Source organism: Streptomyces sp. NPDC051322, from assembly GCF_040689485.1.
Taxonomy (GTDB): Bacteria; Actinomycetota; Actinomycetes; order Streptomycetales; family Streptomycetaceae; genus Streptomyces.
Genome location: NZ_JBFBAK010000006.1, coordinates 168,335 through 222,995 on the forward strand (window position 1 = coordinate 168,335; position 54,661 = coordinate 222,995).

The 54,661-nt window shown below is 70.1% G+C and carries 59 protein-coding genes and 1 pseudogene (2 of these 60 cut by a window edge); 36 read left to right on the top strand and 24 right to left on the bottom strand.

Annotated elements, in window-relative coordinates:
- A protein-coding gene (locus AB0436_RS16110) for an ABC transporter permease (protein WP_366468486.1) crosses the window boundary here: on the bottom strand, positions 1–714 show its 5' portion. 321 nt of this gene lie to the left of the window's left edge; the window shows 714 of its 1,035 coding nt (coding positions 1–714); it begins with the start codon at positions 712–714; its stop codon lies beyond the left edge, outside the window.
- Positions 715–1,083: 369 nt separating this feature from the next.
- Between AB0436_RS16110 and AB0436_RS16115 the strand changes: the two genes are divergently transcribed.
- From AB0436_RS16115 to AB0436_RS16140, 6 genes are all read left to right on the top strand, one after another.
- Positions 1,084–2,721, top strand: coding sequence for an ABC transporter substrate-binding protein (locus AB0436_RS16115; RefSeq protein ID WP_366468487.1), 1,638 nt, complete (start codon positions 1,084–1,086; stop codon positions 2,719–2,721).
- Positions 2,722–2,798: 77 nt separating this feature from the next.
- Positions 2,799–3,722, top strand: coding sequence for an ABC transporter permease (locus tag AB0436_RS16120; protein ID WP_366468488.1), 924 nt, complete (start codon positions 2,799–2,801; stop codon positions 3,720–3,722).
- Positions 3,715–4,683 (top strand): ABC transporter permease, encoded by a 969-nt coding sequence (locus tag AB0436_RS16125; RefSeq protein ID WP_366468489.1) that lies wholly within the window; start codon positions 3,715–3,717, stop codon positions 4,681–4,683. The genes AB0436_RS16120 and AB0436_RS16125 overlap by 8 nt, the downstream gene beginning before the upstream one ends.
- Before the next feature lie 12 nt (positions 4,684–4,695).
- On the top strand, positions 4,696–5,673 hold the full coding sequence (locus AB0436_RS16130; RefSeq protein WP_366468490.1) for an ABC transporter ATP-binding protein: 978 nt from the start codon (positions 4,696–4,698) through the stop codon (positions 5,671–5,673).
- The gene (locus AB0436_RS16135; RefSeq protein ID WP_366468491.1) at positions 5,663–6,802 is read left to right on the top strand and encodes a dipeptide ABC transporter ATP-binding protein; all 1,140 of its coding nucleotides are present in this window, start codon (positions 5,663–5,665) and stop codon (positions 6,800–6,802) included. Before AB0436_RS16130 ends, AB0436_RS16135 begins: the two co-directional genes overlap by 11 nt.
- Positions 6,803–6,889: 87 nt before the next feature.
- Positions 6,890–7,915 (top strand): hypothetical protein, encoded by a 1,026-nt coding sequence (locus AB0436_RS16140; protein ID WP_366468492.1) that lies wholly within the window; start codon positions 6,890–6,892, stop codon positions 7,913–7,915.
- A gap of 36 nt (positions 7,916–7,951) precedes the next feature.
- Here the strand turns inward: AB0436_RS16140 and AB0436_RS16145 are convergent, their stop codons facing one another.
- On the bottom strand, positions 7,952–10,087 hold the full coding sequence (locus tag AB0436_RS16145; protein WP_366468493.1) for a prolyl oligopeptidase family serine peptidase: 2,136 nt from the start codon (positions 10,085–10,087) through the stop codon (positions 7,952–7,954).
- 271 nt (positions 10,088–10,358) lie between these two features.
- Here AB0436_RS16145 and AB0436_RS16150 point away from each other — a divergent pair, with 271 nt between their 5' ends.
- The 6 genes from AB0436_RS16150 to AB0436_RS16175 all read left to right on the top strand — a co-directional run bounded on the left by AB0436_RS16150 (position 10,359) and on the right by AB0436_RS16175 (position 15,951).
- On the top strand, positions 10,359–10,553 hold the full coding sequence (locus AB0436_RS16150; RefSeq protein WP_365849717.1) for a hypothetical protein: 195 nt from the start codon (positions 10,359–10,361) through the stop codon (positions 10,551–10,553).
- Positions 10,554–10,627: 74 nt separating this feature from the next.
- Entirely contained in the window at positions 10,628–11,533 is a 906-nt protein-coding gene (mshB, locus tag AB0436_RS16155) for an N-acetyl-1-D-myo-inositol-2-amino-2-deoxy-alpha-D-glucopyranoside deacetylase (protein ID WP_366468494.1), read from the top strand.
- A 55-nt stretch (positions 11,534–11,588) separates the two neighbouring features.
- Entirely contained in the window at positions 11,589–11,996 is a 408-nt protein-coding gene (locus AB0436_RS16160) for a DUF6113 family protein (RefSeq protein ID WP_366468495.1), read from the top strand.
- Positions 11,997–12,160: 164 nt separating this feature from the next.
- Complete coding sequence (locus tag AB0436_RS16165) at positions 12,161–14,104, top strand: hypothetical protein (protein ID WP_366468496.1); 1,944 nt, start codon at positions 12,161–12,163, stop codon at positions 14,102–14,104.
- Between the two features lie 165 nt (positions 14,105–14,269).
- The gene (locus AB0436_RS16170; protein ID WP_366468497.1) at positions 14,270–15,214 is read left to right on the top strand and encodes an ABC transporter ATP-binding protein; all 945 of its coding nucleotides are present in this window, start codon (positions 14,270–14,272) and stop codon (positions 15,212–15,214) included.
- Entirely contained in the window at positions 15,211–15,951 is a 741-nt protein-coding gene (locus AB0436_RS16175; protein WP_366468498.1) for an ABC transporter permease, read from the top strand. The genes AB0436_RS16170 and AB0436_RS16175 overlap by 4 nt, the downstream gene beginning before the upstream one ends.
- 34 nt (positions 15,952–15,985) lie before the next feature.
- On the opposite strand, the gene AB0436_RS16180 is transcribed toward AB0436_RS16175, so the two are convergent.
- Complete coding sequence (locus AB0436_RS16180; protein WP_366468499.1) at positions 15,986–17,212, bottom strand: transposase; 1,227 nt, start codon at positions 17,210–17,212, stop codon at positions 15,986–15,988.
- Positions 17,213–17,226: 14 nt separating this feature from the next.
- Here AB0436_RS16180 and AB0436_RS16185 point away from each other — a divergent pair, with 14 nt between their 5' ends.
- The 3 genes from AB0436_RS16185 (at position 17,227) to AB0436_RS16195 (ending at position 19,244) form a co-directional block, all read left to right on the top strand.
- The gene (locus tag AB0436_RS16185) at positions 17,227–17,385 is read left to right on the top strand and encodes an Arc family DNA-binding protein (RefSeq protein WP_366468500.1); all 159 of its coding nucleotides are present in this window, start codon (positions 17,227–17,229) and stop codon (positions 17,383–17,385) included.
- An 87-nt stretch (positions 17,386–17,472) separates the two neighbouring features.
- Entirely contained in the window at positions 17,473–18,618 is a 1,146-nt protein-coding gene (locus tag AB0436_RS16190; RefSeq protein WP_366468501.1) for a histidine kinase, read from the top strand.
- Between the two features lie 20 nt (positions 18,619–18,638).
- Positions 18,639–19,244: a response regulator transcription factor gene (locus AB0436_RS16195; RefSeq protein ID WP_366468503.1), complete on the top strand. Its 606-nt coding sequence runs from the start codon at positions 18,639–18,641 to the stop codon at positions 19,242–19,244.
- Positions 19,245–19,278: 34 nt separating this feature from the next.
- On the opposite strand, the gene AB0436_RS16200 is transcribed toward AB0436_RS16195, so the two are convergent.
- On the bottom strand, positions 19,279–19,767 hold the full coding sequence (locus tag AB0436_RS16200; RefSeq protein WP_366468504.1) for a DUF2000 domain-containing protein: 489 nt from the start codon (positions 19,765–19,767) through the stop codon (positions 19,279–19,281).
- A 49-nt stretch (positions 19,768–19,816) separates the two neighbouring features.
- Between AB0436_RS16200 and AB0436_RS16205 the strand changes: the two genes are divergently transcribed.
- On the top strand, positions 19,817–20,641 hold the full coding sequence (locus tag AB0436_RS16205) for an AraC family transcriptional regulator (protein WP_366468505.1): 825 nt from the start codon (positions 19,817–19,819) through the stop codon (positions 20,639–20,641).
- Here the strand turns inward: AB0436_RS16205 and AB0436_RS16210 are convergent.
- Entirely contained in the window at positions 20,634–21,479 is an 846-nt protein-coding gene (locus AB0436_RS16210; RefSeq protein WP_366468506.1) for a transglutaminase-like domain-containing protein, read from the bottom strand. The genes AB0436_RS16205 and AB0436_RS16210 overlap by 8 nt on opposite strands.
- Positions 21,480–21,513: 34 nt before the next feature.
- Positions 21,514–22,509, bottom strand: a complete 996-nt coding sequence (locus AB0436_RS16215) for a GNAT family N-acetyltransferase (RefSeq protein ID WP_366468727.1) — start codon at positions 22,507–22,509, stop codon at positions 21,514–21,516.
- Positions 22,510–22,622: 113 nt separating this feature from the next.
- Between AB0436_RS16215 and fdxA the strand changes: the two genes are divergently transcribed.
- Positions 22,623–22,943: a ferredoxin gene (fdxA, locus tag AB0436_RS16220; RefSeq protein ID WP_003985062.1), complete on the top strand. Its 321-nt coding sequence runs from the start codon at positions 22,623–22,625 to the stop codon at positions 22,941–22,943.
- Between the two features lie 108 nt (positions 22,944–23,051).
- A complete protein-coding gene (gene dapC, locus AB0436_RS16225; RefSeq protein ID WP_366468507.1) occupies positions 23,052–24,149 on the top strand; it encodes a succinyldiaminopimelate transaminase in 1,098 nt (365 codons plus the stop codon).
- Between the two features lie 87 nt (positions 24,150–24,236).
- Here the strand turns inward: dapC and AB0436_RS16230 are convergent, their stop codons facing one another.
- Both AB0436_RS16230 and AB0436_RS16235 read right to left on the bottom strand, forming a co-directional pair.
- Entirely contained in the window at positions 24,237–24,533 is a 297-nt protein-coding gene (locus tag AB0436_RS16230; RefSeq protein ID WP_366468508.1) for an ATP-binding protein, read from the bottom strand.
- Positions 24,534–24,887: 354 nt separating this feature from the next.
- Complete coding sequence (locus AB0436_RS16235; RefSeq protein ID WP_366468509.1) at positions 24,888–25,835, bottom strand: hypothetical protein; 948 nt, start codon at positions 25,833–25,835, stop codon at positions 24,888–24,890.
- Between the two features lie 38 nt (positions 25,836–25,873).
- Here AB0436_RS16235 and dapE point away from each other — a divergent pair, with 38 nt between their 5' ends.
- Together dapE and AB0436_RS16245 are read left to right on the top strand one after the other, a co-directional pair.
- Positions 25,874–26,953: a succinyl-diaminopimelate desuccinylase gene (dapE, locus tag AB0436_RS16240; RefSeq protein ID WP_366468510.1), complete on the top strand. Its 1,080-nt coding sequence runs from the start codon at positions 25,874–25,876 to the stop codon at positions 26,951–26,953.
- A 65-nt stretch (positions 26,954–27,018) separates the two neighbouring features.
- Entirely contained in the window at positions 27,019–27,774 is a 756-nt protein-coding gene (locus AB0436_RS16245) for a TIGR00730 family Rossman fold protein (protein ID WP_366468511.1), read from the top strand.
- Positions 27,775–27,971: 197 nt separating this feature from the next.
- Here the strand turns inward: AB0436_RS16245 and folP are convergent, their stop codons facing one another.
- On the bottom strand, positions 27,972–28,832 hold the full coding sequence (gene folP, locus AB0436_RS16250; RefSeq protein ID WP_366468512.1) for a dihydropteroate synthase: 861 nt from the start codon (positions 28,830–28,832) through the stop codon (positions 27,972–27,974).
- 139 nt (positions 28,833–28,971) lie between these two features.
- Between folP and AB0436_RS16255 the strand changes: the two genes are divergently transcribed.
- Together AB0436_RS16255 and AB0436_RS16260 are read left to right on the top strand one after the other, a co-directional pair.
- Positions 28,972–29,277, top strand: a complete 306-nt coding sequence (locus AB0436_RS16255; protein ID WP_366468728.1) for a DivIVA domain-containing protein — start codon at positions 28,972–28,974, stop codon at positions 29,275–29,277.
- Positions 29,274–29,864 carry a DNA-3-methyladenine glycosylase I gene (locus AB0436_RS16260; protein WP_366468513.1) on the top strand — a complete coding sequence of 197 codons (591 nt, stop codon included), beginning with the start codon at positions 29,274–29,276 and terminating at the stop codon, positions 29,862–29,864. The genes AB0436_RS16255 and AB0436_RS16260 overlap by 4 nt, the downstream gene beginning before the upstream one ends.
- Positions 29,865–29,924: 60 nt before the next feature.
- Here the strand turns inward: AB0436_RS16260 and AB0436_RS16265 are convergent, their stop codons facing one another.
- Positions 29,925–30,725, bottom strand: coding sequence for an enoyl-CoA hydratase-related protein (locus AB0436_RS16265; RefSeq protein WP_366468514.1), 801 nt, complete (start codon positions 30,723–30,725; stop codon positions 29,925–29,927).
- Between the two features lie 315 nt (positions 30,726–31,040).
- Between AB0436_RS16265 and AB0436_RS16270 the strand changes: the two genes are divergently transcribed.
- A complete protein-coding gene (locus tag AB0436_RS16270) occupies positions 31,041–31,208 on the top strand; it encodes a DUF3117 domain-containing protein (RefSeq protein WP_003966491.1) in 168 nt (55 codons plus the stop codon).
- A 75-nt stretch (positions 31,209–31,283) separates the two neighbouring features.
- Here the strand turns inward: AB0436_RS16270 and AB0436_RS16275 are convergent, their stop codons facing one another.
- Entirely contained in the window at positions 31,284–31,949 is a 666-nt protein-coding gene (locus AB0436_RS16275) for an O-methyltransferase (RefSeq protein ID WP_366468515.1), read from the bottom strand.
- Positions 31,950–32,076: 127 nt separating this feature from the next.
- Between AB0436_RS16275 and sigE the strand changes: the two genes are divergently transcribed.
- From sigE to AB0436_RS16300, 5 genes are all read left to right on the top strand, one after another.
- On the top strand, positions 32,077–32,850 hold the full coding sequence (sigE, locus tag AB0436_RS16280) for an RNA polymerase sigma factor SigE (RefSeq protein WP_366468729.1): 774 nt from the start codon (positions 32,077–32,079) through the stop codon (positions 32,848–32,850).
- Positions 32,847–33,752: a zf-HC2 domain-containing protein gene (locus AB0436_RS16285; protein ID WP_366468516.1), complete on the top strand. Its 906-nt coding sequence runs from the start codon at positions 32,847–32,849 to the stop codon at positions 33,750–33,752. The genes sigE and AB0436_RS16285 overlap by 4 nt, the downstream gene beginning before the upstream one ends.
- A gap of 85 nt (positions 33,753–33,837) precedes the next feature.
- Positions 33,838–35,442, top strand: coding sequence for a trypsin-like peptidase domain-containing protein (locus tag AB0436_RS16290; protein ID WP_366468517.1), 1,605 nt, complete (start codon positions 33,838–33,840; stop codon positions 35,440–35,442).
- A gap of 108 nt (positions 35,443–35,550) precedes the next feature.
- The gene (locus AB0436_RS16295; protein ID WP_366468518.1) at positions 35,551–36,006 is read left to right on the top strand and encodes a sec-independent translocase; all 456 of its coding nucleotides are present in this window, start codon (positions 35,551–35,553) and stop codon (positions 36,004–36,006) included.
- A gap of 83 nt (positions 36,007–36,089) precedes the next feature.
- Positions 36,090–36,701, top strand: coding sequence for a hypothetical protein (locus AB0436_RS16300; protein WP_366468519.1), 612 nt, complete (start codon positions 36,090–36,092; stop codon positions 36,699–36,701).
- 79 nt (positions 36,702–36,780) lie between these two features.
- Here AB0436_RS16300 and AB0436_RS16305 read toward each other — a convergent pair whose 3' ends face one another.
- From AB0436_RS16305 to AB0436_RS16315, 3 genes are read right to left on the bottom strand one after another with little or no spacing between them, the layout of a single operon-like run.
- A complete protein-coding gene (locus AB0436_RS16305; protein WP_366468520.1) occupies positions 36,781–37,914 on the bottom strand; it encodes an Mrp/NBP35 family ATP-binding protein in 1,134 nt (377 codons plus the stop codon).
- Positions 37,915–37,957: 43 nt separating this feature from the next.
- On the bottom strand, positions 37,958–38,479 hold the full coding sequence (locus tag AB0436_RS16310) for a DUF1003 domain-containing protein (protein WP_366468521.1): 522 nt from the start codon (positions 38,477–38,479) through the stop codon (positions 37,958–37,960).
- Positions 38,469–39,797 carry a CBS domain-containing protein gene (locus AB0436_RS16315; RefSeq protein WP_366468522.1) on the bottom strand — a complete coding sequence of 443 codons (1,329 nt, stop codon included), beginning with the start codon at positions 39,795–39,797 and terminating at the stop codon, positions 38,469–38,471. Before AB0436_RS16315 ends, AB0436_RS16310 begins: the two co-directional genes overlap by 11 nt.
- A gap of 173 nt (positions 39,798–39,970) precedes the next feature.
- Between AB0436_RS16315 and AB0436_RS16320 the strand changes: the two genes are divergently transcribed.
- Positions 39,971–40,702 (top strand): hypothetical protein, encoded by a 732-nt coding sequence (locus tag AB0436_RS16320; protein ID WP_366468523.1) that lies wholly within the window; start codon positions 39,971–39,973, stop codon positions 40,700–40,702.
- A 17-nt stretch (positions 40,703–40,719) separates the two neighbouring features.
- On the opposite strand, the gene AB0436_RS16325 is transcribed toward AB0436_RS16320, so the two are convergent.
- Together AB0436_RS16325 and AB0436_RS16330 are read right to left on the bottom strand one after the other, a co-directional pair.
- A complete protein-coding gene (locus AB0436_RS16325; protein ID WP_366468524.1) occupies positions 40,720–41,238 on the bottom strand; it encodes a hypothetical protein in 519 nt (172 codons plus the stop codon).
- Positions 41,239–41,284: 46 nt separating this feature from the next.
- Positions 41,285–42,400 carry a magnesium and cobalt transport protein CorA gene (locus AB0436_RS16330; protein ID WP_366468525.1) on the bottom strand — a complete coding sequence of 372 codons (1,116 nt, stop codon included), beginning with the start codon at positions 42,398–42,400 and terminating at the stop codon, positions 41,285–41,287.
- 454 nt (positions 42,401–42,854) lie between these two features.
- On the opposite strand from AB0436_RS16330, the gene AB0436_RS16335 reads away from it, so the two are divergent.
- Positions 42,855–43,439 carry a suppressor of fused domain protein gene (locus AB0436_RS16335; protein WP_366468526.1) on the top strand — a complete coding sequence of 195 codons (585 nt, stop codon included), beginning with the start codon at positions 42,855–42,857 and terminating at the stop codon, positions 43,437–43,439.
- A gap of 17 nt (positions 43,440–43,456) precedes the next feature.
- Here the strand turns inward: AB0436_RS16335 and AB0436_RS16340 are convergent, their stop codons facing one another.
- On the bottom strand, positions 43,457–44,710 hold the full coding sequence (locus AB0436_RS16340; RefSeq protein WP_366468730.1) for an MFS transporter: 1,254 nt from the start codon (positions 44,708–44,710) through the stop codon (positions 43,457–43,459).
- Between the two features lie 203 nt (positions 44,711–44,913).
- Between AB0436_RS16340 and AB0436_RS16345 the strand changes: the two genes are divergently transcribed.
- From AB0436_RS16345 to AB0436_RS16355, 3 genes are all read left to right on the top strand, one after another.
- A complete protein-coding gene (locus AB0436_RS16345; protein ID WP_366468527.1) occupies positions 44,914–45,549 on the top strand; it encodes a DUF6758 family protein in 636 nt (211 codons plus the stop codon).
- A 127-nt stretch (positions 45,550–45,676) separates the two neighbouring features.
- Entirely contained in the window at positions 45,677–46,540 is an 864-nt protein-coding gene (locus AB0436_RS16350) for a PHP domain-containing protein (RefSeq protein WP_366468528.1), read from the top strand.
- Positions 46,541–46,614: 74 nt separating this feature from the next.
- Positions 46,615–47,220 (top strand): MarC family protein, encoded by a 606-nt coding sequence (locus AB0436_RS16355; RefSeq protein ID WP_366468529.1) that lies wholly within the window; start codon positions 46,615–46,617, stop codon positions 47,218–47,220.
- 85 nt (positions 47,221–47,305) lie between these two features.
- Here the strand turns inward: AB0436_RS16355 and AB0436_RS16360 are convergent, their stop codons facing one another.
- Positions 47,306–47,458 (bottom strand): hypothetical protein, encoded by a 153-nt coding sequence (locus AB0436_RS16360; protein ID WP_366468530.1) that lies wholly within the window; start codon positions 47,456–47,458, stop codon positions 47,306–47,308.
- Between the two features lie 250 nt (positions 47,459–47,708).
- On the opposite strand from AB0436_RS16360, the gene AB0436_RS16365 reads away from it, so the two are divergent.
- Positions 47,709–48,599, top strand: a complete 891-nt coding sequence (locus AB0436_RS16365) for an NYN domain-containing protein (protein ID WP_366468531.1) — start codon at positions 47,709–47,711, stop codon at positions 48,597–48,599.
- A gap of 33 nt (positions 48,600–48,632) precedes the next feature.
- Here AB0436_RS16365 and AB0436_RS16370 read toward each other — a convergent pair whose 3' ends face one another.
- Together AB0436_RS16370 and AB0436_RS16375 are read right to left on the bottom strand one after the other, a co-directional pair.
- The gene (locus AB0436_RS16370; protein ID WP_366468532.1) at positions 48,633–49,508 is read right to left on the bottom strand and encodes an alpha/beta hydrolase; all 876 of its coding nucleotides are present in this window, start codon (positions 49,506–49,508) and stop codon (positions 48,633–48,635) included.
- Between the two features lie 128 nt (positions 49,509–49,636).
- A pseudogene (locus tag AB0436_RS16375) lies at positions 49,637–51,400 on the bottom strand (DEAD/DEAH box helicase); the annotation flags it as partial.
- Positions 51,401–51,702: 302 nt separating this feature from the next.
- Between AB0436_RS16375 and AB0436_RS16380 the strand changes: the two are divergent.
- On the top strand, positions 51,703–52,428 hold the full coding sequence (locus tag AB0436_RS16380) for a ferritin-like fold-containing protein (RefSeq protein ID WP_366468533.1): 726 nt from the start codon (positions 51,703–51,705) through the stop codon (positions 52,426–52,428).
- Between the two features lie 26 nt (positions 52,429–52,454).
- Here the strand turns inward: AB0436_RS16380 and AB0436_RS16385 are convergent, their stop codons facing one another.
- The 4 genes from AB0436_RS16385 to AB0436_RS16400 all read right to left on the bottom strand — a co-directional run bounded on the left by AB0436_RS16385 (position 52,455) and on the right by AB0436_RS16400 (position 54,362).
- The gene (locus tag AB0436_RS16385; protein WP_366468534.1) at positions 52,455–52,721 is read right to left on the bottom strand and encodes a hypothetical protein; all 267 of its coding nucleotides are present in this window, start codon (positions 52,719–52,721) and stop codon (positions 52,455–52,457) included.
- Between the two features lie 220 nt (positions 52,722–52,941).
- A complete protein-coding gene (locus AB0436_RS16390) occupies positions 52,942–53,169 on the bottom strand; it encodes a DUF3107 domain-containing protein (protein ID WP_365849653.1) in 228 nt (75 codons plus the stop codon).
- Between the two features lie 188 nt (positions 53,170–53,357).
- Positions 53,358–53,999 carry a TetR/AcrR family transcriptional regulator gene (locus AB0436_RS16395; protein ID WP_366468535.1) on the bottom strand — a complete coding sequence of 214 codons (642 nt, stop codon included), beginning with the start codon at positions 53,997–53,999 and terminating at the stop codon, positions 53,358–53,360.
- A 141-nt stretch (positions 54,000–54,140) separates the two neighbouring features.
- Positions 54,141–54,362 (bottom strand): hypothetical protein, encoded by a 222-nt coding sequence (locus AB0436_RS16400; protein WP_366468536.1) that lies wholly within the window; start codon positions 54,360–54,362, stop codon positions 54,141–54,143.
- Positions 54,363–54,477: 115 nt separating this feature from the next.
- On the opposite strand from AB0436_RS16400, the gene AB0436_RS16405 reads away from it, so the two are divergent.
- On the top strand, positions 54,478–54,661 hold the beginning of the coding sequence (locus AB0436_RS16405; protein ID WP_366468538.1) for an alpha/beta hydrolase. 782 nt of this gene lie beyond the right edge of the window; only the first 184 of its 966 coding nucleotides appear in the window; it begins with the start codon at positions 54,478–54,480; its stop codon lies off the right edge, out of view.

Genomic DNA, 54,661 nt, shown 5'->3' on the forward strand with positions numbered 1-54,661 from the left:
CTCCACGAACTCTCTCTCCCGCAGTGCCAGTACCTGACCCCGCAGCAGACGTGCCAACGACGCCCAGCCGAAACCTGCCAGCACGAGGATCAGCGAGATGGCCCGCAGCGAGGTCGGGATGTCGTCGTCCGGAGCGACGAAGAGCCCGTAGACCACCGGCATGAAGGCGATGAAGAACAGCGTCGACGGGAACGACAGCAGGATGTCGATGAGCCGGCCGATGAAGTAGTCGGTCTTGCCGCCCAGATAACCGGCCGTGATGCCGACGACCACCCCGACGACTGTCAGGAGGATGGTGATCGCCGCGGCGATCAGCAGCGAGGTGCGGATGCTGTACAGCAGGAACGTGAAGACGTCCCGGCCCAGCTGGGGCTCGATGCCGAACCAGAAGTCGCTGCTGATGCCGCCGTTGGGCTTCACCGGATAGCCGAAGCCGTTGAGGAGCCCGGGAGTGTTCTGACCGTACGTGTCGTACGGGTTCTTCCCGTAGAGCTTCGCGATCAGGGGCGCGGCGAGGGCGATCACAAAGAAGAACACGACGATATAGGCGGATACGACGCCCGTCTTGTCGCGCCTGAATCGCCGCCAGGCCAGTTGGCTCGGGCTCCGGGCGTCGGTGCCCTTGTTAGGGCTCTCGGGTTGCCGGGACTCCTCAACGATGCCGATGGAAGTGGTGTCCACCGGAATGCTGGAAGCCGGGGATGGCGTGGTCATCAAACTCCTGTCCCCGTACGGAAAGCAATGTCCTCCGGGCAGGAGGAGCTAAGGGGGTTCGAACGGACCCAATCAATCGAGTTGACAACGGTCAATGCGCGTAGCAAGTCCACACCTGGTCTTTAGGTTCTTGGTTCAAAAATGGTGTGATGTTGTTGTCAGGTTAGTTGACACGCTAAATTTATTTCCGTCTAAGAGTAGTAAAACGGACGCACGTGTCCGGTCAAAGGTGTGTCCCTTTCGTTATGCGGGGCATCCGGGCGGTTCTGGTGACGGATGGACACAGATGGCCGCAATGAGAGTGCATTGGCATCGGTATGAGGTGATATTGGGCTCAAAGTACGACCTGGTACCTAGAGGAGGCACTCCATGCGCGGAGCCACACACGCCAAGTGGGCCGCTTGCGCGGTCGTTGTCGCTCTCGCGGCGACGGCCTGCGGAGGCGGCGGGGACAGTGGCAGCGGCGGTGGTGGCAAGGGCGGTGGAGTCCTCAGTTCCTCGTGGGGAGACCCGCAGAACCCGCTGGAGCCCGCGAACACCAACGAGGTGCAGGGGGGCAAGGTCCTGGACATGGTGTTCCGGGAGCTCAAGAAGTACGACCCGAAGACCGGCAAGGCCACGAACATGCTGGCCCAGAAGATCGAGACCAAGGACTCGGTCAACTTCAAGGTCACCATCAAGAGCGGCTGGACGTTCAGCAACGGCGAGAAGGTCACCGCCAAGTCCTTCGTGGACGCCTGGAACTACGGCGCCGACCTGAAGAACAACCAGAAGGACGCCTACTTCTTCGGGTACATCGACGGATACGACAAGGTCCACCCGGACAAGGGCAGCGCCACGGCCCAGAAGCTGTCCGGGCTGAAGGTCATCAACGACCGGACCTTCACCATCAAGCTCAACCAGAAGTTCTCGACCTTCCCGGACACCCTCGGGTACGCCGCCTTCGCGCCGCTGCCCACCGCGTTCTTCACCCACCACGATGCCTGGCTGAAGAAGCCGATCGGCAACGGCCCGTACACCATCCAGTCGTACACCAGGGGCTCGAAGATGAGCCTGCGTAAGTGGGACAAGTACCCGGGACCCGACAAGGCGCAGAACGGCGGGGTCGACCTCAAGGTCTACACCGACAACAACACCGCCTACACCGACCTGACGGCGGGCAACCTCGACCTGGTCGACGACGTCCCGGCCGCTCAGCTCAAGAACGTCAAGTCCGACCTGAACGGCCGGTACCTGAACACCCCGGCCGGCATCATCCAGACGCTGTCCTTCCCCTTCTACCGCCCGGAGTGGAGCAGCGCGAAGGCGAAGAAGGTCCGGATCGGCCTGTCCATGGCGATCAACCGGGCGCAGATCACCAAAACCATCTTCCAGAACACCCGCACCCCGGCCACCGACTGGACCTCCCCGGTCCTCGGTGCGGCCGGCGGTTACAAGGCCGGCCTGTGCGGCGCCTCCTGCAAGTACAACCCCACCGAGGCCAAGAAGCTGATCAAGGAGGGCGGCGGCCTGCCCCACGGCCAGATCTCGATCGCGTACAACGCGGACACCGGCTCGCACAAGGAGTGGGTCGACGCCGTCTGCAACAGCATCAACAACGCCCTCGGCAACGACAAGGCGTGCGTCGGCAAGCCGGTCGGCACCTTCGCCGACTTCCGCAACCAGATCACCCAGAAGAAGATGACGAGCCTCTTCCGGGCTGGCTGGCAGATGGACTACCCGCTCATCCAGAACTTCCTGCAGCCGCTGTACTACACGAACGCCTCGTCCAACGACGGGCACTGGAGCAACAAGAAGTTCGACAGCCTGGTCGACAAGGCCAACGCCGAGAGCGACACCGCCACCGCCGTCAAGACCTTCCAGGACGCCGAGAAGGTGCTCAGGGACGAGATGGGCGCCATCCCGCTCTGGTACCAGAACGGCAGCGCGGGCTACTCGGACCGGATCACCAACGTCGCGCTCAACCCGTTCAGCGTCCCGGTCTACAACGAGATCAAGGTCAAGTGACGCCGGAAGGGGCATAGGGCCCGGCGCTCCGAGCGCCCGGCCCCGGCACCTTCCATCGACGACCCCGGGAGCCCTTCATGGGACGTTATGTGATCAGGCGTCTGCTGCAGATGATCCCGGTCTTCATCGGTGCCACGCTGTTGATCTTCCTGATGGTGAACGTGATGGGCGACCCCGTCGCGGGACTCTGCGGGGAACGTGCGTGCGACCCGGCCACCGCCGCGCAGCTGCGCAAGGAGTTCGGGCTCGACAAGCCGGTGTGGCAGCAATACGCCACCTACATGGGCAACCTCTTCACCGGCGACTTCGGTACCGCGTTCAACGGTCAGAAGGTCACCGAGCTGATGGGCAGCGCCTTCCCGGTCACCATCCGGCTCACCATCGTGGCGATCATCTTCGAGATCATCATCGGCATCGCGCTCGGTGTGATCACCGGACTCAACCGCGGACGCTCCATCGACACCACCGTCCTGCTGCTCACCCTGATCGTCATCTCGGTCCCCACCTTCGTCACCGGCCTGCTGGCCCAGCTGCTGTTCGGGGTGAAGTGGGCGGTCATCAAACCCGCGGTCTCACCGGAGGCCCCGATCGACGAGCTGATCCTGCCCGGACTGGTGCTGGCCTCCGTGTCGCTGGCCTACGTGACCCGGCTGACCCGGACGTCGATCGCGGAGAACAAACGCGCCGACTACGTGCGCACGGCGGTGGCCAAGGGACTGCCGAAACACCGCATCATCGTCCGGCATCTGCTGCGCAACTCGCTCATCCCCGTGGTGACCTTCATCGGTACCGACATCGGCGCACTCATGGGCGGCGCCATCGTCACCGAGCGGATCTTCAACATCCACGGCGTGGGCTACCAGCTCTACCAGGGCATCGTCCGCCAGAACAGCCAGACCGTCGTCGGCTTCGTCACCATCCTGGTCATCGTCTTCCTGGTGGCGAACCTCGTCGTCGACCTTCTCTACGCCGTTCTCGACCCGAGGATCCGGTATGCCTGAGTCGCAGAATCCCAACGAAGCGATCGCCGCCGCCGGTGCCGGGGGCGGCACCGACCTCGCGATGAGCGAGGGCGCCGCATTGGAGCGCGGACCCGGTGGCGGCGGGCCCGACGACCGGGCGCGCAGTCTCTGGTCCGACGCGTGGCGCGACCTGCGCCGCAACCCGATCTTCATCATCTCGGCGCTGATCATCCTGTTCCTGGTGGTGATCTCGATCTGGCCCTCGCTGATCGCCAGCCAGAACCCGCTCGCCTGCGATCTCGGCAAAGCGCAGGAGGGTTCCCAGCCCGGACACCCCTTCGGTTTCACCGGCCAGGGCTGTGACGTCTACACCCGTACGGTCTACGGCGCCCGGCAGTCGGTGACGGTCGGCGTCTGCGCCACCGTCGGAGTGGCCGTCATCGGCAGCATCCTGGGCGGGCTCGCCGGGTTCTTCGGCGGCGCGGGGGACGCGATCCTCTCCCGGATCACCGACATCTTCTTCGGCATCCCGGTGGTCCTCGGCGGTCTGGTGCTGCTGTCCGTCGTCACCAGCAGCACGGTCTGGCCGGTGGTCGGTTTCATGGTGCTGCTGGGATGGCCGCAGATCGCCCGTATCGCGCGCGGTTCGGTCATCACCGCCAAACAGAACGACTACGTCCAGGCGGCGCGGGCCCTGGGCGCCTCCAACTCCCGGATGCTGCTGCGCCACATCACACCGAACGCGGTGGCGCCGGTGATCGTGGTGGCGACCATCGCGCTCGGTACCTACATCTCGCTGGAGGCGACCCTCTCGTTCCTCGGGGTGGGGCTGAAACCGCCCACGGTCTCCTGGGGCATCGACCTCTCCGCCGCCTCCCCGTACATCCGCAACGCCCCGCACATGCTCCTCTGGCCGGCCGGTGCGCTGGCCATCACGGTGCTCGCCTTCATCATGCTCGGCGACGCGGTACGCGACGCCCTCGATCCCAAGCTGCGCTGAGGAGTACCGCCCATGTTGCTCGAAGTGCGCGACCTGCACGTGGAGTTCCACACCCGCGACGGGATCGCCAACGCCGTGAACGGTGTCGACTACACGGTGGACTCCGGTGAGACGCTCGCGGTGCTCGGTGAGTCCGGATCCGGCAAGTCGGTGACCGCCCAGGCGATCATGGGCATTCTCGATGTACCACCGGGCCACATCGCGGGCGGCGAGATCATTTTCCAGGGACAGGACCTGCTGAAGCTCAAGGAGGCGGACCGCCGGAAGGTCCGCGGCGCCAAGATGGCGATGATCTTCCAGGACGCGCTCTCCTCGCTCAATCCGGTGCTCAGCGTGGGTGAGCAGCTCGGCGAGATGTTCGTCGTCCACATGGGCATGTCCCGCAAGGACGCCAAGGCCAGGGCCGTCGAACTGATGGACACGGTGCGCATCCCGGCGGCCAAGGAACGCGTCAACCAGTTCCCGCACCAGTTCTCCGGCGGCATGCGCCAGCGCATCATGATCGCCATGGCGCTGGCCCTGGAGCCCGACCTGATCATCGCGGACGAGCCGACCACGGCCCTGGACGTGACGGTCCAGGCCCAGGTGATGGACCTGCTGGCGGAGCTGCAGCGGGAGTACAACATGGGGCTGATCCTGATCACCCACGACCTCGGCGTGGTCGCCGACGTGGCGGACAAGATCGCCGTGATGTACGCGGGGCGCATCGTCGAGACGTCCCCGGTCCATGAGATCTACAAGCGCCCCGCGCACCCCTACACCGAGGGCCTGCTCGCATCGATCCCGCGCCTGCACCAGAAGGGCCAGGAGCTCTACGCGATCAAGGGACTGCCTCCCAACCTGCTGCGCATCCCGCCCGGCTGCGCCTTCCACCCCCGCTGCCCGCGCGCCCGGGAGGTGTGCCACACCGATGTGCCACCGCTGTACGTGGTGAACGAGGAACGCCGCAGCGCCTGCCATTTCTGGAAGGAGACAATCGATGCGCAGTGAACACTCGGGGCACAAGCAGGCGCAGGAAGAGGGCGACGCGGCACGGGATCTGATGGCGAAGTCGCGGGCGGAGACCGCGTTCGCCGGCGGCGAGCACATCCTGGAGGTCCGCGACCTGGTCAAGCACTACCCGCTCACCCAGGGGATCCTGTTCAAGCGGAAGATCGGCGCGGTCAAGGCCGTCGACGGGGTCTCGTTCAAACTCAGCCAGGGCGAAACGCTCGGCATCGTGGGGGAGTCCGGCTGCGGGAAGTCGACGGTCGCCCGGCTCCTGGTCAACCTGGAGGCGCCGACGGCCGGCACCATCCGGTACAAGGGCGAGGACATCACCAAGCTCTCCGGGCGCGCGCTGAAGGCCGTACGCCGGAACATCCAGATGGTGTTCCAGGACCCCTACACCTCGCTCAACCCCCGGATGACGGTCGGCGACATCATCGGGGAGCCGTACGAGATCCACCCCGAGGTAGCCCCCAAGGGTGACCGGCGGCGCAAGGTCCAGGACCTGCTCGACGTCGTCGGGCTCAACCCGGAGTACATCAACCGCTACCCGCACCAGTTCTCCGGCGGCCAGCGCCAGCGCATCGGCATCGCCCGCGGTCTCGCACTCAACCCCGAGATCATCGTGGCCGACGAACCGGTCTCCGCGCTCGACGTGTCGGTGCAGGCGCAGGTCATCAACCTGCTCGACCGGCTGCAGAAGGAGTTCGACCTGGCGTACGTGTTCATCGCGCACGACCTGTCGATCGTGCGGCACATCTCCGACCGGGTCGGTGTGATGTATCTGGGACGGATCGTCGAGGTCGGCTCGGACGCCGAGATCTACGACCACCCGACGCACCCGTACACCCAGGCCCTGCTCTCCGCGGTTCCGGTGCCGGACCCGGAGGCCCGGGACCGGCGGGAGCGGATCATCCTGTCCGGCGATGTCCCCTCGCCCGCCGACCCGCCGTCCGGCTGCCGGTTCCGCACCCGCTGCTGGAAGGCGCAGGAGCGCTGCGCTCTGGAGGTCCCCGCACTGGCCGTCCCTGCCGTGTTCCGCGAGGTGCAGGGGCCGGTGCACCACGACTCGGCGTGCCACTTCGCCGAGGAGAAGCAGGTGGTGGCGCCGGGGACGAGCGAAGGTCACTGAAACGGAACACTGACCTCCGGCGGGCCCTTCGCACGGGTCTCGTTGTTCCGCTTGTTCAACCGCCGTGCCGCAGTGGATTATCACCGCGTGATACTCACTCGAGGCGCGCGGACCACCGGCGCGGTCATCTGTGCCCTGCTGGCGCTGATCGCGCTGTCCTGGGTCGTCAGGGACCTCTCCACCGCCGACGGACCGGTCCAGCTGTGGCGGTTCTGGGAGGCCGGGCCCTCGGGCACGGCGCAGGCATCCCTGACCACCACGCTCTACGACCTGATGCTGGTGGTGGTGTACGCGGTCGTCGCCGTGGCCGCGCTGCGTTCGCCGGTCGCGGGCTCCGCCCTGGTGGCGACGGCGGTGGTGACCCTGGTGCTCAGAGTGCCGGGGCTCTGGGTGCAGAACGCCGACAGGATGAGTCACTGGTCCTCCGACGAACTCCGGTTCCGCGCACTCGTGTCCACACTGATCGCGCTCGCCGGGGCGTTCGCCCTGATCATCACGGTGGCGGCCGGACGCAGGCCGGCCGACGGCGCACAGCAGGCGCTGCCGACCCGGCCGGGGCGCGGGCCCGCGGTCACCGCCGGCCTCCTGCTGCTGCTCGCCGCGCTGGTCGGGGCCGGCTGGGAGATCTACTGGATGCGCACCCTGCTGCTGGGCGTCGGCCCGAAGGTGTACAGCTACCGGTTCACCGGCCAGCGGGGCATCTTCATGCCCCTGCTGGGCGTCCCGGCCGGGTGGCTGGCGGTGCTGATGACGCTGCTCCGTGTGGTGGCGGCGATCGGGGCCTTCGCCCGTGGTCCGTTCGCCCGGCCGCTGGGTATGGTCGCGGCCGCGGGGCTGACCGCGTCGGGGGCGCTCAGCTCCTCGTTCGCGCTGCGCTTCCATCTCTTCTCGCACTTCGCGGATCGGGGACTGCGGGACCAGCTGTCCCTCCTCACCGCGGTGTTCGCCCTGGTGGCGGGCGTGGTGGTGCTGGTGCTGCTGGCCATGAAGGGCGAAACCGCCACTGTCGGCCGGCCGCAGCCGTTGTGGCAGCAGCCGGCGGGACAGCGCGGCGGTGGTTTCGGCCCCCCGCTGTCTCCGCCGCCACCGTCCTCCCCGCCGCCGGGGTGGTGACCGGGGCGGGCCCACCGAGCCTCTCCGGCCAGGGCGTTACTCGGGCCGCGCTGCTGCCAAGGAGCGCTTGAGGAAGTCCACTTGGAGCAGCAGCAGATTCTCCGCCACCTGCTCCTGGGGCGTCATATGGGTGACCCCGGAGAGCGGCAGCACCTCGTGCGGGTGGCCGGCGGCGAGCAGGGCCGACGAAAGACGCAGGGTGTGGGCCGCGACCACGTTGTCGTCCGCCAGACCGTGGATGATCATCAGCGGCCTTGCGGGGCTCTGCGGTGCGGAAAGACCGTCGTCGGTGACCAGTGAGCTCGCCGCGTACGCCTCGGGCCGCTCGGCCGGGTCGCCGAGATAGCGCTCGGTGTAATGCGTGTCGTACAGCCGCCAGTCGGTGACCGGGGCGCCCGCGACGGCCGCGTGGAAGACGTCGGGACGGCGCAGCACCGCCAGCGCGGCGAGATAGCCGCCGTACGACCACCCCCGGATCGCGACCCGGTCCAGGTCGAGCGGGAAGCCCTGCTCGGCCAGGCCGTGCAGGGCGTCGATCTGGTCGTCGAGGGTGAGCGGGAAGTTGCCGCTGATCGCCTTCTCCCACGCGGGGGACCGGCCCGGGGTGCCCCGGCCGTCGGCGACGACCACCGCGAAGCCCTGGTCGGCGAACCACTGCGAGGTGAGATACGGGTTGTGCGCGGCGAGCACCCGCTGGCCGTGCGGTCCGCCGTACGGATCGAGCAGCACCGGAAGCCTGCCGTCGGTGTCCCGGTGCCCGGTGGGGAGCAGGACGGCGCACGGAATTCTGCGTGCGCCCCCTTCGGTGAGTTTCACGCGGGGGGTGAGGCCCGGATCCTCCGCGAACGAGGCGATGGTGGCCACCTCCTTCCCGTTCCGCAGCACCCGGACCGTCGAGCCGGGCAGTTCGGGACGGGCGGACACCAGGACCGTCAGCTCGCCGGAGCGGACCGCCGAGTGCACCCCGGCGCCCTCCGAGACGCGGGCGACGCCCAGTTCATTGACCCGGTAGACATGGATCTCGCCGGTCTCCGGCTCGGCCGCCGCCTCGCCCGCCGACGCCGAAATCAGGATGTCGTCAACCGAGATGTCCAGCACCGCCCGAACGTGCAAATCCGGTCCGGTCAGCAGCCGGTCGCCGACGGCGAGCACCCGTGCGCCCCCTTCGTCGGCGATCCGCACCAGGCCACCGGCCGGCGCCCAGGCCGGCACCCCGGGGCAGAGGTCGAGCCACACCTCGTCCTCGTCGACGTGGACGGTCCGGGTCGTGCCCGATTCGGTGTCGACCCCGAGGTACAGCTGGCTGCGCTGGTCACGTGCCTGCACCAGAAGAAGCGGAGCGCCACTCTCCGACCAGTGCACACCGGCCAGATACGGATACCGGGCACGGTCCCAGACCACCTCGGTCCGAGAGCCGTCCAGCGCGTAGAGATACAGCCGCACCTCGGCGTTGGGCGTGCCCGCCGCCGGGTAACCCACCTCGGCCGGCGCCCGGTCCGGATGCGCCGGATCGGCGATCCACCAGCGCTTGACGGCGCTGTCGTCGGCCCGGGCGACCAGCAGCCACCGCGAGTCCGGCGCCCACCAGTAACCCCGGTTGCGGTCCATCTCCTCGGCGGCGATGAATTCCGCGAGACCGTAGGAGGTGTGCTCGTCCTCCGGCTCGGCGAGCGCCCCGTCCCCTTCGCCATCGGCCCCGACGACCCGCAGGGCGCCACGGCTCACGTAGGCGATGCGGCGGCCGTCGGGGGAGGGGCGGGGGTCGAGCACCGGCCCCGGCACCGGGATCTCCCGGGTGGTCCCGGCCCGCAGCTCGGCGGTGAACAACCGGCCGGACAGGGCGAAGGCGGCCAGCTCGACCGCCGCGTCGACCGCATACCCGACGATGCCGGCCGAGCCTTCCCTGCTCCGTTCGCGGCGGGCCCGCTCCTGGGCCGACAGCCGTTCGGCCGTCCCGCCGAGCAGGGCGTCCGGGTCGGCGGCGACCCGCTCCCGGTCGCCCTGCCCGAGGTCGAGCACCCAGAGGCGGTTGGCGCGGTCGGTGCCGGAGGGGGAGCGCAGGAAGATCACCCGCTCCCCGTCGGGTGACACCGTGAAGGCGCGCGGCACACCGAGGGAGAAGCGCTGGGTCCTGGCGAACCGGCGCGGGAAGGACAGCTGTTTCGACGTCATGCGACCGAACTTAGACCGGACGGAGCCCTGCGGGCGGGCAGTTTCCGGGCCGGTGGTGCCTGCCGCGTGCCGGGACCGGTGTGGCGGGCGGGTCAGACCGGGGGCACTTGCCGACTGATGTTGTCGGCTGCGCGTGCATGCGCCCCTCGTGCGCCGGTGCATCGATCATGCAGAGCTCCGGATAGTTATGATCCGTAGCGCTGGGTGGGTATGACGCTACCGGCAGTGGTGGCCATGTCCCTGGACCGTACGCAAATGGAGGTGAACCGTCATGGCACTCTCGATCTCGGCGGTGGTGCTGCTGGCGATCATCGTCGTGCTGCTGGTGAGGAAGTCCGGGCTCAAGGCCGGGCACGCCATGGTGTGTGCGCTCCTCGGCTTCTACCTGGCCAGTTCGTCCGTGGCACCCACCATCCATGACCTGACCACCAACGTGGCGGGGATGATCGGCGGTATCAAGTTCTAGAGCCTCCGGTGCCGCGCTGCCCGGTGTCACGCCGCGCGGCCGGTCCGTGCCGGAACGGCTCGTAGGCTGTCCCCATGGTTTCCCCGACGGATCTCCCTGCGCGGCGTCTGCTGCTGGTGCATGCGCACCCCGACGACGAGTCGATCAACAACGGCGCCACGATGGCCGCCTACGCGGCCGCGGGAGCCCACGTCGCCCTGGTGACCTGCACGCTGGGCGAGGAGGGGGAGGTCATCCCGCCCGGGCTCGCCCATCTGGCGTCCGATCGGGACGATGCCCTGGGGGAGCACCGCATCGGTGAACTGGCCGCCGCCATGCGGGAGCTGGGCGTAGCGGACCACCGCTTCCTCGGCGGCCCGGGCCGGTTCCGCGACTCCGGGATGATGGGCGTCGAGCAGAACCGCCGCGAGGGCGCCTTCTGGAACACCGCGGTGGACGACGCGGCTCCGTATCTGGTCGGGGTCATCAGGTCGCTGCGGCCGCAGGTGCTGGTGACCTATGACCCCAACGGGGGTTACGGCCACCCCGACCACATCCAGGCGCACCGCGTCGCGACGCGCGCCGCCGAACTCGCGGCCGAACCGGCTTACCGGCAGGATCTCGGAGAGCCGCACACGATCGACAAGGTCTACTGGAACCGGGTGCCGCGTTCGGTGGCCGAGGAGGGCTTCGCGCGACTGCGGGCCGCCGGTACGGAATTCCCCGGGATCGCCGAAATCGGCGATGTGCCGGGGGTGGTGGACGACGCACTGATCACCGCGGAGATCGACGGCACCGCGTACACGGCGGCCAAGTCCGCCGCGATGCGCGCCCATGCCAGCCAGATCGCGGTGGACGGACCGTTCTTCGCCCTCTCCAACGACCTGGGGCAACCACTCTTCGTGCGGGAGTACTACGAACTCGTACGGGGCGCCTCCGGGGCGCCGGACGGCGAGCGCGAGACTGATCTCTTCGCGGGAGTCCCCGGAGCGGACGCCTGAGAGACCCGTGCGGGGGCGCAACTGACCGACGAGAGCAGCAAATGAAAGCGAACATATGAGTACGAACCACACCGGAACCGGCATGGCGGCACCGTTGAACGGCGGACGGGTTGCCGGTTACGCCGGCCTGCTCGTCCTGGGGGCGCTGACCGGCGTCGCGGGCGCCCTCGTGCAGGGCGACTGGTTCCCCGGTGGCCTGGTGCTCGCGCTGCTCGGCGCCGCGGCCCTGTTCTACGGCGGCCGAATCACCACCGGAACCGGCGTGGGGGTAGCAGCGCCCGCCCTGGGCTGGTTGATCGCGGTGATCCTGCTGACCGCCACCCGTCCGGAGGGCGACTTCGTGTTCGGCGCCGGCGTGGGTTCCTACGTGTTCCTGCTCGGCGGAATGGTGGCTGCTGTGATCTGCGCCACGCTGCGTCCCCCGGCGTGGCCGGCTTCCGGTTCCGCCCGACCTGGTAAGTGATGTGCCGCTTCGCCCGGTGAACCGGACGCCCTCGGCGCACTTTCGGAACCTTGCATTCCACTGGGCGGGGGGTGCGGGACCGTCATGGCCAGTATGGTGGTGCGCGCCGCCGAACCTCCCGCACAAGTAATAACGGGCGGCGGAGCCAACCGGGAGAACCTGCCTTGAGTCGTGAAACTGACAGTTCGTCCACCGGCCCCCAGGGGCGTGGCGGAGCCGCGTACCCCTCGGGTACGCCGCCGTACGGAACCCGCCAGTCTCCGGAGGACGCCGTGTCCCCGGCAGCGGCCGCCGCGCCGCAGCCGGAAGAGCCCAGGACCGAAACCACGCTGACCACGCGTATCCGGATCAACATCCCCGGCTCGCGGCCGATTCCGCCGGTCGTCATGCGGACCCCCATGGGCCAGAGCGACCTTTCCGACGCTCCGGATCCGGAGCGTACGGGGTCCACCCCGCGCCCCCGCGAGCCCGAACCGGAGCCGGTGGCCGAGGAGCCGGTGGCCGAACGGCCGACGAGCGACTGGTTCGCGCCGCGGAAGCCCGCCGCCGCTGCGGCGCCCGCCACCGCGGCCGAACCGGCCGATCCGGGCACCACCGGTGACGGTCGACGTCCCGGCCTCCCCTACTTCTCGGAGCCTCCGCAGCGCGGATCCGGCGCCGTCGGCGCGGGCCCCACCGGGCCGACCACCGGTCCGGTCCTGGGCACCGGTTCGCTGAAGCCGCCGCTCGAAACCCGGCCGACCGGTTCGTCGGGCGCCGTGCCGCCGCCGATGTCCGATGACACCGCGGTGCTGACTCCGCAGCCGCCGGCCCCCGGCTTTCCGTCGGCCGCCGAAGGCTTCCCGTCGGCCACCGACGGTTTTTCACCCACCGCCGACGGTATGCCCGCGGCCGGGTATCCGGGGCCGCAGACCCCCGCGGGCGAACTGGACGAGGACGGCCCGTTCGGTCCGACGGGCGGCCATGTCTCGGGGCACACGCTGAACAGCGGTATCCCGGTGGTCCCGCCGGAGCGCCGCGCGCCGTTCCCGCCGGGCCCCGCGGCCGGTCCCGGCCCCCGGGGCTCCGATGGCCCCTCGCCCTACCCTCCGTCGCCCTCGCCGACCCCCGCTGCCGCTCCGTCGCCCGGGCCCGCCGCGGTCCGTCCGGCCACGCCCGGAAGGAAGGGCCGCTCCAAGCTGGGGATGGCCGGCGTCGGTCTGGTGGTACTGGCCGGAATCGCCTATGGCGCGGGCCTGTTGATGAACCACTCCGATGTGCCCAAGGGCACCACCGTGCTCGGCGTCGACATCGGCGGCGGCACCAGGGACGAGGCGGTCAACAAGCTGGACAGTGCGCTCGGCAAGCGCGTCAACGCGCCGATCCCGCTCAGCGTCGACGGCCGGAAGACCGAACTCAAGCCGGCTGCCGCCGGTCTCTCCCTGGAGACCCAGGCAACCGTGCGCCAAGCAGCGGGCAGCGACTACAACCCGGTCTCGGTGATCGGTTCGCTCTTCGGCGGCGAGCGCGTCATCGACCCGATCCTGCCGACCGACCAGGAGAAGCTGAGCGCCGCGCTGAGCGACCTGGCCGGCGGATCGGGCTCCGCTTCCGAGGGCACCATCAAGTTCGAGCCGGGCAAGGCCGTTGCCGTACCGGGCAAGGCCGGCAAGGGGCTGGACGTCAGCAGGTCGATGGTCGCCGTCCGGGACGCCTACCGCACCCAGGTGCAGACCGGGACCGCACACACCGTCGTGCTGCCGGTCGTGACACGGCAGCCGACCATAAGCCAGACCGAGATCGACCGGGCGATGAAGGAGTTCGCGAAGCCCGCGATGTCGGGTCTCATCACCATCAAGGCGGGCCCCAAGCAGATCCAGTTCGGCCCCGAGAGGTCACTGCCGAAGATCCTCTCCATGACGGCGGTCGACGGACGGCTGGTCGAGGTCTACAACAAGCCGGCCATCACCCAGCTGCTGGACGGCGTTTTCGACGGCATCATGATCACCAAGGGCGACGGCAAGAAGCACCAGGTGTCGGCCGACGACGTGGCGCATGCCATGCAGAGCGCGCTGCTCGGCACGACCCCGGCGGAGCGTACGGCCACCATCGACCTCAACCCGAGCTGACAACCGCCCTGCGGAAGCCGCCGACTGCCCCTGCCCCGAACTCCGGGCAGGGGCAGCCGCGTACGGCCGGTCAGCCGTGCCCGCACCCGGATATGACATCTGTCATCGCCGAATCACGACAACCCGCTCTGCCGCCCGGCACCCGCCCTGCGGGAAGCTGGCTCCATGACGAAGACAGCTGCTTCCACCACGGTGGTGAGCTTCGAGAAGGTGAACAAGAGCTACGGCCAGGTCCGCGCCGTGGCCGGTCTCTCGCTCCAACTGCACCCCGGCGAGACCGTCGCGCTGCTCGGCCCGAACGGCGCGGGCAAGTCGTCGACGCTCGACCTCCTGCTCGGCCTCCGCAACGCCGACTCCGGCACCGTCCGGCTCTTCGGCACGACACCCGAAGAGGCCATCAGGGACGGCCGGGTCGGCGCCATGCTGCAGAGCGGCGGCCTGATGGAAGACGTCACGGTGCGCGAACTCGTCAAGCTCGCGTGCGATCTGCACCGCCACCCGCGTCCGGTGCACGAGGTGCTCGAGCGCGCCGGTATAACCGAGATCGGCGACCGCATGGTCAACAAGCTCTCCGGCGGTCAGGAGCAGCGGGTCCGCTTCGCCCTGGCGACGGCCGGCGACAACGATCTGATCGTTCTGGACGAGCCGACCACCGGAATGGACGTCTCCGCCCGGCACGCCTTCTGGGCCACCATGCGGGAACAGGCCGACCAGGGCCGCACGGTGCTCTTCGCCACTCACTACCTGGAGGAGGCCGACGCCATCGCGGACCGGGTCCTCGTCCTGCACAAGGGCCGGCTGCTGGCCGACGGGACCGCCGCCGAGATCAAGGCGAAGGCCGGCGCCCGCCGGATCGCCTTCGACCTTGACGGCGACATCGACGAGGCGGCGCTGCGCGAGCTGCCCTTCCTGACCACGTTCTCGCTGTCCAACGCCGGCTCCGGCGCGGGGTCGCGCCGTACGGTCCGCATCCAGTCCACCGACGCCGACGCGACGGTGCACGCGCTGTACGGCCTCGGGCTGTATCCGCACAACCTCGAAGTCGCGGGACTCGGCCTGGAGCAGGCCTTCGTCGCCATCACCGAGGCCGAGGAGGCCAAAGCAGCATGAGGACCCTGATCAAGCTCGAGATCACCCGCACGCTGCGGAACAAGAAGTTCATGTTCTTCTCGATCCTCTACCCCTCGATGCTCTACCTGATCATCGCGAGCGGAGCATCCTCCAGCGACAAGGTGGACGGCACCAACCTCACCCTGCAGAACTTCTACGTGGTGGCGATGGCATCCTTCGGCGCGCTCACCGCGGTGCTGATGGGCAACAGCGAGCGCATCGCCAAGGAACGCGAGAAGGGCTGGGTCCGTCAGCTCCGGCTCACCTCGCTGCCGGGCCGCGGCTACGTCCTCGCGAAGATCGCCAGCGCGGGCGTGGTGACGCTGCCGTGCATCGTGGTGGTCTTCGTGGTGTCGGCCTTCGCCAAGCACGTCCGCTTCGACACCTGGCAGTGGCTCGCCCTGACCGGGGTCATCTGGGTCGGCAGTCTGGTCTTCGCCGCGCTCGGCGTCGCCATCGGTTACATCGCCACTGGTGACGCGGTCCGCCCCATCACGATGATCGTGTACTTCGGCCTGTCCATCCTCGGCGGCCTCTGGATGCCGACGACGGTCTTCCCGCAGTGGCTGCAGAACATCACGGAGTGGCTGCCGACGCACGCTTACGCCGCCCTCGGGCAGTCCATCGAACTGGGCGGCTCACCGCACGCCAAGGACGTCGGCATCCTCTTCGTCTACTTCCTGCTCTTCGCGGGCGGCGCCGCCTGGCTGTACCGGAAGGACACACTGAAGGCTTGAATCCTCCCCCTCATGAACGAGGCGGATTCCTGGCTCAGGCTGCCTCCGGGAGCGGCGCCCCCGAAGGTCTTACGCCCTCGACGCCAGCCGGGTTGAGACCAGCCCGGACGAGCATCACGCGGGCGGAGTTCTTGTCCCTGGGGGATACGGCTCCGCACGTGGTGCAGGTGTAGGTGCGTTCGGAAAGAGGAAGCGCGTGCTTGGTTCTCGCTCCGCACGATGCGCAATCCATGGTGGTGTGCGCGGGGTGCACGAGTCGGATGTCCCGCCCGTGTTTGCGGCCCGTCTCGATCAGTGCCTTCTTGGTGGCGCCGATTGCCGCGTCTGCGGCTTTGCGAGCCATGGTGGTCTTGGCGAGGAACTTCGGCCGGAAGTCCTCGACAGCGATGGCGTCGTGGTCGGTCACGACGCGCTTGGTCCATTTGCGGGCGGTGTCCTGCCGCTGCCGGGCGATCTTCGCGTAGATCTTCGCCCGCCACTTCTTCGCCTCGCGGTAGCCCTTCGAAGACGCCTGTTTCTTCTTCGGCCTGCGGCGGGCCGTCATCCGGTCGTACCGGGTCAGCTTCTCCTTCGCCTTCTTGCCGTGTTCGGCGTGGGGGAGGTCGTGGGCGTCGCTGGTAGTGGTGGCGGTCTCCTTGACGCCCCAGTCGACTCCGAGGACGGCCCCGGTCGTGGGGAGCGGCTGGATCTCGGTTGTGACGACGAACGACGCGTACCAGTGCCCCACCGCGTCGCGGTACACGCGCACCGAGGAGGGTGCGGCCGGGAGTTCGCGGGACCACACCACCGTCAGCGCGATACCGCCCGCGAGATGCAGGCTGCCGTCCTTCAGCCGGAAGCCCCGGGTGGTGTAGTTCAGGCTCGGGTCAGCTTCGCGCTTCCTCTTGTGTCGGGGCATGCCCGCGCGCTGCCGCATCGGCAGGCCCTTTTCCATGTCCTTCAGGGCCTTGGAGCGGGACTTGGCGAAGTCCCGGATGATCTGCTGCTGCGGCACAGAGGCGCCGTCGCGGAGCCACGGCAGTTTGGCGCGGGCCTCGGTCAGTATCTTGTCGAGCTGGGCCGGGCCGCATGTCAGTTTGTCGTCCGGGTGCGCCCGGTTGTGGGCGTGCACGGTGCGGGACTTGGCGACGCATTCGTTCCAGATCCACCGGCAGCGGTCCCACTCGGCGAGCAGTGCGGTCCGGGCGGTCGACGACACGCGAAGCCGGTAGGTGTACCGGGCGTGCCCGGCACCATCCCGCTGCTTCCATGGTGTCGTCATGGCATTATTTTAGCATGGAAGACGAGAAGCGGATTTCTCTCCGCCTGCCAACAGACCTGCATGCACGCCTCGTTGAAGCGGCCGGCGCCGACCGGCGGTCCCTCAACTCCGAGATCGTCCACCTGCTTGAGGTCGCCCTCGGATCGGCGCGCGGAGACGACCAATCGCCCTGACGGCGATTGCTCTGCCCCATGCCCCGCTACGCGGGAGCTTCGATTCCTTCCCGCCCTGAAAGACGGGGCATCCTCGAAGGAGACAAGGTGAACGAGGAACACGAGATCCGGATCGGCAGGGTGCCGGCGAACATCCGGCAGGCCGGCGCGAAGATGCTCTGGATCGGCATCTGGCTGATCTTCATGAGCGCTCCGCTGGGCAAGCTGCTGGACGGTGGCTACACCACCCTGCACGAGGCGCTCGGCTGGAGTGGCCTGGTCCTCTTCGTGGCTGCCTATCTGGTCCTCGTCTTCCGGCAGACCGCCCGTACCTTCTCGGTCCGGGTGGTCTACGGCACCCTGGTCCTTCTCGCCCTGCTCGCCGTGGGGCTCACCCTCTCGCTCGGCTCCGCCTGGCTGGTCCTCTTCGTGTACGTGGCGGTGAGCTGCGGGGCCGTCCTGCCGTTGCGGACGGCCACCTGGGGGATCCTCGGTGTCACCGCGCTGATGTGTCTGCTCGCGCTCGCCGGCGACGATGCCGCCGGGCGGATCAGCTCGCTCATCGTCCCGGCCCTGCTCGGCGGCTTCGCGATGACCGGAGTGCGACAACTGGTCCGTACCACGGTCGAGCTGAGGGCGGCCCGTGCCACGGTCGCCCAGCTCGCGGCCAACGAGGAACGCCTGCGGATGGCCCGCGACCTGCACGACCTGCTCGGCCACTCCCTTTCGCTGATCACCCTCAAGTCCGAACTGGCCGGCCGGATGCTGCCGGACCGCGCCGACCAGGCGGCGGCGCAGGTCGCCGACATCGAACGGGTCAGCAGGCAGGCCCTGACGGACGTACGGGAAGCGGTCACCGGCTACCGCCGCCCGACCCTGCCCGGTGAACTGGCCGGCGCCCGCACCGCTCTCGCCGCAGCCGGCGTCACCGCCGACCTGCCCGCCGACTGCTCCGTCGACGACCTCTCCACCGACCAGGAGGCGGCGCTGGCCTGGGCGCTGCGTGAGGGGATCACCAACGTCGTACGGCACAGCGGAGCCAAGCGGTGCACCGTCTCCCTCACCGCCCGACAGACCCTCGACGGCCGCCGCTGCGAACTCAGAATCGCCGACGACGGCCGGAACGCCGTCCTCGCCGCGCGCGGCAACGGGCTCACCGGCCTGACGGAACGCCTCCACCAGGTCGGCGGCTCGCTCGATACGGAAGCCGACCGGGGTTTCATCCTCACCGTGCGGGTCCCTCTAGCGCCGTGACCGGCAATAGGATCCCGGACATGATCAGGCTCTTGCTCGCTGAGGACCAGTCGATGGTCCGGGAGGCTCTCGCCGCGCTGCTCGGTCTCGAGCCGGACTTCGAGGTGGTCGCCCAGGTGGCCCGGGGCGACGAGGTGCTGGCCGCGGCGCGAGCCCGGGCGGTCGACGTCGCGCTGCTCGACATCGAAATGCCGGGGATGACCGGCATCGAGGCGGCGGCCCAGCTCCAGCGCGAGTTCCCGGCCCTCAAGGTCGTCGTTCTCACCACCTTCGGCCGCCCCGGCTATCTGCGCCGGGCCATGGAGTCGGGCGCCCACGCCTTCCTGGTGAAGGACGCCCCGGCGGCCCAACTGGCCGACGCGGTGCGCAAGGTGCTGGCAGGCGAACGGGTCATCGACCCGACCCTGGCCGCCGCCGCCCTCTCGGACGGAGCGAACCCGCTGACCGCGCGCGAGCGCGATGTGCTGCGCGCCGCGGCGGACGGCTCCACCAACGCGGAGCTGGCCGCCGCGCTGCACCTCTCTCAGGGCACCGTCCGCAACTACCTCTCGACCGCCATCCAGAAGCTGACGGCACGCAACCGGGCGGAGGCGGTGCGGATAGCCCGCGAGAAGGGCTGGTTGTAGACCGCCGCTCAGGCGTGCATGTCAGGCGTGCATGTCAGGCGTGCATGCGGGCACCCTTCAGTACCTTGTCCACCGCGTTGCGCGGCCCGTAGACGGCCAGCCCCACCAGGTCGAGCTGATCCCGGGGCACCGCTCGTACCGCCGCGCGGTTGTCCCTGTCGTTGCCGGTGGCGAACAGGTCCCGGGTGAAGACCGCCCTCGGCAGGGCGCGGGACAGCACCCGCCCGTGCGCGGTCGTCAGCGTCTCCTTCGAGCCCTCGAAGATCAGGACCGGCTGACGGAACATCGGCAGGTAGGCGGTGCCGTCGGCGTCCGCGTACGGCTCGCCGACCACTTCGGGCACGGTCGAGCCGAGCCCGCTGACCAGGAAAGCCGTCACATTCAGCCGTTGCCACGGCTCCAGGTCGTCGCGCAGCAGGACGGCGATCTTGGTGTCGAATCGGACTGCGGCTTCACGGGCCGGGGTTTCGCCGGGTGCGGCTTCGCGGGGCGCGGCTTCACGGGCCGGGGTGTCGGTTCTCATGGTTCGAGACTGCCGAGTGCCCGGTCACGCCGTCTTGTACGTTTCTTGCATGGTGTCCCGGCAGGAGGTCTCCGCATGGCGCCCGCCCGTCGCGGGGGTCGTGGAGGTCTTCCACGCCCACTTCACCGAGCATGCCTACCCGATGCACGTCCACGACGCGTGGACCCTGCTGATCGTCGACGACGGTGCGGTGCGCTACGACCTCGACCGGCACGAACACGGCACCCCGCACGACACGGTGTCGCTGCTTCCGCCGCACGTGCCGCACAACGGGTCGCCGGCCACGCCGGAGGGCTTCCGCAAACGGGTGCTGTATCTGGACATGACGCAGCTGGACGCCGGTTTCATCGGCCCCGCGGTGGACGGCCCCGACCTGGTCGACCCGGTGCTGCGTCGGCGTATCGGACAGTTGCACACCGCTCTGGCGCACCGGGGCGACGAGCTGGAGGCGGAGAGCCGGCTGGCGCTGATCAGTGAGCGGCTGCGCGGGCATCTGCGGCCGGGCCCGACGACCCGCGGCCCGGATCCGGGCCGGGGGGTCGCCCGCACGCTGCGTGAACTGCTCGACGCGCGGCTGGTCCCCGGCGTGACCCTGGACGAGGCCGCTGCCCTGGTGCACGCCCATCCCGCACATCTGGTCCGGGCCTTCAGCGGGGCCTACGGCATCACCCCGCACCAGTACCTGATGTCCCGCCGGATCGACCGGGCCCGCCGGCTGCTGCTCGACGGGCAGCGGCCGGGGGAGGTCGCGGTGGCCACCGGGTTCTACGACCAGTCCCACCTGACGCGGCATTTCAAGCGGGTGGTGGGCACCGCGCCGGGACGCTACGCCCGCACCCGCACCGGCATCCGCGTTCGTACGGGCGTCAGTTGAGCCTCGCCCGCGCGGATCTGGCCCGCTCCCGGACCGTCTCGGCGGCGGCCGGTTCCACCGCGGCCACGACCTCCGCGTACTCCTCCAGTTCGGCGGCGCCGCGCAGGAAGTCGCCGCGTTCCACCAGCAGACGGGCGTGTTCGTAGCGCAACCGGGCGGGGTGTGCGGGGAGCAGCAGGGACAGTTCGACGGCCCACAGCTGTACGTCGGTGCGCTCCGGGCGGGCGGCCGCCCAGGCGCGGATGTTGTTGAGGATGCGCAGGACGATCGCCGGCGGGTCGGCCGGAGCGAGCATGGACGGGTCGAGCGGCGCACCGGTGGCGCCGGTCACCAGCAGGCCGGCGTCCTGCCGGGTGAGCCGGCGGCCGCCGTCGGCCGGGTCGGCCAGGACCTGCTCCTCCGGCGGGTCGGACGGATGGCCGAAGCCGACCACGAAGTGCCCCGGGAGGCCGACCCCGTACACCGGGGCACCGGCCCGCCGGGCCACCTCCATCCAGACCACGGAGAGCAGGATCGGCAGGCCGCGGCGGCGCCGCAGCACCTCGTGCAGGAGTGAGGACTCCAGATGCCGGTAGTCGGCGGCGGTTCCCCGGTAGCCGGCTCGCGCACCGAGGATCTCGGCCAGGGCCGCTGCCCAGTCACCGGCCGCGGTGATCCCGAAGGGCAGCAGCCCGGCGAGCCGGTCCAGTTCGATCTGGGCGGCGTCGATGCCGTCCTGGCCCAGCGAAGGATCGGCCTCGGTGCCCGCCAGGAGACACAGCAGCGCCAGGTCGGGACGCGCGGCGCGCACCTCTTCGGCGAACTGCTGACGCCAGTCGGTGCGATCCCCGTCGTTCATGTCGGTCTCCTCTGCCGTCCGCCGGACCGCTGGTTCAGGCGGAGCGGAAGTGGTGGTAGCTGTGGTGCGTCTCGAAGCCCATGCCGTCGTAGAGGGCGCGAGCGGCCGCGTTCTCCTCCTCGACCTGGAGCCAGGCCGCGGAGGCACCCTCGGTCAGCGCCGTGCGGGCGAGGGCGGTCATGACGGCGGTGGCGAGACCCTGGCGGCGGGCCGCCGGGTCCACCTCTATCGCCATGAAGCCCGCCCAGCGGCCGTCGACGACGCAGCGGCCGATCGCCGCGGGCACCTGGCCGGTGCCGGCGACCGAGGCGAACCAGGTGGACGGGCCGCCGGCGATCACCTGCGTCACCTCCGGGCCCGGATTCCGGGAGCGCTGGTAGCGCGCCAGCCAGGCGTCGTCGAAGGAACGCGAGAGTGCGACCCGCGAGATGTCCGCGTCGAGATCGCCCACCGGGGCCAGCGGCCCGGTCCTGATCAGCGCCGTCACCTCACGTGTCCAGCCGCGCCGCTCCACTTCGGCTGCCAGTACCTCCTGAGTGCCCTCGTGACCGGTGGCGATCTGCAGGTAGGCGGGCAGGCCGCGGGCCGCGTACCAGTCGCGTACGTACGTGAGCGCCTCGTCCAGGGGGCGCCCCGGATCGCCGAGCGGGAGTACCGAATTGGCCCGGCGGGTGAAGCCCGCGGCGGCCCGGAGCTGCCAGTCGCCCAGCTGCTCGCTCTCCACCGGTGGCCAGGCGCGCGCGACGACCCGGGCCAGTTCGGCGTAGCCGGCCGAAGGACCGCGTCTGCGGGCCGGGGCGGCCGGGACCGTCTTGCCCGCCACCAGCACCGATTCCGGGATGCGGACCGACACGCCCGACCGTTGTGTGATGGACAGCACGCCCGCGTCCCAGGATGTGAGAACGCCGACCGTGTCGGTGAATTTCCGACCACGCGCGGCCTCGCCGGTCAGCTGCCGGACTGATACCCGTTTGCCCACGTCATCAGGTGTAATTCGGACGTCGAGTCGACCGCCGGTGGTGAATTCCACAGCTCTCGCCACCCCTCCTGTTCGGATCGTGCCCAGGAACGGAGATACTAGGTGTGGGCATCGACGACGCCGCGCTCCCGCGCAGAGCAGCCCTACCGAGGAGGAACGACAGCGTGACTTACGTCATCGCGCAGCCTTGTGTCGACGTCAAGGACAAGGCGTGCATCGAGGAGTGCCCCGTCGACTGCATCTACGAGGGCTCCCGGTCCTTGTACATCCACCCGGACGAATGCGTCGACTGTGGTGCCTGTGAGCCGGTGTGTCCGGTGGAGGCGATCTTCTACGAGGACGACACCCCGGAGGAGTGGAAGGACTACTACAAGGCGAACGTCGAGTTCTTCGACGAGCTCGGTTCGCCCGGTGGTGCCTCCAAGCTCGGCCTGATCGAGCGCGACCACCCCTTCATCGCGGCGCTGCCTCCGCAGAACGGCTGAAGCCGAAGAGCCGGTCGCTCTCAAGCCCGCGGTCCCGTACGGCGCTACCGCTGTACGGGACCGCGGTGTTTGCCCGCAGCGCCCGTCCGTACGAGAAAGTGAAGCTCCGTGTCCGCACTCTCATCGCGTCTCCCCGCCTTCCCCTGGGACAAGCTCGAGCCGTACAAGGCGACGGCTGCCGCCCACCCGGACGGCCTGGTCGATCTCTCCGTCGGCACGCCCGTCGACCCGGTCCCCGGGCTCGTCCAGGAAGCGCTGACCGCGGCAGCCGATTCGCCGGGCTATCCGACGGTGTGGGGGACTCCGGCGCTGCGCGACGCTCTCACATCCTGGTGCGAGCGGCGGCTCGGCGCGCGCGCGGTCGCGCACACCAACGTGCTGCCGATCGTCGGCTCGAAGGAGCTGGTGGCCTGGCTGCCCATCCAGCTCGGCCTGGGCGCGGGTGACCGGGTGGCCTTCCCCCGGCTCGCCTATCCGACGTACGAGGTCGGCGCGCGGCTGTGCGGCGCGGAGCCGGTGGCGTACGACGACCCCCTCGCGCTCGACCCCACGGGCATAGGGTTGCTGTGGCTCAACTCGCCGTCGAACCCGACCGGTCAGGTACTTTCCCAGGAGGAGCTGGCCCGCATCGTCGCCTGGGCGCGCGAGCACGGGATTCTGCTCGCCAGCGACGAGTGCTACCTGGAACTGGGCTGGGAGGCGGACCCGGTGTCGGTACTGCACCCGGACGTCTGCGGTGGCACCTATGAGGGTCTGATCGCGGTCCACTCGCTGTCCAAGCGGTCCAACCTGGCCGGCTACCGTGCCGCGTTCCTGGCGGGCGACGCGGAGGTGCTCGGCGAGCTGCTGGAGATCCGCAAGCACGGCGGGATGATGACGGCCGCGCCGGTGCAGGCCGCGGTGATCGCCGCGCTGGGTGACGACGTGCACGTCCAGGAGCAGCGCGCGCGGTACGCGGCCCGGCGGACGGCGCTCCGCGCGGCGCTGGAGTCGCACGGCTTCCGGATCGAGCACAGCGAGGCGAGCCTCTACCTGTGGGCCACCCGCAACGAGCCCTGCTGGCAGACGGTGGCCCACCTCGCGGAACTCGGCATCCTGGTGGCGCCGGGCGATTTCTACGGCGCGGCCGGCGAGCAGTTCGTACGGGTGGCGCTGACCGCCACCGACGAGCGGGTGGCGGCTGCGGTGAAGCGGCTGGAAGGCTGAGTCCCGGCGGGCGGGCCGATCGCGCCTGCAGACGCCGTCGAGGCCCGGGAGAGCGGCGCTCTCCCGGGCCTCGACGTGTCAGGGGCCTTACCGGCTCAGCGGCAGGCCCTTCACCGGCAGCTTGCCGGTGGGCAGGCCGCTCCGGCCGGCGATCGGCATGGCGGTGCTGCCGACGGTTCCGACGGCCTGGCCCGCGGCCGTGTGGGCCGTTCCGTCGACCGTGTTGCTCAGTCCGGCGCCGTCCAGTGCGGTCACACCGCCCAGGTTGGGGGCCTGGGGGATTTCCGCGGCGCTTGCGGCGCCGGCCGCACCGACCACGGGGGCCGCACCCGCCGCGATGAGCAGCGCGGTGCGGGCGATCCGACGGGTCAGGGAGAGGGACATGGTGCTCCTTGAGCGGGAGGGGAAAAGAAAGTCCGGCGTTCGGACGCTGTGACAACCGCTCGGGGGGAGGGGGAAGTTGCGGCGCCCCGGGTAAAGACTCTTTAATGCGTCGCATTATCTGCTTCGGCGAAAAACGGACCATCGCTGTCACGAGCGAGCGGCCGAAGAACCGTCACTTCCCTTGTCTCCCAAGGGCCTTCGGGATCGTGCGCGAAGTGTTGCTGAGCACCTGCGGGACGCTCGCCGGGCGGACCGGAAGGGACGCCTGCGGGGGACGGACCGTGCGGATGTGCGATCTCGCCCAGCGCCATGTCACCGGCGTCATTCCGTCGGCCCCGTTTCACCGGCCCTATGTCACCCGCGCTGTTTCACCAGCGCTATCCGGACCTCGCCGGCGCCCCCTGCCGTCGGTCCCGCGGACTTCGGGGCGGTCCTGCTCCAGGAATCACCGTCGGCGCCCGCCGTCCACTGCCGGCCCGCGTAGGAGACCCGTTCGATATGGAGCACGGAGGAATTGGCCACCGCCCACTGCGCGACTTCCCAGCCGCGCCGGCTCGCGGCGCTCCGGCCGGCCGCCGAACCGGTCGCCGCGGAGCTGGTGGACGTCACCGGCACGGTCACCTCGGAGCCCTGCCCGGACTGCCCGGACTGCCCGGCGGGCAGCACCCCGGCCCCGAAGGCGCGGGTCAGCCGGTAGCGCACCTTCGCCGGATCGCCCGGCAGGGTGCTCAGCACCGCCGAGCAGGTGAACGCGGCCACCTTCCGGCCGGTGAGCGCGGAAGCCAACAGCGTGGCGTCCGGCTCGTGTTTCGCGTACGCCTCCGGGAAAGCGCTGCGCTGCACCTGCTGCGCGGCGACCGTCAGCGGCAGCCGGGAGTAACCGGGGACCTGGTCGAGGTGCTCGTAGAACTTCCCGGCCGCGTAGACCGGGTCGAGGATTTGCTTCGCGGTGCCCCAGCCCTGCGAGGGCCGCTGCTGGAAGAGCCCGAGCGAGTCCCGGTCACCGTGGTCGAGGTTGAGCAGCCCCGACTCCTGCAGCGCGGTCGCCAGCGCGATGGTCACCGCGCGCTCCGGCATTCCGCGCGAGGTGCCGACGACGGAGATCGTCGCGGCGTTTACGGCCTGTTCGGGGCTGAGCTCGTAGGTGCGTCCGCCGGCCGTACCGGCGGTGCAGTGCGGCGCGCCGCCGCCGCCGCTGACGTACTTCGCGACCAGGTAACCCGCCACGGCGAGCAGGACGACGAGAGCGGCCGCTACCCGCAGGAGGCGGCCACGGCGGGGGGTGGCGGTGGGCTGGGACACGACGCCACCGTACTGGAGCGACCGTTAGGGTCTGAGCCATGTCCCGCATCGCACTTGACCTCACCCTCGACGCCCCCGCTCTGACCGCCCGGCTTGTCGACTTTCCGTCCGAGAGCGGCACGGAGAAGCCCCTCGCGGACGCCGTCCACCAGGCGCTGAGCGCGTTGCCCCATCTGACCGTGAACCGCTACGGCAACAACGTGGTGGCCCGCACGAATCTCGGCCGCGCCGAGCGTGTCGTACTGGCCGGGCACCTGGACACCGTGCCGATCGCGGACAACGTCCCGTCCCGGCTCGACGAGGACGGCGTGCTCTGGGGCTGCGGGACCAGCGACATGAAGTCCGGGGTGGCCGTGCAGCTGCGGATCGCCGCGACGCTGCCCGAGCCCAACCGGGACCTCACCTTCGTGTTCTACGACAACGAGGAGGTCGCCGCCGAACTCAACGGCCTCAAGCACGTGGCCGAGGCCCACCCCGACTGGCTGGCTGCCGACTTCGCCGTCCTGCTCGAATCCTCCGACTGCGAGGTCGAGGGCGGCTGCCAGGGCACGCTGCGCGTGCGGCTGCGCACGAAGGGTGAGCGCTCCCACTCGGCGCGCGCCTGGATGGGGTCCAACGCGATCCACGCGGCGGCGCCGATCCTGGCCAAGCTGGCCGCGTACGAGCCGCGTCGGCCGGTGATCGACGGTCTGGAGTTCCACGAGGGCCTCAACGCGGTACGGATCGAGGCGGGCGTCGCCAACAACGTCATCCCCGACGCGTGCACCGTGGTGGTCAACTTCCGTTACGCACCCGACCGCAGCGAGGAGGAGGCCCTCGCGTACGTCAGGGAGTTCTTCGCCGACTGCGACATCGACGAGTTCATCGTGGACGACCACTCCGGCGGCGCGCTGCCCGGCCTGTCCCACCCGGCGGCTGCCGCTTTCATGGCGGCCGTCGGCGGCACCGCCAGGCCGAAGTTCGGCTGGACGGATGTCTCCCGCTTCAGCGCGCTCGGTGTCCCCGCGGTCAACTACGGTCCCGGCAACCCACTGCTGGCGCACAAGCGTGACGAGCGGGTCGCGACCACGATGATCTCTCAGGCCGAGGAACGACTCCGCGCCTGGCTGACGGCCTGATTTTCCCCGTTCGTCATCTGCTCGGCCCTACGCTTGCGGGACACGCACAGCGGAGGGAGTACAACATGGGCAACCCTGAGGGAGCACCGGCGCCGGAGGAACAGCGGCTCGGCCCGGTGGTGCGGCGCCGGGAGCAGGTCCAGCCCGGCACCACCGACCAGCGGCTGCTCGACACCCCCGAGGAGGGCTCCGCGGACTGGGTGCACACCGACCCTTGGCGGGTCATGCGCATCCAGTCCGAGTTCGTCGAGGGCTTCGGCACTCTGGCCGAGCTGCCCAGCGCCATCAGCGTCTTCGGCTCGGCCCGCACCAAGGCCGGCTCACCGGAGTACGAAGCGGGCGTACGGATCGGCCGCGCCCTGGTGGACGCGGGCTTCGCGGTCATCACCGGCGGCGGCCCCGGCGCGATGGAAGCGGCCAACAAGGGCGCCAGGGAGGGCAACGGAATCTCCGTCGGCCTCGGCATCGAGCTGCCCTTCGAGCAGGGCCTCAACCCGCATGTCGACATCGGGGTGAACTTCCGGTACTTCTTCGTCCGCAAGACGATGTTCGTGAAGTACGCCCAGGGCTTCGTCGTCCTGCCCGGCGGCCTGGGCACCCTGGACGAACTCTTCGAGGCACTGACGCTGGTGCAGACCCGGAAGGTCACCAAGTTCCCGATCGTGCTGTTCGGCACGGAGTACTGGGGCGGCCTGGTGGACTGGCTGCGGGGCACGGTCGTCGCGCAGGGGAAGGCGTCGGAGTGGGATCTGCTGCTCTTCCACGTCACGGACGACGTGGAGGAGGCGGTGGCGCTGGTGACGAAGGAGACGGGGTTGTAGCCGGGGACGGGTCCGCCTGCGGCGGGGCTTTTCGGGGCTCCGCCCCGTGCCCCGCTCCTCGAGCGCCGGAGGGGCTGGTTCTCGCCGCCGGTATGGGTGGATGTGGCTGCACGATGAAGCCGGCGTCACCGAAATCAAGCCCGTCCGGCGTTCGAGGACAACGAGGTCCGGGGCAGAGCCCCAGGGTCAAGCCCCCGCTACGCCAGCCCGCGACGGGCCACTGCCGGTGGCTGGTGGCCGGCGATCGCCGCCACCATGTCGAGCACCTGCCGCGTCTCGGCGACCTCATGCACCCGATACACGCGCGCCCCCAGCCACGCCGACACCGCGGTCGTCGCCAATGTCCCCAGCAGCCGGTCCTTCACCGGCCGGTCCAGCGTCTCGCCGACGAAGTCCTTGTTGGAGAGCGAGACCAGCACCGGCCAGCCCGTCTCCGTCATCTCGCCGAGCCGCCGGGTCGCCTCCAGCGAGTGGCGGGTGTTCTTCCCGAAGTCGTGACCCGGGTCGATCATGATGCCGTCGCGCCGGACACCCAGCGAGACCGCCCGCTCGGCCAGGCCGACCGTCACCCGCAGGATGTCGGCCATCACGTCCTGGTACTCGGTGCGGTGCGGCCGGGTCCGCGGCTCCGCGCCGCCCGCGTGCGTGCACACCAGGCCGGCCCCGAACTTCGCCGCCACCTCGGCCAGTTGCGGATCCACCCCGCCCCAGGCGTCGTTGAGCAGGTCGGCGCCCGCCTCGCAGACGGCCTCGCCCACCTCGTGGCGCCAGGTGTCGACGCTGATGACCACGCCGGGGTGGCGCCGCCGCACCTCGGCGACGAAGCCGACCGTGCGACGGGCCTCCTCCTCGGCCGTGACGTGCTCGCCGGGACCGGCCTTGACCCCGCCGACGTCGATGATCGCGGCGCCCTCCGACACCGCCTGTGCGACCCGGGCCAGCGCCGGCTCGTCGCGGAAGGTGGCCCCCTGGTCGTAGAAGGAGTCCGGGGTCCGGTTCACGATCGCCATGATCACCGGTTCGTGCGCGTCGAACTCGCGCCGTCCCAACCGCAACATCTCGCCGTATCCTCCTGATGCTCCTCTTCGCCTGTGACCTTACGCCGTCAGCTCTCAGCTGCCCGTGGCACGATCGGGGGCAGCACAGTTTCGACACCTGGGGAGAGGCGCGTTCGTGTTCTGGTTCTTGCTGATCGCGATGGTCGTGGTGGTCGCGGCGGTCACCCTTGCGGTGGTCGGTGGCGACGAGGGCACGGTGCTGCCCGAGGTGTCGCCCGAACTGCCGACCGACCCGCTGCCGACCGCCCGCCCGGTCGCCCGGGCGGACATCGAGGCGCTCCGGCTGCCGATGGTGGTGCGCGGCTACCGGATGGCCGACGTGGACGACGTACTGAGCCGGCTGGGCGCCGAGCTCGCCGAGCGGGACGCCAGGATCACCGAGCTCGAGTCGGCGCTCGCCGGCGCCCGGGCCGCCGCGGTCGCCGACGAGGACCCGGGGCGATGAGCGGGGACGTGGTGGCCGGTCCCGACGGCAAGCTGCGGTGTCCCTGGGGGGTGTCCACCGAGGACTATGTCGCCTACCACGACACCGAGTGGGGCAAGCCGGTGCGCGGTGACGACGCGCTGTACGAGCGGCTCTGCCTGGAGGCGTTCCAGTCGGGCCTGTCCTGGATCACGATCCTGCGCCGCCGCGAAGGCTTCCGTAAGGCGTTCGCCGGGTTCCGGATCGTCGACGTGGCGGCCTTCACCGAGGACGACCGGGAGCGGCTGCTCGCCGACCCGGGGATCATCCGAAACCGCGCCAAGATCGACGCCACGCTCGCCAACGCCCGGGTGCTCGCCGGCTGGCAGGCCGGCGAGCTGGACGCGCTGATCTGGTCGTACGCACCCGACCCCACCACCCGCCCGGTGCCCCGCTCCGGGGCCGAGATCCCCGCGGTGACGCCGGAATCCACCGCGCTGGCGAAGGAGCTCAAGAAGCGCGGCATCCGCTTCGTGGGGCCGACCACGGCCTACGCCCTGATGCAGGCGTGCGGCCTGGTCGACGACCATCTCGCGCAGTGCTCGGCGCGGAGCAAGCCCCCACACTGAAACGGCGCTGAGACCGCAGCACTGGGACCGCAGCACTGAGACCGCAGGGCGCGGCCGGCCTCAGCGGCCCAGGTACTTCGGCTTCGTCTTGTTGACGAAGGCCTCGACCGCGATGACGTGGTCCTCCGACGCGCCGGCCCGTCCCTGGAGTTCGTCCTCCTTCTCCAGCGTCTCGCTCAGCGAGTGCCCCGCCCCGTAGGCGAGCGACTCCTTCAGTGCCGCGTACGCCAGCGTGGGTCCCTCGGCGAGCGCCCGGGCCACCGACAGGGCCTCGGCGGCCAGCTCGGCGGCCGGTACCAGCCGGTTGACGATCCCCAGGTCGTACGCCTCCTGCGCGGTCAGCGAGCGCGGGAACAGCATCAGGTCGGCGGCGCGGCTCGGGCCGACCAGCCGGGGCAGCGTCCAGGAGACGCCGGAGTCGGCGGTCAGCGCGACGCCCGCGAACGAGGTGGTGAATTTCGCGTTGTCGGCCACCACCCGGTAGTCGGCCGCGAGCGCGAGGCCCAGTCCGGCACCGGCCGCGACCCCGTTGACCCCGGCGACCACCGGCTTGGGCATCTCGGTGATGGCCCGCACGATGGGGTTGTAGTGCTCCTTCACGGTGCTCATGGTGGCGCCGCCGCCCTCGGCACGGTCGGTCCTGAGCAGGCCGATGTGCTCCTTGAGGTCCTGTCCGACGCAGAAGGCGCGCCCGGCCGCGGTGAGCAGTACGGCGCGTACCTCATCGGCCGCGGCGGCGGCCTGAAGGGCGTCGCGCAGCGCGACCTTCGCCTCGATGTTCAGTGCGTTCATCGACTCGGGACGGTTGATCGTGATCGTTGCCAGTCCGTCGGTCACTTCGTAGCGCACGGTGTCCGCCATGGGCCCTCCACTGCTGCGTCGGCTGCTGATTCTGCTGGTTGGTCGTCCGGTGTTCAGCATGACGGAGATCATCCGTGGCGGACATGTGACCTGCGTCAAACGATGCTGGTCGAGAATGGTGCGGGAGGCGGCGAAGTATCGCAGGGGGAACGCCGAAATGAGGGGTTTTGCGGATGCGCGTTGCGGAAGCGATGCAGACCGATGTTGGTCATCGGGTCCTGCCATGCGGGATAATGGCCGGGAAGCAATATGTTCGATGCCGGTGACACCTGGGTTGTCGGCTGCGATGAGCTGGTTTCAGGAAGGGGAACGAGCATGGCGGCCATGAAGCCGCGGACGGGCGACGGCCCGCTCGAGGTGACCAAGGAGGGGCGGGGCATCGTCATGCGCGTTCCGCTCGAAGGCGGCGGACGACTTGTTGTCGAGCTGACTCCGGACGAGGCCGATGCACTCGGCGACGCGCTGAAGAAGGTCGTCGGCTGAGCACCGACGCCCCCATGTTTTCACTACTGCCCCGGCCTCGGCCGGGGCAGTAGTGCTCTGCGGCGATCGAGCCGCTCAGCCGATGCGTACCGCGCAGAGCAGCCCGTCGCCCACCGGCAGCAGCGAGGGCAGCAACTGCCGGCTCTCGCGGACCGCGCGCAGCAGCTCCCGCAGATGCAGCACCTCGGCGGGCTGGGACGCCGAGTCGACCGTGCGGCCGTCCGCGAAGACACCTTCGAAGCACACCAGACCGCCAGGTCGCAGCAGACGCAACGATTCAGCGAGCACCTCCAGCGACTCCAGCCGGTCGCCGTCGCAGAAGACGAGGTCGTAACCGCCGTCCGCGAGGCGCGGCAGTACGTCCAGGGCGCGGCCCGGGATGAAGCGGGCGCGGTTGCCCGCGTATCCGGCGGCGCGGAAGGCCTCGCGGGCGAAGCCCTGCCGCTCGGGCTCCGGGTCGACGGTGGTCAGCACGCCGTCCGGCCGCATGCCCTGCAGCAGGTAGATACCGGAGACGCCGGTGCCGGTGCCGATCTCCGCCACCGCCTTGGCGTCGGCCGTGGCAGCCAGCAGGCGCAGCGCCGAGCCGGTGCCCGGTGAGACCGAGGGAAGCCCGGCATCGCGGGCCCGGTCCCGGGCCCAGCGCAGGGCTTCGTCCTCGGCGACAAAGGCGTCGGCGAACGCCCAGCTCGTCTGCCGGTTGGCGGTAATGGCCCTCTCCTGTCCCCGTAGTTGGCGCACTCGTGACTGTATCCGCTGCGCCCGGGAACCCGCAGATGGGACTGGGCGTTAGGAGAGAGCAGGGGGGATGCACATGAACGAGGATTCCGGCAATCAGTCTTATCCGGAGCTAACGGGCGAGGTGGCTATGGTAGGCACTCGACTGGACACCACCAGAGCCGATAGGGGAGGTGCGGCTGCGCCTGTGGACCGGGGAGGAGTGCTGCGGCGCTTTCTCAGGCCGTCGGGTGAGCCGAAATCCGTGACCGACATTGCTGACCACTCCACCGCTGCCCACTCCGCCCAGACAGCGACTTTCGCCTCGGACGCGGATGCGCAGACGTGGACCCCGCCTTCGTGGGAGGAGATCGTCAGCACGCACAGCGGCCGGGTCTATCGCCTCGCTTACCGTCTGACCGGCAATCAGCACGACGCCGAGGATCTCACCCAGGAAGTATTCGTCCGGGTCTTCCGTTCGCTGTCGACCTATACGCCGGGCACCTTCGAGGGCTGGCTGCACCGCATCACCACCAACCTCTTCCTCGACATGGTCCGGCGCAAGCAGCGGATCCGTTTCGACGCGCTCGGTGACGACGCTGCCGAGCGGCTGCCGAGCCGTGAGCCCTCCCCGCAGCAGGTCTTCCACGACACACACTTCGACGCCGATGTGCAGCAGGCGCTGGACACGCTGGCGCCGGAGTTCCGTGCGGCAGTGGTGCTCTGCGACATCGAGGGCCTGTCGTACGAGGAGATCGCGGCCACCCTGGGCGTCAAGCTCGGCACCGTGCGCAGCAGGATCCACCGCGGCCGTTCGCACCTGCGCAAGGCGCTTCAGCACCGTTCGCCCGAGGCCCGCCGCGCGGAGCAGCGCGCGCTGGCCGGGGTCACCCTCGGCATGGATGGAGAGGATGGGACCGCGTGAGTGGATCCAGTCCGACCCCTGCCGAGCAACACCTCGGTGACCGGCTCGCAGCCCTGGTCGACGGCGAGCTGAACCATGACGCGCGCGAGCGGGTGCTGGCCCATCTCGCCACCTGCCCGCGGTGCAAGACCGAGGCCGACGCCCAGCGCCGGCTCAAGAGCGTCTTCGCCGAGACCGCGCCGCCGCCGCCCTCCGAGGGACTGCTGGCGCGCCTCCAGGGGCTGCCCGGCGGCCCCGGCGATGACCGGGGCAGCGGCGGACCGTTCGGCGGACGCTTCGCCGACGAGTTCTTCGGCCCCGCCGGGGGACCCCACGACCGTTCCGCGGACCCCCGTTTCGACAGCTTCGGCTATGTGCCGGAAGGGCCGCATGCCGGCCCGCCAGCCCCGGCCCACGCGCCGGCCCTACCGGACGGCGGTCCGGGCAGCGGTTTCCGGATCCATCCGGTCGGCCGGTCCGGCCATGAGCGTTCGGCCTGGCGTGGGCGGAGAATCGCCTTCGCCGCGGCGAGCGCGGTGTCACTGGCCGCGATCGCGCTCGGCGGCACCCTGCCGCTCGACGGTTCGGGAGAGCCCGCCGCCCGCACCGACGTCAACGGCAACAACGTGACCCCGCTCAACGCCGCCCAGCCGGTCGGCATCAGCTCGGCCGCGGACCGCCGCAGAAACGGCGACGGCGTCTTCACCATGGGTGGCCGCACCCAGGAGCAGGCCCTGCCGCCCTCCACGTTCGCCGCGGGCCGTTCGGTGCCCGCCCTCGCCCCGACGCCCGTCCGGCCGCTGCTGTACTCGCTCACCACCCCGCTGCTCAGGACCCCGCCGCCGGGCCCGGCGACCACGCCCGGGCCGGCGCAGCTCGCCGTTCCCTCCTCGCCGGGCCTGCCGGTTTCCTCGGCGCACTGAAGGGTTCCCGCCAAACCTGGTTGAATCCCTGGAACGGTGCCTTCCACAAGGCACGTGGAGCAGCGGCAGCAGGTGCGGGGAGAGCATGGACGACGGGACATTCACCGGAACCAAGGCCACCTGGTGGAGCAGCCCCGCCCCGGGGCGCCCGGTGCCCAGAGCGGCCTCGACACCGCCGGCGGAAGCGGCGACCGAGGGCCGAGCCGCCGAGAGCACCCCCGAGGACCAAGCAGCCGCGGACCAAGCAGCCGCGGACCACGCACCCGAGGCCATATCCGAGCGCCCGCAGGGTGTCGCCCCGCTGCACCGGACCCAGCCCCTGCACGCCCCCGACCCCTACGGCACTCCGCCCTACGGCGGTCCGGGCCCCTGGGCGCCGGCACCGCCGGTCCAGCGGCCGGTCCCGGCCCCGGCCCACGGCACGCCGCTGCCGCCGCAGTACGGCCACCCCGGCCCCGGCCCCGCGCCCGCACAGCAGCCGGTACCCCTGCCCGCGCAGCACACCGCGCCGCAGGTGCCGCAGCCGTCGCAGTGGATCCGGTACGACCCCTGGGGTGCGCCCCCGCCGCCGCTCGCGCCGGCGAAGCGCCGCCGCTCCACGGTGCCGGCCCTGCTGGTGCTCGCACTGGTCGCCGCTGTGATCGGCGGCGGCGTCGGCGCGTACCTGGAGCGCAACGGGTCGATCACCGACGTAACCCTGCCGCAGGCCGCCCGGGAAAGCCCGGTCCGCGCTCCGGGCAGCATCGCCGGTATCGCGGCGCGGGCCCTGCCGAGCGTGGTCACCCTGCACGTCCGGGGCGGCAGCGAACAGGACACCGGCACCGGGATCATCCTGGACCGCGAGGGACACATCCTCACCAACAACCATGTGGTCGAGCCCGCGAACTCGTCCGGGGACATCTCCGTCACCTTCAGCGGCGGTCAGAGCGCCAAGGCGGAGCTGGTCGGCAAGGACAGCGGCTACGACCTCGCGGTGGTCAAGGTGCCCGGTGTCTCCGGCCTCACCCCGATGCCTCTCGGCAACTCCGACAACGTCCAGGTCGGAGACCCGGTGGTGGCGATCGGCGCCCCCTTCGACCTCTCCAACACGGTCACCTCCGGCATCATCAGCGCCAAGGAACGCCCGATCACCGCGGGGGGCGAGAAGGGCGACGGCAGCGACATCAGCTACGTCGACGCGCTCCAGACGGACGCCCCCATCAACCCGGGCAACTCCGGCGGCCCGCTGGTCGACGCCCAGGCCCGGGTGATCGGCATCAACAGCGCCATCCGCGGCGCCGACAACAGCGCGGACCCCGAAGACAGCACGAGCGGCTCCATCGGGCTCGGCTTCGCGATCCCGGTCAACCAGGCGAAGCGGGTGGCCGAGCAGCTCATCAACACGGGCCACGCGACCCACCCGGTGATCGGCGTCACACTCGACATGCAGTACGCGGGCGACGGCGCCCGGGTGGCGGCCAAGGCGAACGACGGCGGCCCGGCGGTGGCGGCCGGCGGCCCCGGAGCGGACGCGCGGATCAAACCCGGCGACGTCGTCACCTCGGTGGACGGCCTGCGGGTGCACAGCGGCGAGGAGCTCATCGTCAGGATCCGTGCGCACGAGCCGGGTGACCGGCTGAGCCTCACCGTGCGGCGTGACGGCCGGGACCGCACCGTGGTCCTGACGCTCGGCTCTTCGGACGGCGGATGAACATCACCATCACCACGAGGTACCGTCCGGGCGACTTCGCCGGGTACCGTGGTCGAGGCCCCGACCTACCCCGAACTGCGGGCCGCGGAGAACACGAGGAGCAGCAAGGTGTTCAATGACATAGGCCCACTCGAGATTGTGACGCTCGTGGTCCTCGCCGTGATCGTCTTCGGCCCGGACAAGCTGCCCAAGGTCATTCAGGACGTCACGCGCACGATCCGTAAGATCCGCGAGTTCTCCGAGAGCGCGAAGCAGGACATCCGCACCGAGCTCGGCCCCGAGTTCAAGGACTTCGACTTCGAGGACCTCAACCCCAAGACGTTCGTCCGCAAGCAGCTGATGGACAACGACGATCTGGGGCTGAAGGAGATCCGCAGCAGTTTCGACCTCAAGAAGGAGATCTCCGAGGTCGCGGACGCCGTGCAGGGCAAGGAGAGCGCCCCGGCCATCGCCCCGGCGAACGGCTCTCCGACGAATGGTGCGGAGGCCGCCCCGGACCTGCTGAAGAAGCGTGTGAACCTCGACACCGATGAGCGTCCGCCGTTCGACTCCGACGCCACCTGAGTATTCTCCAACTGTCCGGCAGTGAGGGCGCGCCCGTTGGGGCGGGCCGCTTCGGACACTGAGGATCGAGGAGGCGCCGGCACATGGAGACGACGAGTCGGACGGGGACACGGACGGTCGACGGCTATCTGAGCGCGCCCTTTTCCTGGTACGGCCTCGACGAGGCATTCACCGGCCCGCGCTGGCTGATGCAGGTCGGGACGACCGCTGACGGAAGCGTCCAGCACGGCTCCCTCGGACATGGCGACGAGCCTTCGGTGCGGACCGAGACCAGACCCGACAAGGAACGCTTCGCGGTCGTGGTCACCGTCGGTTCCAGTCCCGTGCAGCACAGCGGTGACGGCACCGGCGTCCTGGAGGCCACCTCGGTGGCGTCGGCGGCCTGGCTGGCCGGTTCGGGGCTGCTGGCCTACACCTGGCCCGCCCAGCTGGACCACGGGCTCCGCGACGAGTGGCTCGACCAGCAGACCGAGACCGCTTTCGAGCTGGCCGACGATCTGTCCGGCGCCGCGTGGTCGGCACTGACCCTGCCGGTGGACGGAACACCGACCGCTTTCGCCTACCGCGAGTCCGAGTTCGGCTGGGTGCTCGCCGGCTCGGCGCGCGCAGGGGTGCACCTGGGGGCGTACGGGCGCGGAATGAGCGCGTACGGTCTGGGCTTCGCGGTCGCCAAGGACATCACGGCTTACGCGTAGCCGCCGCTGAGCCAGGTGGGGGGTGCCCTCCGGGGCACCCCCCACCAATGGCTCAGCGGCGGCTCAGAACTTTCGCAACTCAGAACTTGTTGCGCGGTGTCACACCCAGCGACATGCCCGCGAGGCCGCGCTGGCGGCTGCTCAGCTTGTCGGCGATGGCACGGAGCGCCGCACCTGCGGGGGAGTCGGGGTCGGTGAGTACGACGGGCTTGCCCTCGTCGCCGCCCTCCCGCAGCCGTACGTCGATCGGGATGGAGCCGAGCACCGGTACCGTCGCGCCGGTGGTCTTCGTCAGGCCTTCGGCGACCTTCTGTCCGCCGCCGGTGCCGAAGACGTCGACCATCTCGTCGCAGTGCGGGCACGGCAGCCCGGACATGTTCTCGACGACACCGACGATCTTCTGGTGCGTCTGCACCGCGATGGACCCGGCTCGCTCGGCCACCTCGGCCGCCGCCTGCTGCGGGGTGGTGACCACCAGGATCTCGGCGTTCGGCACCAGCTGGGCCACCGAGATGGCGATGTCGCCGGTGCCCGGCGGCAGGTCGAGCAGCAGGACGTCCAGGTCGCCCCAGTACACGTCCGCGAGGAACTGCTGGAGCGCCCGGTGCAGCATCGGCCCGCGCCACACCACCGGGGCGTTGCCCGGGGTGAACATGCCGATCGAGATGACCTTCACGCCGTTGGCCGACGGCGGCATGATCATGTTCTCGACCTGGGTGGGCGAGCCGTAGGCGCCGAGCATCCGGGGCACGCTGTGCCCGTAGATGTCCGCGTCGACCACACCGACCTTCAGGCCGTCCGCGGCGAGCGCGGCGGCCAGGTTGACGGTCACCGACGACTTGCCGACACCGCCCTTGCCGGAGGCGACCGCGTACACCCGGGTCAGCGAGCCGGGCTTGGCGAACGGCACCTCGCGCTCGGCGGTGCCGCCGCGCAGCGAGGACGCGAGTTCCTTGCGCTGCTCGTCGCTCATCACGTCGAGCTCGACGCTGACCGAGGTCACCCCTTCGACCCGGGCGACCGCGTCGGTGACGTTGGTGGTGATGGTCTCGCGCATCGGACAGCCGGAGACGGTGAGGTAAACCGTGACAGCGACCGCACCGTCCGCTCCGATGTCGACCGATTTCACCATGCCGAGCTCGGTGATCGGTCGGTGGATCTCGGGGTCGTTCACTGTCGCCAGCGCTTCACGCACCGCGTCTTCCGTAGCCATGCGTCGATGGTACGGCGCCCACGGCCATGACGGGGAAGGGCCGTCAGCGGTCGGCTTCGTCACTTTCCCGCGGGAATACCGCGTGCCGGTCCGTCAGGTCCCTCATCAGGTCCTGGAGCTCGGAGCGGATCCAGTCGCGGGTGGCGACCTCACCCAGCCCCATGCGCAGCGCGGCGATCTCCCGGGTGAGGTACTCGGTGTCGGCGATCGACCGTTCGTTCTGGTTGCGGTCCTGCTCCAGATTGACCCGGTCCCGGTCGTCCTGCCGGTTCTGTGCGAGCAGGATCAGCGGTGCCGCGTACGACGCCTGGAGCGACAGCACCAGGGTCAGGAAGATGAACGGGAACGGGTCGAAGCGCAGACCGGTGGGCGCCGTGGTGTTCCACATCACCCAGACGGCGATGACCACCGTCATCCAGACGATGAACCGCCCCGTCCCGAGAAACCGCGCGACCCGCTCGGACAGCCGGCCGAACGACTCCGGGTCGTACTCGGGCAGCCAGCGCCGCCGCCGCACCAGCGGCTGGTCCAGACGGCTCCTGGCCGATGCCGGCTCAGTGCCCATCGCGGGCCTCCGGGAGGGAGTCCGGCAGAGCCTCCGGCACGGCGGCCTGGTCGCCCGGGTCGCCGTGCTGGTGGTGGAAGTCCATCTCGCGCCAGTCGTCGGGCAGCAGGTGGTCGAGCACGTCGTCGACGGTGACCACGCCGAGCAGGGAGCCCTGCTCGTCCACGACGGGCGCCGCGACCAGGTTGTAGGCCGCCAGATAGCTGGTCACCGCGGGCAGCGTGGCCTCCGGGGACAGCGGCGGGAGGTCACTGTCCACGATCGCGGCGACCAGCGTGAACGGCGGATCGCGCAGCAGCCGCTGGAAGTGCACGGTGCCCAGGTATTTGCCGGTCGGCGTCTCGTCGGGCGCCCGGCACACATACACCTGCGCGGCCAGTGCGGGGGACAGGTCCTGCTGCCGTACCCGGGCCAGCGCGTCGGCCACCGTGGCATCCGGGCGCAGCACGATCGGTTCGGTGGTCATCAGGCCGCCGGCCGTCCGCTCCTCGTACGAGAGCAACCGCCGGACGTCGGCGGCGTCGTCGGGGCGCATCAGGGCCAGCAGCCGCTCCTTGTCCTCCTCGGGCAGCTCGCTCAGCAGGTCGGCGGCGTCGTCCGGGTCCATCGCCTCCAGGACGTCGGCCGCGCGCTCCTCCTTGAGCTTGCCGAGAATTTCGACCTGGTCGTCCTCGGGCAGCTCCTCGAGGACGTCGGCGAGCCGGTCGTCGTCGAGCGCAGCCGCCACCTCGGCCCGCCGCTTCGGCGACAGATGGTGCAGCACATTGGCGAGGTCGGCCGGGCGCAGCTGCTCGAACGTGGCGACCAGGTTCTCGGCGCCCTGCCCCTCCTCCTCCAGTGAGAATCCGGTGACCCCCGACCACTCGACGGTCAGCGTCTCGCCCTTGCGCCGCAGCGCGCCGCCCTTGCCCTTGCGTACGAAGACCTTGTCGATCTCCCAGTCGCGGCGGGCCGGCAACTGCTGCACGGACACATCGAGGACGGTCACCTCCTCACCGGTCCCGACCAGGCTCACCCGCCGGTCGAGCAGCTCGCCGAGCACCAGCCGCTCGGTGGGGCGCTGCTCGAAGCGGCGCACGTTCAGCACACCGGTGGTGATGACCTGGCCCGACTCGATGCCCGTCACCCGGGTCATGGGCAGGAAGATCCGGCGCCGGCTGACCACCTCGACCACCAGGCCGAGCAACCGGGGCGGCCGGCTGCCGACGCGCAGCATCGCGACCAGGTCGCGCACCCGGCCCACCTGGTCGCCGTTCGGGTCGAACACGGCGACGCCGGCGAGGTGCGAGACGAAGATCCGAGGGGCGCCTGCCGCCATTCGCGCGCCTCCTCCGTGTCACCTTTTGCCATGTTCCAAGGGCTTCACGCTAGCCCGTCCTGATCGGTACCGCCCCGGCAGGGCGTCCGGATGGCTGGCTGCTCATTTTCGTGGTCCGCACGGGTACGCTGCGGTCTGCTGTTGAGGACATACGCATGAGAGGCAGTGCGCACGTGACTGCATTCCCCCCGGCCGCCCGAACCCGCAGGGCAGCCTGCGCCGGCATGCTGGGCGCCGCACTGGCGGTGTCGCTCGTCGCCTGCGGGGGCGATCCGGACGCGGGGACGAACGGCGTCGGGAAGCTCTCCGCACAGGAGATCGAGACCCAGGCCCGCAAGGCGGTGGACGGGGCCCATGCGGTGCGGGTGGCCGGCACGCTGGTCAGCAAGGGCGGCTCGTACAAGCTGGACATGCAACTCACGTCGAACGGCGGCACCGGCTCCGTCACCTCGAAGAACAGCACCTTCGAGCTGCTGCGGATCGACGATGCCCTGTACGTGAAGGCCCCTGCGGACTTCTGGCGCCAGGCGGACGGCGAAGGCGGCGCGACGGCCGCCGAAAAGCTCGACGACAAGTACGTGAAGGTCCCGAAGGGCGACCCCGCCTACGACCAGTTCCGCGGCTTCACCGACATGACCGCACTGCTGGACGGACTGCTGGGCCTGCGCGGCTCCCTGGACAAGGGTGATCACACCAAGGTCGCCGGTGTCCGCGCCATCCAGATCACCGGCAGCGCCGGCAGCCGCCTCGATGTCTCCCTCAAGGGCACCCCGTACCCGCTACGGCTCGAACGGGCCGGCGACGCGGGCGAACTGCGACTCGCCGACTGGAACAAGCAGTTCGCGCTCACCGCACCGAGCAAGAACGACACGGTCGACTACGGACGCCAACTGCCCAAGACGTGAGCAGGCCGCAGGCCGCGCTACCCCCGCCGACCCCTCCGCTTACGGCCCAGCAGCAACCGATGCAACGCCGCCGGCACCTCCCCCCGCGTCGTCGCGGACGTCACCGGCGGGACGGCTGCCAGCGACCCCGACGGCAGCTCCGCACCGACGGCACGCGGCGTCAGCCGGACCACCCGGCACTCCCGCCCCCAGCGGGCGACCATCGCCTCGCCGTCCGGCGCGTTCAGCCGCTTGCCCTTGAGCTCCGCGACGGCTGCCCACCACTCCTCGGAGTCCGGCGCGAGTTCGGTCACGGCGGCGGTCCAGGACACCAGCCGCCCGCCCTTGTCCTTGCTGCGCACCGTGACGTCGGCCTCGGAGCCGTCGGTCAGACCGGGCAGCGGCTGTTCACCGGGCCCGTCACCCACGAGCAGCACGGCGCCCTCGTGCCAGACGTGCCACAGCGCCCGGGTGGGACCGGTGCCCCGCACCCAGATGAGGCCGGACTTCTTGGTGGCCTCCTCGACGAGGGCCTGCTCCCGCAAGGTCGGTGTCATGCACCCAGCTTAGAAGGGCCGCAGGTACGCACGGCCCGGCGGCCGTTCACAGCCACCCGTTCCGCTTGAGCGTCCGGTGGATGGCGAAGCAGATGACGAGGATGACGCCCATCACGCCTTCGTAGCCGTAGCGCCAGTGGAGCTCGGGCATGTGCTTGAAGTTCATGCCGTACACCCCGCAGATCATCGTCGGCACCGCGATGATCGCGGCCCACGCGGTGATCTTGCGCATGTCCTCGTTCTGCGCGACGGTGGCCTGCGCCAGGTTGGCCTGCAGGATCGAGTTGAGCAGTTCGTCGAAGCCGACGACCTGCTCCTGCACCCGCGCCAGGTGGTCGGCGACATCGCGGAAGTACTTCTGGATGTCGGGGTCGACCAGCCGCATCGGCCGCTCGCTGAGCTGCTGCATCGGCCGCAGCAGCGGTGAGACCGCCCGCTTGAACTCCACCACCTCGCGCTTCATCTGGTAGATGCGCCCGGCGTCCGTACCACGCGAACTGCCCTTCTGCGGCTCGGAGAAGACATCGATCTCCACCTCGTCGATGTCGTCCTGTACAGCGGAGGCCACCGCCAGGTAACCGTCGACGACCTGGTCGGCGATGGCGTGCAGGACGGCCGACGGGCCCTTGGCGAGCAGTTCGCTGTCCTCCTGCAGCCGGTGCCGCAGCGCGCGCAGCGAGCCCTGGCCGCCGTGCCGCACGGTGATGACGAAGTCCTGCCCGGTGAAGCACATCACCTCGCCGGTCTCCACCACCTCGCTGGTCGCGGTGAGCTCGGCGTGCTCGACGTAGTGGATGGTCTTGAAGACGGTGAACAGCGTGTCGTCGTACCGCTCCAGCTTGGGGCGCTGGTGGGCGTGGACCGCGTCCTCGACGGCGAGCGGATGCAGCCCGAACTCGGCCGCGATACCCGAGAACTCCTCCTCGGTGGGCTCGTGCAGCCCGATCCAGGCGAAGCCGCCCGAGTCGTGCACCCGCTGCAGCGCCTCACGGGGCGTCAGGCACTCCTCGGCCCGCTCCCGCACCCCGTCGCGGTACACCGCGCAGTCGACGACGGCGCTGCTGGCCGAGGGGTCGCGGGTGAAGTCGTACTTGTTGTGGGCGGTGCTGCTCTTGCGCAGGGCCGGGCGGACCGCTGCACGCAGGTCACGGATCATCGACATGGCGGGCTCCTTCACGGAGAGGCCGTCGGCGAGCGTGGTACTGCCCGGAATGGGGGCGTACGGAGGTATGGGTCTCATACGTCTCATACGTCAGCAAAGCGGGCGGAACCGCAGCATCGCGGTGACGGCGTTCGCTACAGACACGGATCAGGCAAAGCGAGGTGCTCTTCCGGCGTGCGAAATGCCATGAGACTCAGAGGCTCGAGGCTCGAGGCTCAGAGGTTTCCCGGTGTACGGGCCGGGTAGGCAGGTCTCGGGTCACTGAGAGTGCTGTGCGGAAGAGCGGCTTGTACTGCACGGTCGACTCGGATCTCGATCCACTGCAGTCCCACCTCCTCCGGCCGGTCCCCCGTAGGGGACGTTCATGCTGCCCTGACCAGCGGCCCAGACTACCAGTCTGCGGAGTGTCAAGGCCCCACTTTGCCTGTTCGATACGCGCTCTATGCTCGGGCACATGGGAGATGTTCTTGTTCCGGTCGAGGCCCGACTGCGCTCTGCGCTGGGCGAACCGGACGCTCGCGCCGCTGTGACGTTCCTCGGCACCGACCGGATCGAGGTGCTGCGGTTCATCGACGGCGACATCGCCCGTTACGCCACGCTGGGGATGTCCGCCCACCCGATGGCCGATCCCACCGCCGTGCTCGCCGACCCGCTGCGGGGTCCTCGGGCGGAGCTGGTGCTCTCGGTACGCGCCGGAGTCGCCGACACCGACCAGGTGCTCCGCCCGCTCGCCGTGCTCGCTGCCTCGCCGCAGGTCGAGGGCGTGGTGGTGGCACCGGGAGCCTCGCTCGACGTGGGCGAACCGCTGTGGAGCGGGGCGCCCTTCAGCTCGGTGCTGGTGGCCGAGTCCGGGGGGCTCGTGGAGGATCTGGAGCTCGACGCCCCGCTGGATCCGGTCCGCTTTCTGCCGCTGCTGCCGATGACCGGCAACGAAGCCGCCTGGAAGCGGGTGCACGGCGCCCAGGAGCTCGAGGAACGCTGGCTGGCACAGGGCACGGACCTGCGCGATCCGCTGCGCAGGTCCGTGCGGCTGGACTGATTCCGCGGCGGGGACGGTCAGTTGGCGAAGGCCGAGACCCCGTCCTCGGTGGCGTGCACCGGCTGGAGCTCCTTCGCCTCGTGGCTCAGCGCGGAGCGCCTTACCAGCACCACGGCCGCGCCGAGCAGCGCGGTGAGGGCCGCGACCACGAACGGGATGTGGATGTCGGTCCACCCCTCGATGTGCGGGGCGAGGAACGGCGCCGCGGCCGCGGCGAACCAGCGGACGAAGTTGTAGCCCGCGCTCGCCACCGGGCGCGGCGCGTCCGAGACGCCGAGCGCCAGCTCGGTGTAGACGGTGTTGTTGAGGCCGATGAAGGCACCGGAGAGGATCGTGCAGACGACCGCCGCCATGTGGTTGCCGTAGCCGAGCACCACCAGGTCCGCCGCCAGCAGGACGAGCGAGGCGCCGAGCACCTTGAGGGTGCCGAAGCGCTCCTGCAGCCGGGGCGCGACCAGCACCGAGAAGATCGCCAGTAGCAGTCCCCAGCCGAAGAAGACGGCCCCGGACTTGTAGGGCGTCATGTTCAGCACGAACGGGGTGAAGGCCAGCACGGTGAAGAACGCGTAGTTGTAGAAGAAGGCCGATGCGGCGACCGAGGCCAGGCCGCCGTGCCCCAGCGCCCGGATCGGATCCAGCAGCGAGGTCTTGCGGGCCGGCTTGGGCTGTTCCTTCAGGAAGAACGAGATGCAGATGAACCCGATGGCCATCAGCACGGCGGTGCCGAAGAAGGGGTAGCGCCAGCTGGCGTTACCGAGCAGCGCACCGACCAGCGGCCCGCACGCCATGCCGAGGCCGAGCGCGGACTCGTACAGCAGGATCGCCGCCGCGCTGCCTCCCGCCGCGGCGCCGACGATGACGGCGAGCGCGGTGGAGACGAAGAGCGCGTTGCCCAGCCCCCAGCCGGCCCGGAAGCCGACCAGTTCACCGACCGAGCCCGAGGTGCCGGAGAGCGCGGCGAAGACCACCACCAGAGTCAGTCCGGCCAGCAGGGTCTTCTTGCCGCCGATCCGGCTGGAAACATAGCCGGTGACCAGCATGGCCACCGCGGTGATCAGGAAGTACGACGTGAACAGCAGGGAGACCTGGCTGGGCGTCGCGCTGAGGCCCTTGGCGATGGACGGCAGGATCGGGTCGACAAGGCCGATCCCCATGAAGGCCACCACGGAGGCGCCCGCCGTGGCCCATACGGCCTTCGGCTGGCGCAGGATGCTCCCGGATCCCTCATCGAAAGGATCCGCACCCTGAACCTCTGCGTCGTCTCGCTGAATGTCCGCTCTCTCCGACACCGTCACTCCCCGGTCATATCGTTGCGTTATACACACAATAGATTAGGCCGCCTAATAAATGCAAGATGCACCTATCGGCTCGGGGATCCCGGGCGGCCGGAACGGCGGCCGCATGCGGCTCACCGGCGCCCCGGACGGGTGATCGTCCTTGACGCGGCGACGGGTGGGGAGGACCGTTGAGGGTTATGAGGGGCGAACCCAGTTGCCCGAAGTGCGGTGGCCGGGTCAGGGCGCCCGGTCTCTTTTCCGACTCCTGGCAGTGCGACGTGCACGGAGTGGTCCATCCGTTGCAGCCGGTGGTCCCGCCCAGCGTCGAGGCTCTCGGTGTGGTCGTGCACCGGGCGCAGGTCCCGGTGTGGATGCCGTGGCCGTTGCCTCTGGGCTGGCTGTTCACCGGAGTGGCCTGCGCCGGCGACGACCGCAGCGGCGGACGCGCCACCGCGGTGGCCTGTTCCGGTCCGGGCCCGCTCGGCGGGATGGGTGAGCTGCTGCTGGTCGCCGAGGAGCTCGGCGTCGGCCTCGGAGCGCGGTACGCGGGCATCGAGGGTCCCGACCCCGGCCCGTACATCGACGTCGAGAAGCCCCCGCAGGCCAAGGTTCTCGCCGCCGGACGTCCGACCCCGCTCTGGAACGTCTCGGCCCCGGGCGACCGGGCCGTCTTCGCGGGCGAGGCCCGCGGGCTCTGGCTGTGGGCGATCCTCTGGCCCGAGCAGTCGGGACTGCTGATGTACGACGAGCTGGTGCTGACCGATCTGCGGGAGGCCGGGGCCGAGGTCGACCTGCTGCCCTGCGGCGCGCTGTCGCCGCGCATCCTGGGCTGACCGCCGACTGACCAGGGCGGGCGCGACCGGGATGGGTGTGGCCAGGATGGGTGCGGCCAGGACAGGCCCGCGCGGCGGTTACCCTTGAGCGTCCCCCTGAAGTCCCTCAGCTCCGGAGTCCCGCGTCGTGCGCATCGATCTGCACACCCACTCCCGGGCTTCGGACGGCACCGACACCCCTGCTGAACTGGTGCGGAACGCGGCAGCCGCCGGACTCGACGTCGTCGCGCTGACCGACCACGACTCCACCCGCGGCCATGCCGAGGCGATGGCCGCACTGCCCGCCGGAGTGACCCTGGTCACCGGTGCGGAACTCTCCTGCCGGATCGACGGCATCGGCCTGCACATGCTGGCCTACCTTTTCGACGCCGACGAACCGGAGTTCCTGCGCGAGCGCGAGCTGGTGCGGGACGACCGGGTGCCGCGGGCCCGCACCATGGTCCGCAAGCTGCAGGAGCTCGGCGTGCCGATCACCTGGGACCGGGTGGCGCGCATCGCGGGCGAAGCCTCGCTCGGCCGCCCGCACATCGCCACCGCCCTGGTCGAACTGGGCGTCGTCGAGACGGTGTCCGACGCCTTCACCGCCGACTGGCTGGCCGATGGCGGACGGGCGTACGCGGAGAAGCACGAACTCGACCCCTTCACCGCGATCCGGCTGGTCAAGCAGGCCGGCGGGGTCACCGTCTTCGCGCATCCGCAGGCCGTCAAGCGCGGCCGGGTGGTGCCCGAGTCCGTCATCGCGGATCTCGCGGCGGCCGGACTCGACGGGGTCGAGGTCGACCACATGGACCACGACGAGCCGACGCGCACCGCGCTGCGCGGACTGGCCGCCGACCTGGGGTTGCTGACCACCGGCTCCAGCGATTACCACGGCAGCCGCAAGTTCGTGGAGCTCGGCGCCTGCACCACCAGCCCCGAGGTCTACGGCGAGATCACCCGCCGGGCGACCGGCGCGTTCCCGGTGCCCGGCGCCGGCGGACTCTCCGCCTGAGCCCTCGCCTTCGGGTTCCCGGCTCTTCACGTCCTCAGCTCTTCACGTTTCTTCACGCAAGCAAGGCCCTCACTGTGTTCGACGTTGCCGTTTTCGGATCCCTCTTTGTCACACTTTTTGTGATCATGGACCCCCCGGGGATCACTCCGATCTTTCTCGCCCTCACGGCGGGCCGTCCCGCCAAGGTCCAGCGCCGGATGGCCTGGCAGGCCGTGGCGGTGGCCTTCGGGGTGATCGCCGTCTTCGGCGTCCTGGGGCAGCAGATCCTCGACTATCTGCATGTGTCCGTACCCGCGTTGATGATCGCGGGCGGCCTGCTGCTGCTTCTCATCGCGCTCGACCTGCTCACCGGCAAGACCGATGAGCCGACCCAGACCAAGGACGTCAACGTCGCACTGGTGCCGCTGGGTATGCCGCTGCTGGCCGGTCCCGGTGCGATCGTCTCGGTGATCCTCGCGGTGCAGCACGCGCACACGGCCGCCGAGCAGGCCTCGGTCTGGGTGGCCATCCTGGCGATGCATGTCGTTCTCTGGGTGACCATGCGCTACTCGTTGCTGATCATCCGGGTGATCAAGGACGGCGGTGTGGTCCTGGTGACGCGGCTGGCCGGCATGATGCTGTCCGCCATCGCCGTCCAGCAGATCATCAACGGCATCACCCAGGTCACCAAGGGCAGCTGACCGGCGGCCCGGCACGCACGGCGCCCCCGTGCGGTGCCTGCTGCACGGGGGCGCTTCGTCTTCGTCTCGGGCGCGTCCTACGGTGTTACGACGCCGAGGTGTCGGCCGGGCGGATGTAGATGCGCTGGCCGATTGAGGCAGCCTGCTGCACGATCCGGTTGACGGAGGCGGCGTCTACGACGGTGCTGTCCATAGCGGAGCCATCGACATCGTCGAGTCGCATGATTTCGAAGCGCAAGGCTTCTCCCTTCGTCTGATCCTCCTGCTAGGAGAACTACTGGTCATAACTGGTGTGCGTGGTGAAAGTGCGGCACGCTCCGTAGGTGACAACGCCTTGCCTTGAGCAAACATTCCCTACCCTAAATTTTTGAGTGCCTAACGATGTGGCCCGACGATGCGTCTGACGATGGGTGACCACGTGCCCGGCTACTGGCAGGTAGCGCGACGGCTTGTGCTCGCTGCGTGAGGCCACAGAGAATGAGGCCCGTATGAACGACGATTCCGATATCGGCGCGCACCTGCAGCGCGCCAATGAACTCCTGCAGCGCGTGCTCTCCGAGGTGTCGAAGACACCGTCCACCCACGCGATCTTTGTCGACGCCGGATATGTCTACGCCGCGGCCGGCCTGCTGGTCACCGGCAACGAGGACCGCAGATCCTTCGACCTGGATGCCGAGGGTCTGATCGAGGCCTTCATCGACCGGGCCCGGACGATCTTCGCCGACAGCCGCCTGCTGCGCGTGTACTGGTACGACGGAGCCCGGCGCCGCATCCACACCCCGGAACAGCAGTCCATTGCCGAACTGCCGGACGTCAAGGTGCGCCTCGGCAACCTCAACGCCAACAACCAGCAGAAGGGCGTCGACTCGCTGATCCGCAGCGATCTCGAGTCGCTCGCCAGGCACCGCGCGATCAGTGACGCGGCCCTGGTCGGAGGCGACGAGGATCTGGTGTCGGCGGTCGAAGCCGCGCAGGGTTACGGCGCGCGGGTGCACCTCTGGGGCATCGAGGCGGAGGAGGGGCGCAACCAGGCCGAGCCGCTTCTCTGGGAGGTCGACAGCCAGCGGACCTTCGACCTCGACTTCTGGAAGCCCTACGTCGTACGGCGCCCGGTCACCGTGTACGAGGACGGCACGCCGCCACCGTCCCGCGAGGACGTCCGCTTCATCGGCGCACAGATCGCGGCCACCTGGCTCTCCGAACGCGGTCGCCAGACACTGTCCGAGCTACTGCCCGGCCGCCCCTATCTGCCGGGCCCGGTGGACCAGGACCTGCTGGTCGAGGCGGAAAGACTGCTCCAGCGGTCCCTGCGCGGACACGGCGACCTGCGCAGGGCGCTGCGGGACGGCTTCTGGAACCACCTGCAGTCGCAGTACTGATGACGCTTCCCCTGCGGACCTCAGGTACGGACCTCAGGGCTGGGCGTCCCAGAAGGCCACCAACGCCTCAGCCGTCCGCACCGGTCGGTCCGTATTGGGTGAGTGTTCGGCCCCCTCGATGACGGTGCGCCGCGCCCCGAGCCGTACGGCCATCGCGTCGAGCAGCGGCACCGGCCAGGCGTCGTCGCGTTCCCCGGACACCACGTGCTTGGGCAGGGGAAGGGCGGCCAGCTCGTCCACCCGGTCCGGCTCGACCGTCAGCTGCCGGCCGGTCGCCAGTAGCTGGGCCGGGTTGTGCATCAGCCAGCGGGTGCGCAGCGCCTCCTCGTCCGGGGCGCGCCGGTCGTCCTCGGTCAGACCGTCCGCCTCCTCGGCGTCCTGCGGTGCGTCCATCGCCCGCATCGCCTCCCACACCTGACCCATGTCCATCACGGCCAGCGCCTCGCTCAGCAACTGCACCTTCCGGCACTGAGCCTCGGTGACCCCGGCCGGCCCCGACGACATCAGCGTCAGCGAACGGAACGGGCCGGGATCGAGCAGTACGGCGGCCCGGGCGAGCTGCCCGCCGAACGAATGCCCCAGCAGATGCACCGGCCCGCCGACCGCGGCGGTCTGCGCCAGCACGTCGTGCGCCAGCTCCTTCTGCGTGTAGGCCTCTTGACGGTCCGGCCCGGTGGACTCGTACTGGCCGCGCCCGTCCACGGCGATGACGCGGTAACCGGCGGCGGCCAGCGGTCGGAGCATCGCGATGAAGTCCTCCTTGCTGCCGGTGAACCCGGGCAGCAGCAGGGCGGTGCCCTTGAGCGGGGCGGTGGGGGGCGCCTCCAGCACGGCGAAGCTGCCGCGCGCGGTGGCCAGGGCGTGCGCGTGGGTGCCGGGCGGGGGCGTGAAGGTGGGCGGCCTGCTCATGCCACGAGGCTATCCGTGCGCCACGCCTCCGCACCCCGGACCCCGGGCCGGGCCCCCGGACATGCCGGTGGCCCGCGCCCCCTGGTAGGAGGGCCCGGGCCACCGGCGGCCGGGAATCAGTCCTGCGGCTGAGCCTTCGGCGCACGCGTCCGCCGCCGCCGCGGCTTCGCCTCGGCCGCCTCGGCGGTGTCCGCCGGCGCAACGGCGGGAGCCTCGGCAGCAACCGCCACCTTCTTCGCCCGGGTACGGGTCCGCTTCGGCTTCCCCGCGGCCTCGGCCTCCGCCGAAGGGGCCACCGCGGCCGGGGCCCCGGAGTCCTGAGTGTCGGAGCCCTGGGTGTCGGAGCTCTGGTCACCCGCGTCAGCGGCGCTCGCGCGGGTGCGGCGGCGCCGCCGCGGCGCACGCGGCTCGTCGCTCTGCTCGGCGGCGGCCGGTCCGGCAGCCGGTGCGGCCTGCTCGGTCACGGCCTCGGCGGCCGCGCCGGCCTCGGTCAGCGGTGCGCCGCCCCGGGTGCGCCGTCGCTGACGGGGCGTACGCGGCGGGCGCTCCTCCTTGGCGGGCGCGGGCACCGAGCCCCGGCGGCCACGGCCCCCGGTCTCGCCGAGGTCCTCGAGCGCTTCGGCGCCGAGACCCGCACGGGTCCGCTCGGTGCGCGGCAGGACGCCCTTGGTGCCGACCGGGATGGAGAGCAGCTCGTAGAGGTGTTCCGAGGTGGAGTACGTCTCCTCGGGCTCGTCGAACGGCAGGTCGAGCGCCTTGTTGATCAGCTTCCAGCGCGGGATGTCGTCCCAGTCGACCAGGGTGATCGCGGTGCCCGACTTGCCCGCGCGGCCGGTACGGCCGATGCGGTGCAGGTAGGTCTTCTCGTCCTCGGGGGACTGGTAGTTGATGACATGCGTCACATCGTCGACGTCGATACCGCGGGCCGCGACGTCGGTGCAGACCAGCACGTCGACCTTGCCGTTGCGGAAGGCGCGCAGCGCCTGCTCGCGGGCGCCCTGGCCGAGGTCGCCGTGGACCGCGCCGGAGGCGAAGCCGCGGGTGGCGAGCTGCTCGGCGATGTCCGCCGCGGTCCGCTTGGTGCGGCAGAAGATCATCGCCAGGCCGCGCCCGTCCGCCTGGAGGATGCGGGAGACCAGCTCCGGCTTGTCCATGGAGTGCGCGCGGAAGATGTGCTGGGTGATGTTCGCGACCGTCTGCCCCTCGCCGTCGGGCGAGGTGGCACGGATGTGCGTGGGCTGCGACATGTAACGCCGGGCCAGCCCGATGACCGCGCCGGGCATGGTCGCGGAGAACAGCATGGTCTGCCGCTTGACCGGCAGCATGCTCATGATGCGCTCGACGTCGGGGAGGAAGCCCAGGTCGAGCATCTCGTCGGCCTCGTCGAGGACGAGGGCGCGGATGTGACCGAGGTTGAGCTTCTTCTGACCTGCCAGGTCGAGCAGCCTGCCCGGGGTGCCGACGATGATGTCGACGCCCTTCTTCAGGGCTTCGACCTGCGGCTCGTACGCCCGCCCGCCGTAAATGGCGAGCACCCGGACGTTACGGACCTTGCCCGCGGTCTGCAGGTCGTTGGTGACCTGCTGGCAGAGCTCGCGGGTGGGTACGACGACGAGTGCCTGCGGGGCGTCGGTCAGCTTCTCGGGCTTGGCCCGGCCTGCCTCGATGTCCGCGGGGACGGTGACGCGCTCCAGCAGCGGAAGGCCGAAGCCGAGCGTCTTGCCGGTGCCGGTCTTGGCCTGGCCGATGACGTCGGAACCGGCGAGCGCGACGGGGAGCGTCATCTCCTGGATGGGAAAGGGGGACGTGATGCCGACAGCCTCAAGGGCTTCGGCGGTCTCGGTAAGAATGCCGAGGTCTCGGAACGTAGTCAGGGTGCTGCCTCTTCTGTGAGAAGCGGACCGAGGCGAACAAGGGGGTCGTACCGTGCCGGCTAGCGCGGGACCACTGCCTTCGCTCAAGCGCTCGTGCCGCTGAGGGGGCCCCTCACATCGCATGGTGAGGGCGGTCGGGTGGAGCCGATCGGGCCACCGACCGGGCATCCTCATTCAATGGCATGCCAAAACATTCGACAGGCGCATTACCACTGTACCCCCAAATTGCGCAGGCGTGTCGGGTGAATTGATAAGGAGACCGAGGCCACAGTGGACGGCCGACCCCTTACCGACCACGTCGGCCCCGCTATTGTGCGGTCATGGAGACGCCTGACATCGCCAACGCACCCACCGGAATCGCCGCCCAGGACTGGGCAACGGCATCGGCCGATCCGAGGTACCACGCCGCAGTGGTCGACCTGCTCGGCGCGCTGGCCTACGGCGAGCTGGCGGCCTTCGAGCGGCTCGCGGAGGACGCGAAGCTGGCGCCGACACTCGGTGACAAGGCGGCCCTGGCGAGGATGGCTTCGGCCGAGTTCTCCCACTTCGAGCGGTTGTCGGACCGGCTCACCGCGATCGACGTGGAGCCGACGGCCTCCATGGAGCCGTTCGCTCAGGCGCTGGACGACTTCCACCGCCAGACCGCGCCGTCGGACTGGTTGGAGGGCCTGGTCAAGGCGTATGTCGGCGACTCGATCGCGAGTGACTTCTACCGTGAGGTCGCGGCCCGGCTGGACACCGACACCCGCGAGCTGGTCCTTGCGGTGCTCGACGACACCGGCCACGGAAACTTCGCCGTGGAGAAGGTGCGCGCCGCCATCGAGGCCGACCCCCGGGTGGGCGGACGCCTCGCGCTGTGGGCCCGGCGGCTGATGGGCGAGGCGCTGAGCCAGGCCCAGCGGGTGGTGGCCGACCGGGACGCGCTCTCCACGATGCTGGTGGGCGGCGTCTCCGACGGCTTCGACCTGGCCGAGGTCGGGCGGATGTTCTCGCGGATCACCGAGGCGCACACCAAGCGGATGGCTGCGCTGGGGCTGGCGGCGTAGTCGGACCGGGCCGTCGTGGGGGTCCGTCAGACGGTGGCTGACCGCCGGATCCCGGGCAACGGCCGCAGCAGCAGCGAGAGCGTCACCGCGCTCATCACCACCGCCCCCGCGAGGGTGCCGAGCGCGTGGCCGGGGCCCAGAGCCGAATGGGTGATCACGGCGCCGAAGAGCGCCCCCACCGGCCCGGTGCCGAGCACCACCCGCCGGGACGGCAGCCGGGCAGCCAGTCTGTACGCTGCCGCCCAGGCCAGGGCGAGGCCGAGCATTATGGCACCAAGGGCTTCCCAGAGCATGTCTTCCCTCCCGCGAGCCAGAGCTGATTGGTGGGGCGAATCGGTGGCAGCCGGGTCCTACCCGACGCCGGTGAGACGCAACCCTTCCCCGCGGCGGAACCGCACGTACGGGAACGGCCCGGCGGTCGTGTTGACCGCCGGGCCGTTCCCGTCGTACTGATCATTCGTCCAGCTGGTGCCGGACCCGGGTTCCCGGCTGTGGGCCCCCGGCCACCGTCCCCTACAGGGCGCCGAAGCCGACCCGGCGGGTCGCCGGTTCGCCGAGCTCCACGTAGGCGATGCGGTCGGCCGGTACCAGGACCTTGCGGCCCTTGTCGTCCGTGAGGCTGAGCAGCTGCACCTTGCCGGCCAGCGCGTCGGCTACCGCGCTCTCGACCTCCTCGGCGGACTGCCCGCTCTCCAGAACGATCTCCCGGGGCGCGTGCTGCACGCCGATCTTGACCTCCACGGCTATGTCCCTCCGACGGTCGTGCGGTGCGCGGTCAGCCGCGCGGTACCCACCCCACCCTAGCCGGGCGCGGAGGCTGGAAGGACGTCAGCGCTGCTCGCCCGCAGCGAACAAGATCCCCGCAGCGAACAATCACCGCAGCGACCAATCACCGCAGTGAACAAGATCCTTGGCTGCCGGCCGGTCCTTCAGTGCTGATCGGTGCCGTGCAGCGGGAATCCGGCGATCCCGCGCCACGCCAGCGAGGTGAGGAGCTGCACCGCGGTGTCCCGGGGGATACCGGAGTCGCTGGACAGCCAGTACCGGGCTACCACCTGGGAAACGCCGCCCAGTCCCACGGCGAGCAGCATCGACTCGTCCTTGGAGAGTCCGGTGTCACCGGCGATGACATCGGAGATCGCCTCGGCGCACTGCAGCGAGACCCGTTCCACCCGTTCGCGGACGGCGGGCTCGTTGGTCAGGTCGGATTCGAAGACCAGTCGGAACGCGCCACCCTCCTCCTGGACGTAGGCGAAGTAGGCATCCATCGTGGCGGCCACCCGCAACTTGTTGTCCGTCGTCGACGCGAGCGCCGTGCGGACCGCCTCGAGCAGCGACTCGCAGTGCTGGTCGAGAAGGGCGAGATAGAGGTCCAGCTTGCCGGGAAAGTGCTGGTAGAGCACCGGTTTGCTGACGCCGGCCCGCTCGGCGATGTCGTCCATCGCCGCAGCGTGGTATCCCTGCGCCACAAAGACTTCCTGGGCCGCCCCCAGCAACTGGTTTCGCCGCGCGCGGCGCGGCAGCCGTGTCCCCCGCGGGCGCGCTGCCTCGGTCTGCTCGATGGCTGTCACGCCGCCTCCCAATGATTGAACAAGCCCAGTTGAACAAGCACACGCTGGTGCGTCGCTGCCCCGCCATCGTACTTTTGGGTAACCCGGCTGTGTGGGGTCCGGACCGAGAATTTCACGGGTCGGACACCTGAGGAAGAGCGATCAGCGGTAGTCGTCCTCGTCGAGAGGGACCACCCGCGTCTGTTCGCTGGCGTCCGCCTCATTGGCGGAAGCGGGATCGATGCCGGTCAGCGGGTCGTCCTCCTGCGGTGTGAGCTCCGCGCGCTGCTCGGCGCTGTCGGCCGGATCGGCTTCCCTGGAACCGGTCGGATCGGTCGCTTCGTTCGTCTCGGGTTCGATCGGTTCTGCGGGTTCGGTCGGCATGATGGCGTCCCTTCTCCCTCTCCTTACGAGGGTAGAAGGGTGTCCGCTGTGGCGCCACGCAGTCTGTGACGGCGAACACACGCTTCCCGGTGTGATCATCTCGTAACATCGCCGTATGTCTTCGACCGAGCTGCCGGGAATCGCGGCCGCCACCGCGGCCCCCAGAGCGAGTGCCGTAGCGATCGCGGAGGGCGAGGACCTCCGGTCCGTGACGTTGCCCGGGCTCACGCTCAGTGTGCGCTCCCGGCCGCCGGCGCGCGCGGGGCTGCCTCCGGCGCTCCTGGTGCACGGGCTCGGTG

Coding starts and splice junctions, on each gene's coding strand:
- AB0436_RS16265 (WP_366468514.1), bottom strand. CDS start 30,725: ATGGCGGACACCGTGCGCTACGAAGTGACCGACGGACTGGCAACGATC.
- AB0436_RS16385 (WP_366468534.1), bottom strand. CDS start 52,721: ATGCTCTGGGAAGCCCTTGGTGCCATAATGCTCGGCCTCGCCCTGGCC.
- AB0436_RS16180 (WP_366468499.1), bottom strand. CDS start 17,212: ATGACGACACCATGGAAGCAGCGGGATGGTGCCGGGCACGCCCGGTAC.
- folP (WP_366468512.1), bottom strand. CDS start 28,832: ATGTTGCGGTTGGGACGGCGCGAGTTCGACGCGCACGAACCGGTGATC.
- AB0436_RS16200 (WP_366468504.1), bottom strand. CDS start 19,767: ATGAGAACCGACACCCCGGCCCGTGAAGCCGCGCCCCGCGAAGCCGCA.
- AB0436_RS16230 (WP_366468508.1), bottom strand. CDS start 24,533: ATGTCCCTCTCCCTGACCCGTCGGATCGCCCGCACCGCGCTGCTCATC.
- AB0436_RS16160 (WP_366468495.1), top strand. CDS start 11,589: ATGAGTACGAACCACACCGGAACCGGCATGGCGGCACCGTTGAACGGC.
- AB0436_RS16195 (WP_366468503.1), top strand. CDS start 18,639: ATGATCAGGCTCTTGCTCGCTGAGGACCAGTCGATGGTCCGGGAGGCT.
- AB0436_RS16345 (WP_366468527.1), top strand. CDS start 44,914: ATGAGGGGCGAACCCAGTTGCCCGAAGTGCGGTGGCCGGGTCAGGGCG.
- AB0436_RS16290 (WP_366468517.1), top strand. CDS start 33,838: ATGGACGACGGGACATTCACCGGAACCAAGGCCACCTGGTGGAGCAGC.
- AB0436_RS16205 (WP_366468505.1), top strand. CDS start 19,817: ATGGTGTCCCGGCAGGAGGTCTCCGCATGGCGCCCGCCCGTCGCGGGG.
- AB0436_RS16380 (WP_366468533.1), top strand. CDS start 51,703: ATGGAGACGCCTGACATCGCCAACGCACCCACCGGAATCGCCGCCCAG.
- AB0436_RS16335 (WP_366468526.1), top strand. CDS start 42,855: ATGGGAGATGTTCTTGTTCCGGTCGAGGCCCGACTGCGCTCTGCGCTG.
- AB0436_RS16115 (WP_366468487.1), top strand. CDS start 1,084: ATGCGCGGAGCCACACACGCCAAGTGGGCCGCTTGCGCGGTCGTTGTC.
- AB0436_RS16135 (WP_366468491.1), top strand. CDS start 5,663: ATGCGCAGTGAACACTCGGGGCACAAGCAGGCGCAGGAAGAGGGCGAC.
- AB0436_RS16260 (WP_366468513.1), top strand. CDS start 29,274: ATGAGCGGGGACGTGGTGGCCGGTCCCGACGGCAAGCTGCGGTGTCCC.
- AB0436_RS16130 (WP_366468490.1), top strand. CDS start 4,696: ATGTTGCTCGAAGTGCGCGACCTGCACGTGGAGTTCCACACCCGCGAC.
- AB0436_RS16245 (WP_366468511.1), top strand. CDS start 27,019: ATGGGCAACCCTGAGGGAGCACCGGCGCCGGAGGAACAGCGGCTCGGC.
- AB0436_RS16175 (WP_366468498.1), top strand. CDS start 15,211: ATGAGGACCCTGATCAAGCTCGAGATCACCCGCACGCTGCGGAACAAG.
- AB0436_RS16120 (WP_366468488.1), top strand. CDS start 2,799: ATGGGACGTTATGTGATCAGGCGTCTGCTGCAGATGATCCCGGTCTTC.
- sigE (WP_366468729.1), top strand. CDS start 32,077: ATGGTAGGCACTCGACTGGACACCACCAGAGCCGATAGGGGAGGTGCG.
- AB0436_RS16270 (WP_003966491.1), top strand. CDS start 31,041: ATGGCGGCCATGAAGCCGCGGACGGGCGACGGCCCGCTCGAGGTGACC.
- AB0436_RS16310 (WP_366468521.1), bottom strand. CDS start 38,479: ATGGGCACTGAGCCGGCATCGGCCAGGAGCCGTCTGGACCAGCCGCTG.
- AB0436_RS16325 (WP_366468524.1), bottom strand. CDS start 41,238: ATGACACCGACCTTGCGGGAGCAGGCCCTCGTCGAGGAGGCCACCAAG.
- mshB (WP_366468494.1), top strand. CDS start 10,628: ATGGTTTCCCCGACGGATCTCCCTGCGCGGCGTCTGCTGCTGGTGCAT.
- AB0436_RS16365 (WP_366468531.1), top strand. CDS start 47,709: ATGAACGACGATTCCGATATCGGCGCGCACCTGCAGCGCGCCAATGAA.
- AB0436_RS16300 (WP_366468519.1), top strand. CDS start 36,090: ATGGAGACGACGAGTCGGACGGGGACACGGACGGTCGACGGCTATCTG.
- AB0436_RS16150 (WP_365849717.1), top strand. CDS start 10,359: ATGGCACTCTCGATCTCGGCGGTGGTGCTGCTGGCGATCATCGTCGTG.
- AB0436_RS16125 (WP_366468489.1), top strand. CDS start 3,715: ATGCCTGAGTCGCAGAATCCCAACGAAGCGATCGCCGCCGCCGGTGCC.
- AB0436_RS16145 (WP_366468493.1), bottom strand. CDS start 10,087: ATGACGTCGAAACAGCTGTCCTTCCCGCGCCGGTTCGCCAGGACCCAG.
- AB0436_RS16185 (WP_366468500.1), top strand. CDS start 17,227: ATGGAAGACGAGAAGCGGATTTCTCTCCGCCTGCCAACAGACCTGCAT.
- AB0436_RS16330 (WP_366468525.1), bottom strand. CDS start 42,400: ATGTCGATGATCCGTGACCTGCGTGCAGCGGTCCGCCCGGCCCTGCGC.
- AB0436_RS16400 (WP_366468536.1), bottom strand. CDS start 54,362: ATGCCGACCGAACCCGCAGAACCGATCGAACCCGAGACGAACGAAGCG.
- AB0436_RS16170 (WP_366468497.1), top strand. CDS start 14,270: ATGACGAAGACAGCTGCTTCCACCACGGTGGTGAGCTTCGAGAAGGTG.
- AB0436_RS16255 (WP_366468728.1), top strand. CDS start 28,972: ATGGTCGTGGTGGTCGCGGCGGTCACCCTTGCGGTGGTCGGTGGCGAC.
- dapE (WP_366468510.1), top strand. CDS start 25,874: ATGTCCCGCATCGCACTTGACCTCACCCTCGACGCCCCCGCTCTGACC.
- AB0436_RS16370 (WP_366468532.1), bottom strand. CDS start 49,508: ATGAGCAGGCCGCCCACCTTCACGCCCCCGCCCGGCACCCACGCGCAC.
- AB0436_RS16315 (WP_366468522.1), bottom strand. CDS start 39,797: ATGGCGGCAGGCGCCCCTCGGATCTTCGTCTCGCACCTCGCCGGCGTC.
- AB0436_RS16305 (WP_366468520.1), bottom strand. CDS start 37,914: ATGGCTACGGAAGACGCGGTGCGTGAAGCGCTGGCGACAGTGAACGAC.
- AB0436_RS16210 (WP_366468506.1), bottom strand. CDS start 21,479: ATGAACGACGGGGATCGCACCGACTGGCGTCAGCAGTTCGCCGAAGAG.